The 56,187-nt window shown below is 58.8% G+C and carries 53 protein-coding genes and 5 pseudogenes (1 of these 58 running past the window's edge); 44 read left to right on the top strand and 14 right to left on the bottom strand.

What is annotated here, in order from left to right; genetic code table 11:
• A protein-coding gene (locus AC57B1_RS32055; RefSeq protein WP_496419731.1) for a sensor domain-containing protein crosses the window boundary here: on the top strand, positions 1-588 show its 3' portion. 2,634 nt of this gene lie to the left of the window's left edge; 588 of the gene's 3,222 nt are visible here — the last part of the coding sequence; its start codon lies beyond the left edge, outside the window; the stop codon is at positions 586-588.
• A 113-nt stretch (positions 589-701) separates the two neighbouring features.
• Here AC57B1_RS32055 and AC57B1_RS32060 read toward each other — a convergent pair whose 3' ends face one another.
• The 3 genes from AC57B1_RS32060 to AC57B1_RS32070 all read right to left on the bottom strand — a co-directional run bounded on the left by AC57B1_RS32060 (position 702) and on the right by AC57B1_RS32070 (position 6,005).
• Positions 702-2,483 (bottom strand): GGDEF domain-containing protein, encoded by a 1,782-nt coding sequence (locus tag AC57B1_RS32060; RefSeq protein WP_496419732.1) that lies wholly within the window; start codon positions 2,481-2,483, stop codon positions 702-704.
• 868 nt (positions 2,484-3,351) lie between these two features.
• A complete protein-coding gene (locus AC57B1_RS32065) occupies positions 3,352-4,899 on the bottom strand; it encodes a methyl-accepting chemotaxis protein (RefSeq protein WP_496419733.1) in 1,548 nt (515 codons plus the stop codon).
• A gap of 755 nt (positions 4,900-5,654) precedes the next feature.
• Positions 5,655-6,005 carry a hypothetical protein gene (locus AC57B1_RS32070; RefSeq protein WP_496419734.1) on the bottom strand — a complete coding sequence of 117 codons (351 nt, stop codon included), beginning with the start codon at positions 6,003-6,005 and terminating at the stop codon, positions 5,655-5,657.
• Here AC57B1_RS32070 and AC57B1_RS32075 point away from each other — a divergent pair.
• Both AC57B1_RS32075 and AC57B1_RS32080 read left to right on the top strand, forming a co-directional pair.
• Positions 6,004-6,573, top strand: coding sequence for an arsenate reductase/protein-tyrosine-phosphatase family protein (locus AC57B1_RS32075; RefSeq protein WP_496419735.1), 570 nt, complete (start codon positions 6,004-6,006; stop codon positions 6,571-6,573). The two genes, AC57B1_RS32070 and AC57B1_RS32075, sit on opposite strands and share 2 nt — an antisense overlap.
• 297 nt (positions 6,574-6,870) lie before the next feature.
• Positions 6,871-7,566, top strand: a complete 696-nt coding sequence (locus tag AC57B1_RS32080; protein ID WP_496419736.1) for a VIT1/CCC1 transporter family protein — start codon at positions 6,871-6,873, stop codon at positions 7,564-7,566.
• A 458-nt stretch (positions 7,567-8,024) separates the two neighbouring features.
• On the opposite strand, the gene AC57B1_RS32085 is transcribed toward AC57B1_RS32080, so the two are convergent.
• Complete coding sequence (locus tag AC57B1_RS32085) at positions 8,025-8,384, bottom strand: hypothetical protein (protein WP_496419737.1); 360 nt, start codon at positions 8,382-8,384, stop codon at positions 8,025-8,027.
• 394 nt (positions 8,385-8,778) lie between these two features.
• Here AC57B1_RS32085 and AC57B1_RS32090 point away from each other — a divergent pair, with 394 nt between their 5' ends.
• Entirely contained in the window at positions 8,779-9,690 is a 912-nt protein-coding gene (locus AC57B1_RS32090) for a CHAD domain-containing protein (RefSeq protein WP_496419738.1), read from the top strand.
• A 345-nt stretch (positions 9,691-10,035) separates the two neighbouring features.
• Here the strand turns inward: AC57B1_RS32090 and AC57B1_RS32095 are convergent, their stop codons facing one another.
• Positions 10,036-10,233, bottom strand: a complete 198-nt coding sequence (locus AC57B1_RS32095; protein WP_496419739.1) for a DUF3562 domain-containing protein — start codon at positions 10,231-10,233, stop codon at positions 10,036-10,038.
• Positions 10,234-10,629: 396 nt separating this feature from the next.
• On the opposite strand from AC57B1_RS32095, the gene AC57B1_RS32100 reads away from it, so the two are divergent.
• The 16 genes and pseudogenes from AC57B1_RS32100 (at position 10,630) to AC57B1_RS32175 (ending at position 25,423) form a co-directional block, all read left to right on the top strand.
• Positions 10,630-11,061, top strand: coding sequence for a hypothetical protein (locus tag AC57B1_RS32100; RefSeq protein WP_496419740.1), 432 nt, complete (start codon positions 10,630-10,632; stop codon positions 11,059-11,061).
• A gap of 69 nt (positions 11,062-11,130) precedes the next feature.
• Entirely contained in the window at positions 11,131-11,838 is a 708-nt protein-coding gene (gene phoU / locus AC57B1_RS32105) for a phosphate signaling complex protein PhoU (protein WP_496419741.1), read from the top strand.
• Positions 11,839-12,757: 919 nt separating this feature from the next.
• Positions 12,758-12,937, top strand: coding sequence for a Flp family type IVb pilin (locus AC57B1_RS32110; protein WP_266262089.1), 180 nt, complete (start codon positions 12,758-12,760; stop codon positions 12,935-12,937).
• Between the two features lie 109 nt (positions 12,938-13,046).
• Positions 13,047-13,547 (top strand): A24 family peptidase, encoded by a 501-nt coding sequence (locus AC57B1_RS32115; protein ID WP_496419742.1) that lies wholly within the window; start codon positions 13,047-13,049, stop codon positions 13,545-13,547.
• A gap of 51 nt (positions 13,548-13,598) precedes the next feature.
• Positions 13,599-14,621, top strand: a complete 1,023-nt coding sequence (gene cpaB, locus AC57B1_RS32120) for a Flp pilus assembly protein CpaB (RefSeq protein WP_496419743.1) — start codon at positions 13,599-13,601, stop codon at positions 14,619-14,621.
• 98 nt (positions 14,622-14,719) lie between these two features.
• Entirely contained in the window at positions 14,720-16,063 is a 1,344-nt protein-coding gene (locus AC57B1_RS32125) for a type II and III secretion system protein family protein (RefSeq protein WP_496419790.1), read from the top strand.
• Positions 16,064-16,076: 13 nt separating this feature from the next.
• Positions 16,077-16,511, top strand: a complete 435-nt coding sequence (locus AC57B1_RS32130) for a CpaD family pilus assembly lipoprotein (protein ID WP_496419744.1) — start codon at positions 16,077-16,079, stop codon at positions 16,509-16,511.
• A 14-nt stretch (positions 16,512-16,525) separates the two neighbouring features.
• Positions 16,526-17,752, top strand: a complete 1,227-nt coding sequence (locus AC57B1_RS32135; RefSeq protein WP_496419745.1) for a CpaE/TadZ family protein — start codon at positions 16,526-16,528, stop codon at positions 17,750-17,752.
• A complete protein-coding gene (locus tag AC57B1_RS32140) occupies positions 17,752-19,200 on the top strand; it encodes a TadA family conjugal transfer-associated ATPase (RefSeq protein ID WP_496419746.1) in 1,449 nt (482 codons plus the stop codon). The genes AC57B1_RS32135 and AC57B1_RS32140 overlap by 1 nt, the downstream gene beginning before the upstream one ends.
• Positions 19,197-20,183: a type II secretion system F family protein gene (locus tag AC57B1_RS32145; protein ID WP_496419747.1), complete on the top strand. Its 987-nt coding sequence runs from the start codon at positions 19,197-19,199 to the stop codon at positions 20,181-20,183. Before AC57B1_RS32140 ends, AC57B1_RS32145 begins: the two co-directional genes overlap by 4 nt.
• On the top strand, positions 20,180-21,127 hold the full coding sequence (locus tag AC57B1_RS32150; RefSeq protein ID WP_496419748.1) for a type II secretion system F family protein: 948 nt from the start codon (positions 20,180-20,182) through the stop codon (positions 21,125-21,127). Before AC57B1_RS32145 ends, AC57B1_RS32150 begins: the two co-directional genes overlap by 4 nt.
• A gap of 44 nt (positions 21,128-21,171) precedes the next feature.
• Entirely contained in the window at positions 21,172-22,047 is an 876-nt protein-coding gene (locus AC57B1_RS32155; protein WP_496419749.1) for a tetratricopeptide repeat protein, read from the top strand.
• Positions 22,048-22,136: 89 nt separating this feature from the next.
• On the top strand, positions 22,137-22,493 hold the full coding sequence (locus AC57B1_RS32160) for a TadE/TadG family type IV pilus assembly protein (protein WP_496419791.1): 357 nt from the start codon (positions 22,137-22,139) through the stop codon (positions 22,491-22,493).
• Positions 22,494-22,524: 31 nt separating this feature from the next.
• Positions 22,525-23,601, top strand: a complete 1,077-nt coding sequence (locus AC57B1_RS32165; protein WP_496419750.1) for a TadG family pilus assembly protein — start codon at positions 22,525-22,527, stop codon at positions 23,599-23,601.
• A gap of 279 nt (positions 23,602-23,880) precedes the next feature.
• Positions 23,881-24,423 (top strand): annotated as a pseudogene (locus AC57B1_RS32170) (IS110 family RNA-guided transposase); the annotation flags it as partial.
• Positions 24,424-24,691: 268 nt separating this feature from the next.
• The gene (locus AC57B1_RS32175) at positions 24,692-25,423 is read left to right on the top strand and encodes an IS6 family transposase (protein WP_496419751.1); all 732 of its coding nucleotides are present in this window, start codon (positions 24,692-24,694) and stop codon (positions 25,421-25,423) included.
• Positions 25,424-25,915: 492 nt separating this feature from the next.
• Here the strand turns inward: AC57B1_RS32175 and AC57B1_RS32180 are convergent.
• Positions 25,916-26,931 (bottom strand): annotated as a pseudogene (locus AC57B1_RS32180) (IS110 family RNA-guided transposase).
• An 82-nt stretch (positions 26,932-27,013) separates the two neighbouring features.
• Between AC57B1_RS32180 and AC57B1_RS32185 the strand changes: the two are divergent.
• From AC57B1_RS32185 to phoU (AC57B1_RS32195), 3 genes are all read left to right on the top strand, one after another.
• A complete protein-coding gene (locus AC57B1_RS32185) occupies positions 27,014-27,400 on the top strand; it encodes a hypothetical protein (RefSeq protein WP_496419752.1) in 387 nt (128 codons plus the stop codon).
• Positions 27,372-27,596 (top strand): hypothetical protein, encoded by a 225-nt coding sequence (locus tag AC57B1_RS32190; RefSeq protein WP_496419753.1) that lies wholly within the window; start codon positions 27,372-27,374, stop codon positions 27,594-27,596. The genes AC57B1_RS32185 and AC57B1_RS32190 overlap by 29 nt, the downstream gene beginning before the upstream one ends.
• A 69-nt stretch (positions 27,597-27,665) precedes the next feature.
• On the top strand, positions 27,666-28,373 hold the full coding sequence (gene phoU, locus AC57B1_RS32195; RefSeq protein ID WP_496419754.1) for a phosphate signaling complex protein PhoU: 708 nt from the start codon (positions 27,666-27,668) through the stop codon (positions 28,371-28,373).
• 231 nt (positions 28,374-28,604) lie between these two features.
• Here the strand turns inward: phoU (AC57B1_RS32195) and AC57B1_RS32200 are convergent, their stop codons facing one another.
• From AC57B1_RS32200 to AC57B1_RS32210, 3 genes are all read right to left on the bottom strand, one after another.
• Positions 28,605-29,777 carry a porin gene (locus tag AC57B1_RS32200; protein WP_496419755.1) on the bottom strand — a complete coding sequence of 391 codons (1,173 nt, stop codon included), beginning with the start codon at positions 29,775-29,777 and terminating at the stop codon, positions 28,605-28,607.
• A 552-nt stretch (positions 29,778-30,329) separates the two neighbouring features.
• The gene (locus AC57B1_RS32205) at positions 30,330-30,899 is read right to left on the bottom strand and encodes a hypothetical protein (RefSeq protein ID WP_496419756.1); all 570 of its coding nucleotides are present in this window, start codon (positions 30,897-30,899) and stop codon (positions 30,330-30,332) included.
• A gap of 931 nt (positions 30,900-31,830) precedes the next feature.
• Complete coding sequence (locus AC57B1_RS32210) at positions 31,831-33,282, bottom strand: IS1182 family transposase (RefSeq protein WP_091806819.1); 1,452 nt, start codon at positions 33,280-33,282, stop codon at positions 31,831-31,833.
• Between the two features lie 246 nt (positions 33,283-33,528).
• On the opposite strand from AC57B1_RS32210, the gene AC57B1_RS32215 reads away from it, so the two are divergent.
• From AC57B1_RS32215 to AC57B1_RS32250, 8 genes are all read left to right on the top strand, one after another.
• The gene (locus AC57B1_RS32215; RefSeq protein ID WP_408480374.1) at positions 33,529-33,867 is read left to right on the top strand and encodes a hypothetical protein; all 339 of its coding nucleotides are present in this window, start codon (positions 33,529-33,531) and stop codon (positions 33,865-33,867) included.
• A 210-nt stretch (positions 33,868-34,077) separates the two neighbouring features.
• On the top strand, positions 34,078-35,391 hold the full coding sequence (locus AC57B1_RS32220; RefSeq protein WP_496419757.1) for an MFS transporter: 1,314 nt from the start codon (positions 34,078-34,080) through the stop codon (positions 35,389-35,391).
• A 254-nt stretch (positions 35,392-35,645) separates the two neighbouring features.
• Positions 35,646-36,101: a hypothetical protein gene (locus AC57B1_RS32225; RefSeq protein ID WP_496419758.1), complete on the top strand. Its 456-nt coding sequence runs from the start codon at positions 35,646-35,648 to the stop codon at positions 36,099-36,101.
• 387 nt (positions 36,102-36,488) lie between these two features.
• Positions 36,489-37,115 (top strand): tyrosine-type recombinase/integrase, encoded by a 627-nt coding sequence (locus AC57B1_RS32230; protein WP_496419759.1) that lies wholly within the window; start codon positions 36,489-36,491, stop codon positions 37,113-37,115.
• Positions 37,116-37,356: 241 nt separating this feature from the next.
• Positions 37,357-39,960, top strand: a complete 2,604-nt coding sequence (locus AC57B1_RS32235) for an NB-ARC domain-containing protein (RefSeq protein ID WP_496419760.1) — start codon at positions 37,357-37,359, stop codon at positions 39,958-39,960.
• A 709-nt stretch (positions 39,961-40,669) separates the two neighbouring features.
• Positions 40,670-41,308: a response regulator gene (locus AC57B1_RS32240; RefSeq protein ID WP_496419761.1), complete on the top strand. Its 639-nt coding sequence runs from the start codon at positions 40,670-40,672 to the stop codon at positions 41,306-41,308.
• The gene (locus AC57B1_RS32245; protein WP_496419762.1) at positions 41,295-41,462 is read left to right on the top strand and encodes a hypothetical protein; all 168 of its coding nucleotides are present in this window, start codon (positions 41,295-41,297) and stop codon (positions 41,460-41,462) included. The genes AC57B1_RS32240 and AC57B1_RS32245 overlap by 14 nt, the downstream gene beginning before the upstream one ends.
• Before the next feature lie 48 nt (positions 41,463-41,510).
• The gene (locus AC57B1_RS32250; RefSeq protein WP_496419763.1) at positions 41,511-41,879 is read left to right on the top strand and encodes a hypothetical protein; all 369 of its coding nucleotides are present in this window, start codon (positions 41,511-41,513) and stop codon (positions 41,877-41,879) included.
• A gap of 197 nt (positions 41,880-42,076) precedes the next feature.
• On the opposite strand, the gene AC57B1_RS32255 is transcribed toward AC57B1_RS32250, so the two are convergent.
• Entirely contained in the window at positions 42,077-42,256 is a 180-nt protein-coding gene (locus AC57B1_RS32255; RefSeq protein ID WP_496419764.1) for a hypothetical protein, read from the bottom strand.
• A gap of 419 nt (positions 42,257-42,675) precedes the next feature.
• Here AC57B1_RS32255 and AC57B1_RS32260 point away from each other — a divergent pair, with 419 nt between their 5' ends.
• Positions 42,676-43,164 carry a hypothetical protein gene (locus AC57B1_RS32260; RefSeq protein ID WP_496419765.1) on the top strand — a complete coding sequence of 163 codons (489 nt, stop codon included), beginning with the start codon at positions 42,676-42,678 and terminating at the stop codon, positions 43,162-43,164.
• A gap of 105 nt (positions 43,165-43,269) precedes the next feature.
• Positions 43,270-44,145, top strand: coding sequence for a lipid A biosynthesis lauroyl acyltransferase (locus AC57B1_RS32265; RefSeq protein WP_496419766.1), 876 nt, complete (start codon positions 43,270-43,272; stop codon positions 44,143-44,145).
• Between the two features lie 568 nt (positions 44,146-44,713).
• On the opposite strand, the pseudogene AC57B1_RS32270 reads toward AC57B1_RS32265, so the two are convergent.
• Positions 44,714-45,154, bottom strand: a pseudogene (locus tag AC57B1_RS32270) (zinc-binding dehydrogenase); the annotation flags it as partial.
• Between the two features lie 112 nt (positions 45,155-45,266).
• Here AC57B1_RS32270 and AC57B1_RS32275 point away from each other — a divergent pair.
• The 4 genes from AC57B1_RS32275 (at position 45,267) to tnpC (ending at position 48,169) form a co-directional block, all read left to right on the top strand.
• A complete protein-coding gene (locus AC57B1_RS32275; RefSeq protein WP_496419767.1) occupies positions 45,267-45,485 on the top strand; it encodes a hypothetical protein in 219 nt (72 codons plus the stop codon).
• 329 nt (positions 45,486-45,814) lie between these two features.
• Positions 45,815-46,228, top strand: coding sequence for a transposase (locus AC57B1_RS32280; RefSeq protein ID WP_306303630.1), 414 nt, complete (start codon positions 45,815-45,817; stop codon positions 46,226-46,228).
• A complete protein-coding gene (gene tnpB / locus AC57B1_RS32285; RefSeq protein WP_045707058.1) occupies positions 46,204-46,557 on the top strand; it encodes an IS66 family insertion sequence element accessory protein TnpB in 354 nt (117 codons plus the stop codon). Before AC57B1_RS32280 ends, tnpB begins: the two co-directional genes overlap by 25 nt.
• Positions 46,558-46,588: 31 nt before the next feature.
• Positions 46,589-48,169 (top strand): IS66 family transposase, encoded by a 1,581-nt coding sequence (gene tnpC, locus AC57B1_RS32290; protein WP_496419768.1) that lies wholly within the window; start codon positions 46,589-46,591, stop codon positions 48,167-48,169.
• A gap of 321 nt (positions 48,170-48,490) precedes the next feature.
• Here the strand turns inward: tnpC and AC57B1_RS32295 are convergent, their stop codons facing one another.
• A complete protein-coding gene (locus AC57B1_RS32295; protein WP_496419769.1) occupies positions 48,491-49,471 on the bottom strand; it encodes a LysR family transcriptional regulator in 981 nt (326 codons plus the stop codon).
• Between the two features lie 130 nt (positions 49,472-49,601).
• Here AC57B1_RS32295 and AC57B1_RS32300 point away from each other — a divergent pair, with 130 nt between their 5' ends.
• The 4 genes and pseudogenes from AC57B1_RS32300 to AC57B1_RS32315 form a co-directional block, all read left to right on the top strand.
• Positions 49,602-50,459 carry an oxidoreductase gene (locus AC57B1_RS32300; RefSeq protein WP_496419770.1) on the top strand — a complete coding sequence of 286 codons (858 nt, stop codon included), beginning with the start codon at positions 49,602-49,604 and terminating at the stop codon, positions 50,457-50,459.
• A gap of 47 nt (positions 50,460-50,506) precedes the next feature.
• Positions 50,507-50,662 (top strand): annotated as a pseudogene (locus tag AC57B1_RS32305) (arginine deiminase-related protein); the annotation flags it as partial.
• A gap of 150 nt (positions 50,663-50,812) precedes the next feature.
• Positions 50,813-51,589 carry a carbon-nitrogen hydrolase family protein gene (locus AC57B1_RS32310; protein WP_496419792.1) on the top strand — a complete coding sequence of 259 codons (777 nt, stop codon included), beginning with the start codon at positions 50,813-50,815 and terminating at the stop codon, positions 51,587-51,589.
• 72 nt (positions 51,590-51,661) lie between these two features.
• A pseudogene (locus AC57B1_RS32315) lies at positions 51,662-51,970 on the top strand (short-chain dehydrogenase/reductase); the annotation flags it as partial.
• A 485-nt stretch (positions 51,971-52,455) separates the two neighbouring features.
• Here the strand turns inward: AC57B1_RS32315 and AC57B1_RS32320 are convergent.
• Both AC57B1_RS32320 and AC57B1_RS32325 read right to left on the bottom strand, forming a co-directional pair.
• Positions 52,456-53,253: an inositol monophosphatase family protein gene (locus AC57B1_RS32320; RefSeq protein WP_496419771.1), complete on the bottom strand. Its 798-nt coding sequence runs from the start codon at positions 53,251-53,253 to the stop codon at positions 52,456-52,458.
• Between the two features lie 358 nt (positions 53,254-53,611).
• Positions 53,612-54,508, bottom strand: a complete 897-nt coding sequence (locus AC57B1_RS32325) for an AraC family transcriptional regulator (protein WP_496419772.1) — start codon at positions 54,506-54,508, stop codon at positions 53,612-53,614.
• 135 nt (positions 54,509-54,643) lie between these two features.
• Here AC57B1_RS32325 and AC57B1_RS32330 point away from each other — a divergent pair, with 135 nt between their 5' ends.
• Genes AC57B1_RS32330 through AC57B1_RS32340 form a run of 3 tightly spaced genes read left to right on the top strand, consistent with a single transcriptional unit; the run spans position 54,644 to position 55,952 of the window.
• On the top strand, positions 54,644-55,387 hold the full coding sequence (locus AC57B1_RS32330; RefSeq protein ID WP_496419773.1) for an SDR family NAD(P)-dependent oxidoreductase: 744 nt from the start codon (positions 54,644-54,646) through the stop codon (positions 55,385-55,387).
• 12 nt (positions 55,388-55,399) lie between these two features.
• Complete coding sequence (locus AC57B1_RS32335; RefSeq protein WP_496419774.1) at positions 55,400-55,600, top strand: VOC family protein; 201 nt, start codon at positions 55,400-55,402, stop codon at positions 55,598-55,600.
• A gap of 4 nt (positions 55,601-55,604) precedes the next feature.
• Entirely contained in the window at positions 55,605-55,952 is a 348-nt protein-coding gene (locus tag AC57B1_RS32340) for a YybH family protein (protein WP_496419775.1), read from the top strand.
• Positions 55,953-56,187: the final 235 nt, after the last annotated feature.

Genomic DNA, 56,187 nt, shown 5'->3' on the forward strand with positions numbered 1-56,187 from the left:
CTGCAGGCTGGCCGATGGCGCGACGCTGGGCTGGCGCCAATCCGGGTATCGGTAAACGTTTCGCCGCTTCAGCTGGAGCACTCGGACCTGTTGCGCATCGTTCGCTCGGCGCTGGAAGAGGCCGACTGGCCTGCGGAAATGCTCGAACTCGAAGTGACAGAAGGGGGCCTGATGCGCAATGCCGACGCGGTGGCGCGGGTGTTGCGGGACCTGCGCCGGCTTGGGGTAAAAATCGCAATTGACGACTTCGGTACCGGTTACTCGAGCTTGAGCTACCTGAAACGCTTCAGCATCGACCGCATCAAGATTGACCGGGCGTTCATTCAGGAAATCGGGCGCGACACTGAATACGAGGCGTTGACCCTTGCCGTCATCGCCATCGCCCACGCAATGAAATTCGATGTCGTGGCGGAAGGCGTGGAACTGGACATCCATCGGCGCTTTCTGGTTGAGCATGGCTGCCTTGAAGGACAGGGTTTTCTGTACAGCCCAGCTGTCTCTGAAGATGCAATCGCGAAGATGCTACGACCAGTGTTGCGCAACGCAACTGACGCTCCGGCACCTGACGGAGCCGACCTATATTCGTGATAGCGCCATCCGTTGTTGCTGGGATGATATAGCCTGTGCGATTACTAGCGGTCTATACGGTTTATACGTCGGCGATGACCGTGAACGAGCCCGACGTCAGGGAAGTCGACGTGTCAGAGGGAGGGGCAACAAGCAGGTTCGCGCGGGCAATCGGCGACATAGAAGCTGTCAACCGATTTTTTTGCCTCGCGTTTGGCTGTTGCGGCAAGCGAAGCAATGGAATCGCTATCGATATCGAGGTCCGCAGCAACTGGCACTACGCCTACAGCGATGGTGACGAAAGGATAAAAGCGCATGTCGCCGTGGCGGTCCTCTCCATGTATTCCTCCCGCGTCGATATCGGCGGACGTATAAAGTTGCCGCGCACTCTCATTGAAGCGCTGCATTGCGGCGCGAATCCGAACTTCCCAATCCTCGCTCTGGTAAAAAATGAGGAAGTCATCGCCGCCTACATGGCCGAGAAAATCCCGGCATGGATTACATGCATCACTGAGGATGGATGCCGCGAGCTTCAGCATTTCATCGCCCTTCCAGTACCCATACTGGTCGTTGAAGGGCTTGAAATTGTTCAGGTCGCAATAGCACGCATGAAATGGCGCGCCGCGCTCTACCAGGCGCCTGGTGTGCATGTCGATTGGAATATTGCCCGGCAGTGACGTCAGCGGATTAGCGTACCTCGCTGCTTCAATACGAACTTCGGTGACAGCGCGCACCAGCGCCTCCCCGGTAGCCAGACCAACATATCGCCCGTTTTCGACGACGACCAGGCCGTCCGAGAGGTAACGCTGGTCGTCGCCGGTCAACAGTTCAGCCAGCTCCTGCATGGTGGCGGTTTTTTCGACCAGCACGGGCGACATGTCGGCAAACGCTGCGCAGCTCTTCCTGCCAAAAATTTCCCGGTAAAACGGGCGCGCGTAGGCATTAACAAAGGCGCGTCGATTGACCAGTCCTACCGGCCGCCCTTCGTCGGCAATGGCTATCGCATGCAGGTCCGGGCAATTTGTAAGCACATCGAGGACATCATCGTTCGTCGCCGCTGGCGACAGCGTTGGCGCGGAGATGACAAGTTTGCTAGCGGAAAAAGCACGGGGAGACCCCACCATGGTCTCAGGAAACACCGTTATCGCACTGTCATGAATTGCGGAAAGCGCAGCGTCTTCGAGCCGTTCAACCGGTTGGAAATTCGGCCTGCCGAGAAAAAAACCCTGGCCATGTTCGATGCGCAGGTCACGACAGACCATAAGGTCTTCTGCGTCTTCGACACCCTCTGCTATGAGTTGCACCCGTCCGGCTTCCGCGAGTTGGCGCAAGGAGCGCAGCGCCTCGAAACGAAACGGCGAAGCCCTCGCTCCGCCAATAATTGAATGGTCGATTTTAATGTAGTCTGGTTCCAGGCTTATCCAGAGACCGAGGTTCGAGGTACCCGAGCCGTAATCGTCGAGAGCCAGTTGCAATCCAGATTCGCGCAGAACGCTAATAGCCAACCCGAGCGACCGGAGGTCGCCGATGGCAGACTGCCCGGTCAGCTCGATGACCATCCTGTCAGGGCTGAACTGCAGGGACCGCAAAAAGACCAGTATTTCCTCCTGGCGGGTGGCGAGTTCCCGGACGGCGGCCGCACTGAAGTTCACGAACAGCTTGCCCGGCAACTGAGCCTGACTGAACGCCGTCAGGGACAGGCGCGCGGCGAAGCGCTCCAGACGAACCATACAACCTTCGCGCTGGGCAAGTCCGAATAGTGCAGCAGGACTCTCCAGCGCTGACCGGGCGGGACCGCGAAGCAGTGCCTCGAATGCGATGACGTCACCCGACGCAAGCATCCCGATAGGCTGGAACGCTGGCCGGAGGAGCTGCCCTTTGATGCACTCAGCAATCGATACAGTCACTTTTTCCACCCAACGAAGTACACCCGGCCAGAAGTGGCGATTTTTTAACTTCCGGAGCGAAGGTCGCCGCGCAATACTCGTCGGCATCGTTCAACGTGCTCAGCACCATTCGCATATTCGCGCTGCGCCGATGACTCGCACCTGGAAACACCGATGAGAGTTTCTCGCGCGCCCCGACGATGGAATCCGGCAAATTTCAACGGGCGGTCGCTGCCCGAAGAAGCCTATGCGTCTATCTCGCTTCTCGTGCCAGTTTGCGAAATTGTCCGAACCTGCGTTCCATGTCCTCTCATACGGCTTAACGGCACTGCGGCGCATTTCAACAGGGCCCCAGGTTGATTGAGGCAAAGGTGTAAACGTTATCTTAAATTTAAATTTCCTATTGATTTCGCGCTGGTCACTATATTTATCTAATCTGGCCGGGGAATGTGATGTGGCTGTGAAGCTTTGAAGGTGCTATATCGCAAATGGCATAGCACGCCGACGGTCAGAATGAGGACGACGATGACCCAGTTCGACGTGACGAGGTTCGGTCGTCATCTTGTGCATGCGCGCAAGCGGCGGCATCGATGTTGTGCAGATGCCCGTCGCGCAATGCGCTCATTGCCGATGAGCACGAGATTGCGAGCCGTGGCGAATGGATAGGTGCAGCCGTGGCGAGGATTCTTTACCCGATGGCGCTTGCACATGGCAGGGTGGCATCAGTCCGGTACCAATGGAGCCTGTCGGACAAGTTGCATGCGGGGTGATGCGCTGAAAACATGGCTTGTAGCGAAGCGCGACCGGGGTGCCAGCTGCTGTTTTCCCGCCAGGACTGCGGGTTCCGAGATGCCCTTACGTCGTCCGTTCCCTGTCAGTAGGCCGACCCAGGTCTGCGTCAGAGTTGAAACGTCTGAACGGCCTGTCGCAACTGTTGAGCCTGTATCTCCAAAGCGTTCGCGGCACTGACGCTGTCTTGAACCAAAGCTGAGTTTTGCTGGGTCATGTGGTCCATGAGTGAAACCGCCGCATTGATTTGGTCGATGCCCGCGCTTTGTTCGCGAGAGGCGTGTGCGATTGCTTCGACGAGTTCTGACACGCCTGTAACGGAGCCAAGAAGTTCTACGATAGTTTCGCCGGCAACCTTTACCGCGGTTCCGCTTGAATCCACCTCTGTCGTTACATCTCTAATGAGCGCAGCGATTTCCTTCGCAGCCTTTGAGCTGCGCTCCGCAAGACCCCGCACCTCCTGGGCAACAACAGCAAATCCGCGACCTTGGGCTCCCGCGCGCGCCGCTTCTACAGCAGCGTTGAGTGCGAGCAGATTGGTCTGAAACGAGATACCTTCGATTACCGATGTGATTTCCCGAATCTGGGCCGAGCGTTCCGCGAGGCTCTGCATTCTGAGCACTGCATCTGCTGCTGCGCGGTCCCCTTCTCGTGCCTTGGCCGACGCGACGCTCGCAAGCTCGCGCGCCTGTACAGCGTGGTCAGCGTTAGCCTTAACGGTTGATGCCAGTTGCTCCATGCTTGCAGACGTCTGCTCGATGCTCGCAGCCTGCTCTTCCGTTCGGCCCGCCAGTGCAGTGTTGCCTGCGTTGATGTCGGTGGTTGTATTGGCGATGGTGTCGGCAGACGACTGGATGCCTCCAATCATCGATGACAGTCTTGAACGCATCAGACTCATCGCGTACATCATGCTGTGGGTGTCGCCATCTTTTACGGGAACGACGACCGACAAATCTCCCTCGGAGACCCGATGAGCAATGCTGGCCGCTAGCGCTGGTTCACCGCCGAGCTGATTGAAAAGCATCCGTGCCAAAGACGCGCAGAGCAGTGCAACTACGCCGACGCCTATGGCGATGGACCCGGCGACGACCCATTGCACTATCCGGCTGGTGCTCAATGCGCGGTCGTATTCTGCCTGTGCCGCTTCAAGTTGAAGTTCACGCAGTTGTGCCCCTTCTGACTTGACTGCCGCAGCGGTAGGTTCGATGGTTTGAGTCACCACCCATTGCGCTTCTGACAGGTTGTTTGCCTGCAGCAACTGTGCGACGGGCTTGAATCCCTTGTCGCGGAGCGTGCGCCAGTTGGACACGAATTGCGTGGCGAGCTTTTTCTCGTCTCCGTCCAGCCGATAGCTCAAAAAATTGTCGATGAGGCGGTCAATTTTCTCGACGCGGCGCGCTGTTGCCTCAGTCACTACCTGGGTTTTCGTGGCTGACGGGTCGAGGACAGCGTCACTCACAGAAAAATGTGTCTCCCCCACAAGCTCATCGATTGTCGATATGGTTTGCAGTGCCTTCGCCCTGCCTTCGAAGACGCTTTTCAGGGCGTTCGTTCCCTGCGTCATGCCAAAAAGTCCTGCGGTTCCAACGGCAATCAGGATAGCGGAGACGGCCATCGTCACAATCAGGAGGCGGCTTTTTACGGTGAGTTTGCTCATGGGGGGGCTGCATACTTCGCAATTCGGTGGGCGGGTGCTAGCTCACGCGGGTTCATACAGCACTTGTGGCGGAGGACAGTCATCAGCGTGGCGTGCGTCTTGTTTACGGCCGACGTCGCACGATATTCAGTGAATGTTTTGTGACTCAATGCGCGGCTTTGGTGCGTAACAACGACGTCGGTTCTGTGGGGCTGGATAGCGGCGGTCGACGCGGCGTCTTGGGCACCCCTGTGCGAAGCGCTGAAGAGCGAAGACAGCTCAGCTGGCGCGGGGCCGCAGGGCCTTGTCGGCGTCAAGGCGGATGTGGCCATCGGGGAGGCAGACGCATCCATGTCGTCGGCGTAAGTTGTTCACGCCAGTTGCGCCTGAGCGGGGGAGGGCTAGCGCCGTTCGTCCCCTGGAGTCGTCCCTGCCACGCCGGTTTCCGTAGATGCCTGCGCTGACCGCTGCCGATAGCGAGACCTGCCGCGCTCATTATCGTGACCGTTGGATAAGAGAAGTGGTTGTCGATGACGTTGGCGTTGACTTGACCCGGCGCGAACAGGTGCGTTTTGTCTCGGGTTACAGAACGAGGGGCGCGCCCGACTCCATCTGAGGACAATTGTCTTATTCTGCTCGTTGGCCCTCTGGTCGTCGGCAACGACCCGCACCGCCCGGGAGCAAGCTCGCGCAGATTCCCGGGTTTATCGGTCTTTGGGATGGCAGGTCCCGACACTGTCATGCCGGGTGCGAAACGCTTGCATCAATGGCATACATCAATTTGTGGCGGCGCAGTCAAACGCTCGGGCATCGTCAAGCCCTCCCGGGCTTGCCTGCATCCTGGCGCTTGCCGGTGCCGGCCTCGTTCCCATCAAATCCCTGTCGTCGCCATCTGGATAGCGAGAACCGAACTCTGCGTGCATCTGCCTGAGCAAGGCGATATAGCCGTACCCGAGACTATTGCCTAACAGGCGACTCGCCGCCGCATTCGCCTCGTCCCACAATATTTCGAGTCTCTCGCTCGCGTCAATGAATGAGAGTCGTGTCGCCAGAAGCTCCTCGAAGTCGGCCGCAATTTGGGTCACGGTGCGGTTTTGGTTCGCCTGACCAGTTTCCTTCGGTGTCATGTCTTGCAATAAAGGTAACGCACCACGCGCCCAGAGGATTGGTGGCGTAAATCTAAAAAGTGGCCTGGCAGAGCATCAGGGCCACGCTCCTTTAAAGGCCTGTGACCTGCTCGCAGGATGTGAAGCCCTCGCGCCTGGCGCGAAGAGCCTGAACCTTAGGACGTCTTCGAAGAAGGGATGTCACGGCTGCGAAAAACGTCCCCTTTTGAATTCTCGCAAAACTTTATCGCCAGAATATGACGGGGGTGTTCTATGGCATCAGAAATGCAACGTCCTGTTTTTGTGTCGCGCCAATTCCGCTCGTAGTGTCATGGCCGAGGCATTGCTGCGCGAATCTGGCGGCCTGCGATCCGATGCATTTAGTGCTGACATCGAGCCGGCAGTCGATGTGCATCCACGGACGCTTGAGCAGCGGTGCCCCACTATTTCCGGATTAGGCAAGCTACGGGCAAAGACCTGGGACCCGTTCGTCGGCCCTTCTGCTCCGGAAATGGATGTGGTCATTGCGACGTGCTGCGGGGGGCCGGCCCAGGGCCGGACCTTCGCGATGCTGTGGTATATGTCTTAAAATCCAGGACGGGAAGTCCGGCTTATGGGTTGGGTGCTTTCGCACACGCGATTAAATACGCAAATGGAAGAATATGACTAGCCGCTGACGTGGTCAGGTGAGTACCGACCGGTCGAGCAGGGGGGGAAAGCTGCAGCGCGAATCGCGAGACCCGTCGCGCTGGCAGGAAATGCCACGGGAGGGACGTCACAATCCAGCGAGCCGGTGCACTGCACTGCCATAACAGCTTCACCAAACGACTGCCACTGCAGCCACCGCTGTGAGCCAGTGAATCAACATTTCAAAGATGGAGGAGTTATGCCTGTTCGGCATGAGGAGCAGCACCGTCTGGAATCCATTAGCTGGTTGCGTGCCGCTGTACTGGGCGCCAACGACGGGATTGTCTCAACGGCCAGCCTCGTTGCCGGCGTAGCCTCCGCGCACACTACTCACGGAAGCGTAGTGCTGACGGCTGTGGCCGGCCTGGCTGCAGGGGCCATGTCGATGGCGACGGGAGAATACGTGTCGGTTTCCTCGCAGGCGGATACGGAGAAGGCGGCGCTGGTCCAGGAGCGGGCGGAGCTCGATGCCGACTTCTCCCGCGAGCATCGAGAATTGACGGCAATTTATTTGCGGCGGGGCCTGGATTTGCCGCTTGCGAGGCAGGTTGCCGAAAAGCTGATGGCGCAGGATGCGCTGGGTGCTCATGCTCGCGATGAACTGGGCATCTCGGAGGTCACTGCAGCCCGTCCTCTGCAAGCCGCATTGGCTTCTGCCGGCAGCTTTGCGGTTGGTGCCGCGTTGCCGGTCATCGTAGCCGCGCTCGCGCCCGAATCCGTACTACTGCCGGCCATCGTCGTCTCTGCTCTTGTTTCGCTGGCGGCTCTGGGTGGCCTGGCCGCGAAAGCGGGCGGGGCGAAAGTTGGCCCGGGTGTTATCCGGGTGGTCTTCTGGAGCGCTTTAGCCATGGGCGTGTCCTCAGGTGTCGGTGCCTTGTTCGGAGCGGTTGCCTGACGCGCCGGACGCCATCTGAAGCGGTACGTCCGGGACAACGCTGGCGAAAGACAGCCGGGAAACGCCAAAACTGCTTACAAATATCGAGGTCGTTACGCCCACCGGTTTGTCGGCTCCGGCGTTCTTGCTGACGCACGTCAACGGAGCGCGACATGAATACCATCCCGGCTTCCACTTTGCCGCAACGCAGTCGTACCCACCCTCTGGTTGCAGGCGGGGCAGTGGCCGTTGTCCTGGCTAGTGCGACTGGCATCTCTGCGATGACCGGCATTCTTCCGATGTCCAAGGCAACGACCGCGCCTTCGACGCAAGCTGTGCCGGTCGTCGCTCAGGCCGCCAGCGCGCCGCTTGTATTGCCGCAACCAGACGCTCAGCAGTTCTTCACGCGGGAGGATGCGCCAGTCCAGCCTCGTTTGTATCGTCACCGGACCACTCCAGTTGAGCAGGCTCCCGGGTATTCAGGCAACGACACGTATCAAAGCGCCGTGCAACCCGCACCAAGGCCAATCGCGGTTGACCCGAACGCCGGCCAAATTGTCGCAGTCAATACAGTTCAGGAAACCGAACCGACAACGGTTCTCGGAGCCGTATACGGAGTTGTCGCTGGTGACCTGCGGGGAAATCAGGTTGGAGGAGGAAGTGGTTGCGTTCTGGCCACGATTGCGGGAGCTTTTGGCGGTGGACTCGCGGGCAATGGCATCGAGCATGCGGTGCGCAAGGCCACGAGCTACCGGGCGCAGGTCGGAATACGGGATGGCAGCTGCCGGAATTTCGACTACTCGACGCAGCCGCCAGTCCAGATTGGCGAACGTGTTCATGTCTCCGGCGACTCACTGCCAGTGTCGTAAACCCACTCAGAGCCGGCAGTGAGCCATAGCAGGTCACTGCCGGTTACAGAATTGATATTAGCCGCGCCGTGTCCGTGGGTTCTGACGGCTAGACGTGCATCGCCCCGGTTCGCTCTGGAACGGCAACCTTTCGCGGGGAGGCATTCGACCCGGTATTGCCGTTAGGCGTCTATTGGCAGGGCGGGATTTTCCACAATACTCTTGGTGAGCCAAAAGCTCGATTGGCTTTCGGTAATTTATCGTTGTACGATTTAATCGGGCGAGGGAATGCGTCTGAAATAATGGCACGTCGTGGAACTCTCGAGAGGGGCGGTGTCGACCGCTTGCAATTCCTGTTCACAATATGTTCGCAGGTATTACGGAAATGAGTTCCAACACTCCCGTGTCGGCAGCAGCAGGCGCGTGCACACCCGGCCCCGACGACGAGGGCGAAAGAGCGAATCCGATAACCCGGACCATGTCGGCGGCCGACGCGTTTGCATGTCTGGCGACGTCAGTTTCTTCGGATGCAGTGCGGCGCGCTCAGGCATTGGATTTGAAAGCGGACCCGGAAATCCTCCACAAGCTTCGCGTCGCGCTTCGTCGTTTGCGTTCGCTCTGGTGGGCTTACCAACCGCTACTCGACCGGAATGACTCCGAGCTGCAGCGTGGCGAGTTCAAATCGCTGGCCAATGCCGCAGGCAAAACGCGCGACTGGGATGTCCTGCGCGACTTGCTAGCAGCGGACCAGTCGTTGCAGCACGAATTTGCCTCACTTCTCGAATCCGTCGACGAGCATCGTGCCGCCGCGCTGTCGCTCAGTCGAAGCACAATCGGGAACGCCGGCGTCGAGCGGATAATCGAGCGCGCACTGACAGGCGCCCGACACCAGCTGGGTTTGCGTGCCGTCAGTCCCACGATTGACGAGTTTGCGCGGGAACGTTTGGAATCGGCCGAGAAGGCGGTCAGGAAAAGAGTGAAGAGAGTTGCCTTGCATGGAGGGGCAGGCTACGCGGCGCTTCACGACGTACGGATCGCCGGGAAGAAGCTGCGATATCTGCTGGAGTTCTTTTCGCCAGTCCTGGACGGTAGTCATGAGGGTAGCATCTCACGCCTGACGTCCGTACAGGACGAACTTGGCAAGCTCAATGACGTCGTCACAAGCGAGACGCTGCTGCGGGAGTACTCATTCCAGCTCCGCGAGCCGAAGACAGTCGAGGCGGCCTTGCGCTATCTGGAAGAACTGAGAAAGCGCCACATGCGCGCGGCACGTGAAATCCTGCGCGGGACGGGCTAATCGGCCAAGGCAGCCGCTTGCCTTGAGCATTCCGGCGCGAGCGTGATTTTGTCGTCGGATTTTCGCTTCCACTTTCGGCGCGACAGGTCGGTTGACAGCGACCTCGCGAGGATTTCTAGTACCGTTGATGCCGTTCCTCGCACACTTGAGATGCCGTTCTCGTAGTCGACACACCTACCGTATGCCTCATGACGCGATACATGCGGCGATAGAGTGAGCCGCTCAACGGACTGTATTTCTCAACAACAGGCACGCAGCGAATGCAAGGGCAACGAAAGGTTCGCGGGCGCACTCTTATGACGCTGGATACTCCGAAACGATTAAATAAAACTTTGGGGCGGCGGTCTAGCGCCTGTCTTGCGAAATCCCACGAAGATTTTCCCGGACGCGTTTAGCGACGAGGACTGTCAGGTAGTCCAGGACACGCGCCCCGTCACTGTATTGGGCCCACGTCTCAGCGTACATCCTCGATACGGTCTCGGTCGGGGTATTGGTGTCAGAGGCGATTGCCTTGACGACGTCTTCAAAGTTAAGGTCGGCCATTGTGCGCTCCGGGCGTGCGGCAAGAGTCATGGTAGCCAGCTGGAAATCGATTAAACGACGTTGTCGGCCTCCGTGCAAATTGAATCATCCTATGGTTCACGCAAGTCAGTTACCCTCATCTTGTCTGAACATACCCAGCTGTTTTTCGAAAGACGGTGTGCTTACTTCATAGAATCTTTATCGTCAGCGCCTGTTCGATGCGTGGCTAACGCTCGCATTGCACAAATCCAGTCACATCGGCCGCTTGTTGAACTTTCCTGTGTGTTTCCACAGCCTTGCAAACAGGTCTGTGGACAGCTTTCCAGTCGGCGCCTCACGGGGCCGTTCACCATCAAGCCGGAATTGACTTTTAAACGATATATACTGTTTATATCGTTTATTAATCTGGAGACGGCCATGATTGAACCCCGTATCAGGAAGGCGACGAAGAAGGCATTTCACTTTCCGAAGAATGCCAATGGGAGTGCCGTAGTCGAGGAGCGGCAGGCGGTCGCGGTGGACGGCGTCGCCTCCGATGTACGGGCTGCCCCGACGAAAGCGAAGAAACAAAAGCGGGTGGTGCCGGTGGAAGCCACGTCAACTGATGTAGCCGTAGAGGAAAAAGCTAAGCGTGTGAAGAAGCAGAAGGTCGTGCGCGACAGCTTCACAATGCCGACGTCCGACTATGAGAAAATTGCGGCACTGAAACAGAAGTGCCTGGACGCGGGCGTGTCTGTGAAGAAGAGTGAGCTTCTGCGCGCGGGACTGATTCTGCTCGAGGCGGCATCAGCGAAGCGGCTGCTCGCGGCGATTTCGGCTGTCGAAGCGGTCAAAACTGGTCGCACATAACGCGGCGCTTACGCTGTTGTACACGACCAGCGCACGCACGGCATCGCCACTCCTGGTCGAGGACAGAACATGCCAGACAAGCATCTTTCAAGCAGGTTTGATACCGAACTCAATCTGGTCTCGACGAGGCTGCTCGAAATGGGTGGTCTGGTCGAGTCACAGATTGCGCGCGTGCTGGAAGCGTTGAGGACGTTCGACCTGGCACTTCTTGAGCATGTCGGCGACGCTGAGCGCCGGCTCAATCTCATGGAAATAGAAATCGACGACGAAGTCGTCAATATCATTGCCCGTTGGCAGCCGGCGGCATCCGACCTGCGCCTTCTGATGGCGACTTCGAAGTGCGCGGCCAACCTTGAGCGTGTTGGGGACGAGGCACGGAAGATAGCGAAACGCACTCGCCGCGTTGCCATGGACGCCGGCGCGTGGAACCTCAACATCGCTGAAATCAAGACTTCTGGCGAAATGGCCTTACACATGCTCCGTAGAGCACTGGACGCAGTTGCCCGCATGGACGCAACCGCAGCCGCGCAGATTGTCCTCGACGACGAAGCCATCGACGCCGAATTTCGGGCCTTCGTAGTCAAGCTTGTCACGTCCATGAAGCAAGACCCCCGGACAATTCAGACTGGGCTCGACTACCTGTTCATCGCGAAATCCATTGAGCGTATCGGCGACCATGCTACCAACATCGCCGAATCCGTCGTCTATGCCGTTCGTGGCACCGACATTCGCCACGAGCATCGAAAGCAGCGTGGGCGCGAGACCTCCGGCAACTAAGCCGCCGACGGTTACAGTCGTGTTGGATTCGACCTTTACTTTGTCCGGCGTGCGACGCCGAGGTGCGTTGGCGAGGCAATTACAGCTCGCGGAAGCCGCAGTAAAGAAATTGCTGGTGAGCACCCGCTAGCGTTTGATGGTTTTCAATTGTGCTGCTTACCAATTCGAATTCGATGCCGATTTCGTGGGACCGAGACTAATCATCGTATCTTGTCACGTCAAGTCCACTGCATCTGGTTCGTCCGGTTGAGCCGAATGTAGTAGTGACCAGGTGGCCACCGGCTTTCAAGACTCTCGTCAGCAGGCGGATAAATGCGGTCCGCTGTGATGCGTCGGGCAGGCAGTGAAACACGGCGCGTGTCATTCCAGGTGTCATATCCATTCGTGGGCGCTCTCCTGCCGTGATGTCAGCTTCTAACCACGTTATCCGTTCGGCTACGGAACCTAAACGTCTTTCTGTCGCCCGGAGGGCCGCGGCGGACATATCGAGTACCTTCAAGTTTCAGTATCCGCGTTCGAGTAAATCATCGACCAGCGCTGACGCTTCTCCGCCCGCGTCGACGATGGTCGCGTTCCTGTCCGTCGCTGCCTCGGCAATGAGGCTCAGCGATGCCTCAAGATGCTGCATTCCTCCCACTGAGCGTTACTGCGTAAGCCATATTTGTCTGACATGAAAGGTCTTTATAAGGTAAAAACTGGAACTGTTTTACCCCTCTATTCGATGGATCGTAACGCTGCGGCCAGAAATACGATAAGCATCGAGAAAGGGCGTCCACATCGGATCCCGTTCTGTGCGCGATGGGCTCAAGCTTGCCGGCCAATTGCCGTTAGACGGGTTTGGGGGATGAGTCTGTCCTCCTTCGTCGCCAATCCGCGTAGCAAGCCTGTATGCAGGCGTTACCTAACAAGGAGTCTTCTCATGCTGCGTTTTATCCGTTCCCTTTCGCGCGACGAGCGCGGCGTCAGCTCGCTGGAATATGCCGTTCTTGGCGGCATCATCGTCGCTGTGCTGGTCGCGCTTGGTGCGTTCCTGCAAGGTGCCGGCGGCTTTCAGGCTGTGTTCCAGACGCTGATCACAAAGGCAACCCAAGCAATCTAGTGGTCGTGATGCTCCGGCTCACCACGAGCACGTGCGGGCCGGAGACCACCTTGCTCGGCACATTCGGAAAACGATGATAGCGCCCGGTGTAGTGAAAGCAGGTGCCTGCGTGACTCTCATCATGCTCGCAGGCTCCGATCTGCGCATGCGGCGTCTGCCCAATGCCGCCGTGGCCGCGTTTGCCGCCCTGTATTTCGTCAGCGCCGCCATGGCCGGTTTCGGCCGTGCGTCATGGGGCATCCATGTGGCCGCGGGGGGGGCATCGCTTGTCGTGGCTGCATTGATGTTTCGATTGGGTTGGCTCGGCGGCGGCGATGCGAAGCTCACCGCCGCGGTCTTTCTCTGGGCGGGGCCGGAATCCTGGCCGGTGCTGGTGGTCGTTTCGTTGAGCGGATTGCTTGTTGCTCTCGCAGTGCTCGCTGTAGCCGGCATGCAGCGAATTCCCGCCCTCGCGGACATGAGCATGCGGCTTGACTGGATTGCGCCGGAGCGAGGCGTCCCGTACGGCGTCGCGCTCGCGTTGGGCGGCATCGTCGCAGTCTTGCTGCAGCCCACAGCCAGTCTTCGGACGACGCTCGCGCTGTTCCGACTATTCGGTGAATTAACCTAAGGTTATTGCTGCACGGGCTGTGCGCCGCTTGCCTAATACAACGTCGCCTATATGCAAAACTTCATCAAGCTAGCCGCGCTCGTTGTCATCGCCGCAATTGGCGCATTCATCATCCGCGCGCTGTACATTTCGGCATCGAGCCCGCGCGTGGCCCAGCAGTCGTCGATGGTGCACGTGCGCGCAGCAGCCGACGATCTGCCGGACGGCCTGCTGTTGCGCGACGTGGACCTCGTATGGAAGACGATGCCGCGCGACCAGGTCCCGGCGGGTGCGCTCATCGAAGAAGCCTCCAACAGCAGCGATGGAAAAGACCTCAAGGGCGATTTACTGCGGCACGCAGTACGCGCAGGGACGCCGCTTGGCGTTGCCGACGTGATCTTGCCGAGCGCCCCTGGGTTTCTTGCGGCTGCACTCAAGCCTGGTATGCGCGCGATCTCGGTGGCCGTTGACGACGTGTCGGGCAATGCTGGCCTCATTCAGCCTGGCGACTATGTCGACATCTTGCTGACCCAGCAGATGCGGGCGGAAACAGGCGCCAAGGTCGACCCCGCACGCGCGGTTGAATCAGAAACGGTCGCCGAGCGTGTGCGCGTGCTGGCGGTCGGCACAGCGTTTCGTCGTCCAAAGGATGACGACAGCGCCTCGAGCACGAATGCCCCGAGCACGGCCGCTCGCACTGTGACCATCGAAGTCACACCGGCGAGCGCCGAGACGATTACGGTCGCGGCTCACCTCGGCACGCTCTCGCTTGCGCTGCGCAGCTTTGCCACGCGTGACCGGCACACGCCGGACGTCGAAGACGTCGCCATGACGCACAGACGTCCTGTGTGGGCCGGCGATGTCTCGCGCGCATTGCGCGCAGTGAGCGCACCAGCAGAGTCGCTCTCGGCGAAAACGCAGTCTCCGGCGCCGCATGTCGTCATCTACCGTGGCTCGAAAGTGGACCAGGCAGGCGGCGAATTGCCCGGCAGCACGTCGACGGGTGCGCCGGGCGTGCCTCCTCTGCCCAGTGGCTCGCCACCCGCAGCTCCCGCACACGCTGACTCAGCTTCCGCCATTTCCGCAGGATCATAGGACGACACATGTTCAGCCTCACACACGGCAAGCCGTTTTCACTCTGCGCGTGGCTTTACGCAGGCGGCCGTCCTGCCGTCACCGGCATTGGCACCGTGATGGTAGTCATTGCTACGCTCTGCGGCCCAGGTACGGGGGCGGCATGGGCGAGCGAGGCAGCTGATGTGCTGACAGTTGCGGCAGGCAGCGGCACGTTGATCCAACTGCCGCAGCCCGCCGTTGCCGTGTTCGTCGCCGACCCAAGCGTTGCCGATGTCCATGTGCCGACGCCGCGCTCGGTGTTCGTGCTCGGCAAGAAGTCCGGCACGACCACACTCTTCGCACTTGGGACGAACAATCGGGAAATTCTCCGAAAGACGATCAGTGTGTCGACGGATACGGCTTCGATTCAACGTCTTATCGACGCGCGCTTCCCCAAATTCGCGGTCACCGTGTCGGGCGCGCCCGGCTCATTGATGGTAACTGGCGCGGTACCAAGCGCGGCGGATGCCGATGCCATTGTGCAAACGCTGCAACCGTATCTTCACGCCAACGAGCAACTCGTGAACCGTCTTTCGATTGCACACCCGATCCAGGTCCTGCTGCGCGTGCGCATCACCGAAGTAGATCGCAACATTACGCAGCAACTGGGCATCAACTGGAATGCCATTGGAGCGAGCGGCAACTTCTTCGGTGGGTTGTTCAACGGTCGCGCCATTTTTGATGCGACGACGAATCTCTTCAACCTGCCGTCCGGCGGTGCGTTCTCGGTGGTGGGCGGTTTCAAAGCGGGCCGCACGACGATCGAAGGGGTCCTCGACGCGCTCGACCAGGAAGGTTTGCTGACGATGCTGGCCGAACCGAACCTGACCGCGATGTCGGGTCAGACAGCGAGCTTCCTCGCAGGTGGTGAGCTGCCGATACCCGTGCCCCAGAGCGGCACGACGAGCACGATCACAATCGAGTACAAGCCCTACGGTGTCGCGCTGAACTTCACGCCGACCGTGCTCGCCGACAACCGTATTAGCCTCACCGTACGGCCTGAAGTCAGCCAGATCGATCCGAGTAATAGCATCACGCTCAACTCGATCGTGGTCCCGGCGCTGACCGTGCGCCGCATGGAAACCACTGTCGAGCTGTCAGGGGGGCAGAGCTTCGCAATCGGCGGACTCCTGCAGAGTTCGACGAGCGACGTGCTCTCCGAGCTTCCCGGGCTCGGCGGGTTGCCCGTTCTCGGCAAGCTGTTCTCGTCGACGAAATACCAGAACAACAAATCGGAGCTGGTCGTAATCGTGACACCGTATATCGTCGGTCCGACTGGGCCGGGCCGGCTGCGCGGTGCGCTGGACGATGTCATCACCCCTAGCAGTGACATCGAATTTGCCGTGCGCCAGTCGCTTCCGATCGACCCGCTCGCGGGCAATTCGCCTCGCCTCATTGGCGCTGCGGGCTTTGTCTATTGATATGGAGACCATAATGAATACTCGGCTCTCCCTCATTGCCACCATTCTCGCCGGTGTAGCGAGCGCCAGCCTCACGTCGTGCATGTCGGCGCGACCGCCGCTCGGCATGCCAGATCCATCGGTGATTGGCTTTACGCCCGGGGACAGTGGACGCGCGACGCCGCCGGCGTGCGGAACGCTTACACAGCGTTCCGGCATGAGCGATGCGGGTCAAGCGCGGCCCGGCGTGGCGTTCGGCTGCGCGACGTACTCGAACCTAGCCGCGATGCTCGCGCGGCCAGCCGACCTCGTGGCGCCCATGCCCTACGCGGGCGCGGACGCGCCGCTCGCCGCGAGCGCGGTACGGCGCTACCAGGAAGACCGGGCGAAACCGTTGAGCTCGGATTATTCGAGTTCTTCGTCATCTTCGTCGAACTCGACGACGGGATCGTCGTCGGGATCTCGTTAGCGGAGAGTGTACACATGGGCGTTTTCGAATCGAACATCCTCAAACGCCGGGCACAACCGTCCGGTGCCGAGAAACTCATCGCCGTCGTCTCCGACGCGCAAAGCATCGAGGTCGTCAAGAGCGTCGTCGTCGATCAGGGCATCGCTACCTCGCACGTCACGCTTGGTTCGCTTGACGATGCGATCGGGATCATGACTTCACTGAAGGAGTCGCCGCGCCACCTGATCGTCGATGTGACGGGATCGACGATGCCGATTTCCGATCTCACACGGCTCGCCGAGGTCGTCGACCCTTCGGTTGCGGTCATCGTCATTGGTGAGCGCAACGACGTCGGGCTGTTTCGCAGCCTGCTGCATATCGGCGTGCAGGACTATCTCGTCAAGCCACTCACCGCGGAACTCGTCCGGCGCGCGCTGACTGCCACCGACGATGGCACGTCGGCACGCACGGGCAAGGTGCTCGCGTTCGTTGGCGCACGAGGCGGCGTCGGCGTCACGACAATTGCCACCGCACTTGCTTCTCATCTTGCCGACACGACGCGGCGCCGGATCGCTTATGTCGATCTCGACCCGTACGGCGGCGCGGCCGCATCGATGCTCGGCGTCGCCGCCAACAACGGGCTTATTGAATTGCTGCAGAACCCGCAGCGGCTCGACCAGCAATTAATCAATCAGGCTTTCATTGCCCAGAGCGATCGTCTTCTCTTGCTTGCGGCGGAGCTCCCGTACAACCAGGAGTTCGCCTTCCGCACGGGCGCGCTGAGCGAGCTTGTGACAATGCTCAAGCATCATTTCCACTACATCATGCTCGATCTGCCTGGGCGCGCGGGCAGGATCGTCGAGGAAGCGCTCGATAGTAGCTCGACAGTCCACGTCGTCGCCGACTTCTCCGTTCATTCGGCTCGCGAAGCTGCGCGGCTTTGCCGTTTCACACAGACCCTCGACACAGCACCCGCCATCACGGTGCTGCTCAACGAAGCACAACAGCCTGTTTCCGGGCGCGTTCGCGCAGACGACTTCGTCAACGCGCTCGCACGCGGGACCGTGCATTCGCTGCCCTACGAGCCGCAGAGTCTGGCCCTCGCTGAGAACCTCGGCGAAGCTGGCATGCTTGCCCACGCAAATCGTTCGCCCTTCGCAGCGGCCATCGTGTCGCTGGCCAATGCGATCACGGGCAGCGACACGGCAGTGGCCACCGAGCCGTGGTACAAGCGTCTGTTGCCCACGCGGAAGGTGAGCTGATGTTCGGCCGCCGCAATCTCCTCTCGGCGAGCCCGGCGCTCGCCCATCACCATGAGCCTCGAGAATCCGAGGCGGTCGCCGGCTCCGCGGCCGCCGAGCCGGAATCGAGCAGGCGCGAGACGCCGCTGGCCTCGTTGAGCGCTACACCCGCAGCAATGAGCCACTCCGCCGCGGATCGCAGCGAAGCGCTGATCCGCTCCGAGACGTTCAGGGCGATCCGTTCGGCCGTCTTTGCGTCGATGAACATGTCGGCGGCCCTCATGATGTCGCGCAGCGAGGTACGCACGGGAATCGAGCAGATCGCAGCCGAGACGACCACTCGCGAGCGTTTGTCGCTGACGCTGGCCGAGCAGACGCTCGTTGTCGATGAGATTCTCAATGACATGTTCGGCATCGGACCAATCGAGCCCTTGCTCGCGGACGAACGCGTCACCGATATTCTCGTGAACGGACCGGATCAGGTCTACGTCGAGCGCGGCGGCCGACTTGAACTGACGGCGCTCAAATTCCGCGACAACGCGCACGTCATCAACGTGGCGCAGCGCATCGCGGCGGCAATCGGGCGGCGTGTCGACGAAAGCAGCCCGATGGTCGATGCACGTCTTGCCGACGGCAGCCGCGTGAACGTCGTGCTGCCGCCGATCGCGCTGCGCGGCGCATCGATCTCGATCCGAAAGTTCGCCAAACGCAACATCACACTCGGCCGGATGGCGCAGCAGGGCAATATCTCCACGCAGATGGTGGACGTACTGCGCATCGCAACCGCGTCCCGCCTGAACGTCGTCATCTCCGGCGGCACGGGCTCCGGCAAGACAACACTGCTCAATGCGCTCTCCCGTTTCATCGACGAAACCGAGCGCGTCGTCACGATCGAGGATGCCGCTGAGCTGCAGCTGCAACAGCCGCATGTCGTCAGCCTCGAGACGCGCTCCGAAAACAGCGAAGGCCTCGGTGGAATCTCTCAACGGGACCTCGTTCGCAACGCGCTGCGTATGCGCCCGGACCGGCTCATCCTCGGCGAGACGCGCGGGACGGAAGCATTCGACGTACTGCAGGCGATGAATACGGGCCACGACGGTTCGATGACGACGGTCCATGCAAACGCGCCGCGCGATGCGATCACGCGGCTCGAGAGCATGGTGATGATGGCCAACGGTAATTTGCCGCTGATGTCGATCCGGCGGCAGATTGCCAGCGCTGTCCATCTGATCGTGCAAATCGAACGCATGCGCGACGGCGTGCGGCGCGTGACTCATGTGACCGAGATCGCGGGCATGGAAGGCGACGTCGTCATCACCCAGGATCTGTTCAAGTTCCGCTACAACGGAACCGCTTACGAAGAGCAGGTACGGGGCACGTTCGAATGCTCATCGCTGCGTCCAGTGTTCGCCCAGCGCGCCGCGTACTATGGCCTCGAAGAGGCGCTGCTAACAGCGATGCAATCATGAGACCTGCGGACGTTATCGGTCTGGGCACCTTCTTCGCCTTCATTGTCGGGGGGCTCATCGTGCACGCGTTGCGCGGCATCGCGCGCCAGCAGGCGGGTACGCGCATCCGCGCGCGTGTGGCCGGGGTGCGCGACGAAAGTAAGGCCGCCCTCGCCGAGCGTGACGGGAGTCTTCAGGAGCAACTGCTGCACCCCAAGCGCAGCCTCGCCGACCAGGACGCGCTCTTCGCCGTCGTCTTGGCCTGGCATGAACGCGTATGCACCGTCAGCGGCCCGGGCGGTGTTCGCGCGATTTATCTCATCGCTTTCGCTGCACTCATTGCATCGGTGATCGCCACTGCTTTCGTTCCTGTGGGGCCCGTGCTGCGCGTGCTAGCCTGCATTGTCATTCCCGTTCTCGTTGTGCGTTGGGCCTATAGCTGGCAGATCGCGCGTTTCAGGAACCGCTTTCTCGCCGTTTTTCCCGATACTATCGACCTCATCATCCGCGCGGTGCGCGCCGGCATCCCCGTTGTGCAGGCGATCTGCGTCGCCGGAGTCGAAAGCGAGGAGCCGGTGCGCACGACATTTCGCACCATGGGCGATGCACTGCTCGTGGGCGCCGACCTGAAGGAGGTGCTCGAACAGGCAGCGGCGCGTCTGCGACTCGCCGACTTCTCGTTCTTTTCGGTCTGCCTCGTCCTGCAGCGCGAGACGGGCGGCAATCTCGGCGATACGCTCGAGAACCTCGCGGGCATAGTGCGCATGCGGCGGGATATCCGCGCAAAGAGCAAGGCGCTCACGGCGGAAGGGCGGCTGGCCAGCAAGATGATCGCAGCCGTTCCGTTCGCGCTCATGGGCTTTATCTATATCGCCAATCGGCCGTATCTCGACACGCTCACCCATACCCGGGCCGGACACAAAATTCTCGCCCTCGCCGCAGTGCTGCTCACGATCGGGCTGTGGTCGATCAACAAGATTTCGAACCTGGACACCTCGCGATGATGAACGCCGACTTCTGGCGCAATGCCGCCTTGCTCGTCCTGCTCGCAGGCTTCACGCTGTGGCTGGTCCTGCGCGACAGGAGCCACCGCGCGCGTATTGCCCAGCGCACGCGGCAAAGCGTGGCGCGCGTGGGCGTCGACAACAACGCAATGGCCGACGCAGCGAAACGCATGCCGCAGCGCTTCGCCAAACGGATCGCCGCGCTCGGTGAACGGCTACCTGTCGTGCAGGCCGAAGACCGCGCCAAAGTGGCCGTGCGGCTTGCCAGCGCGGGATTTCGCGATCGGCGCGCGATCGCTGTCATGTCGGGGCTCAAGATTGTTGTAGGAGCCTGTCTCGCGCTCGGCGCCATCGCCCTCGGCGGTCATCTGCCCAAAGTCGGCCAGAACTTTACGATTCGCGCGCTCCTGATGGCGGGCGCATTCGTTATCGGCATGATGTTGCCGGAATACGCGCTCGCATTCTTCATCCGGCATCGTCGCAAGGCGATCGCCGCCGCATTGCCCGACGCGCTCGACCTGCTGGTAGTCTGCACCAACGCAGGCAATAGTCTCGTCGTTGCCATCAAGCGCGTGGCGCGCGAGCTGCGCGTTATCTGCCCGCCGCTTGCCGATGAGTTCACGGTGACCGCGGACGAACTCAGTATCGGCAACGACACAGCACAGGCACTCAGCGCGATGTCCGCTCGAGTGGGGCTGTCCACGATGCGCGCACTGGTGACCACACTGGTGCAGTCGCAAAAGTACGGCACGCCGGTTACTCAATCGCTGCGCACCCTGTCGCGTACCGAACGGGCCATGCAGATGGTCGCGCTCGAGGAAAAGGCCGCGAAGCTCGCGCCGAAAATGACGCTGCCGATGATGATCTTCATCATGCCGACCGTCTCACTCATCGCTGCGGGGCCGGCCGTTATTCGACTCATTGCCGTATTTCGCGGCCATTGAGCGCTGCAAGGTTTCTGGAGCTTAAATTGAACTCATCCCATCCGTTGCTCGCGCGCAAGGCCTTCGCCGCGCTCCTGGCCCCCTTTGCCGCTGCGCTGCTCGCCACCGGATGCGCGAGCAACCACTTCGTGACGCCACAGCCTGCCGCGGCCACCCATCGGCCCGATGCGCAGGCCGACATGCATGTCGCTGAAAGCGCCCTTGAGGCCGGCGACACGCCGCTTGCCATGTCGCTTTTTGAAAAAGTGCTGAAGACCGACCCGAAATCGAATGCTGCGCAGCTCGGCCTCGGCGATGCGATGTATCAGAGCGGCGATCTCTCGCGCGCCGGCGTCCTCTATGGGCAGGTTGCGGCCGTAGCGCCGGACGATGCGCGCGCCGTGCTCGGGCTCGCACGGGTCGCGCTGCGCCAGCGACGTCTCGACGAGGCCGAGAAGCGCTACCGCGCACTCAGCGCAGCCCACCCGGACCAGGCGGTGGCGGCCGAGGGGCTTGGCACTACGCTGGATCTCGAGGGTAAGCACGCGCAAGCGCAGGCGGTCTATCGCGCAGCCTTGCAGCGTCACCCCGAGGTCGCGGGGCTCAAGGCCGATCTCGGCTTGTCGCTCATTCTGGCCGGCGATGCGCGCGCAGGCGCCAATGTACTGCTCGATATCGCCGGCTTGCCTGATGCGCCGCCGCAGGCTCGCGAAAACCTCGCGCTGGCGTATGGAATGCTCGGCAACAGCGAGGCGGCGAGGCGCATCCTGGTGACTGACATGCCGGCCGAATCGGCGGACGACAATCTACGCTTCTACCAGCAACTGCGCGAGCGCCTCGGCACCGCCAGGCGTGATGCAGGCAGCGCGGGTGTTGCAGGCGCAGCGGAAACACGGCCCGTGTCGGCAGCAAGTGTCGCTGCTCGCGGAGTGCTCCATTGAAGCGGCGCGGGCGCCCCGGCTACGGTGCCCGTGTTCGCGCGCGCGGCAGCGTTTCGCTAGAGTTCGTGCTGGTGACGCCGTTCCTGCTGATGGTGCTCTTCGGCATCGTCGACGTAAGCATGGTGCTGTGCGACAAGGCCGTAATCACGAATGCCGCAGGGGAAGCGGCGCGCCAGGGCGTCGTGCTGCGTGTGCCGTCCTATACTCAAACCCAAATCCAGAACGTTGCGCTTGCCTATACAAAGAACAGTCTGGTGACAAGCGGCACGGCGACGCCCCCCACCGTGAACGTGACCCCGACGGGCGGGTGCGCGTCGGCAGGCAGCAGCAATCCGCTGCAGGTGAGCATCAGCTATACCTACAACGGTGTTGTGCTCGGCTCGGCTTTCAGTGTGATAACAGGGCCTATTACGGTGAAGGCTGTCGCGGTGAAAAACTGTGAATAAGCGAGTGCGTTCCCGCCGAGCCGCGGCAGCGATGCTTTGCCGTCCATCCGTGAGCCGCGACGTGTGCCTATGCCGGTGCGTGCGTGCGAGTTCGCAAGAGCGCGGTTCGGTAACGCTTTGGTTTTTGTTGACGTTCACTGCGTTGCTGATCATCGGGGCTTTTGCGATTGATCTGCCGCGTGTCTTCACGGTCAGTGGCGAATTGCAAAATGGCGCTGATGCGGCGGCGCTCGCCGGCGCCGGAGCGCTCTCGCAAGGCAGCACGAGCGGACCGAACTGGGCTGGGGCGGCCTCGTCCGCAACGGCGGCCGTTGCGTTGAATACGTCTGACGGCGTCAAACTTACGAGCGGATCGGTCACGGCGGGATATTGGGACGTCGCCGCGTCGTCGCCCACGCTGCTCGCGCCGGGTAATGTCACGCTGCCGGCGCCAGCGGGCCAATTGCTGGAACCCGCAGTACAGGTGACGATCTCCCGCAATGCCGCGAGCAACGGCGGCCTCGTGCACCTGCTGCTCGGCACGCTGCTCGGCATGCCGACGACGGCCGACAGCGCAACGGCCGTCGCGGTCATCGCGCCGCCATCCGCGGTACCTGCTGGAGCGCTATTTCCCATGGTCATGGATCAATGCGTGTACAACCAATATTGGGACTCGACGAAGAATGCGCCCAAGTTTGACGCGGCAGGCCAGCCTTATGAATTCGAGGTCGGCAACGGCCAGGAATATGGCGCTTCTTGCGAGGCGGGGCAGTGGACATCGTTTCTCGTGGTCGCCAACGACACGCCGACGGTCGTCAATTTGATCGATAACGGGAATCCGACCTCACTGTCGATCGGGGACAGCATTTACATCGACCCGGGTGTCAAGGCGGCTGTCTACAAGAGCATTCCGACGGCAACGACCGTCCTCATGCCAGTCGGCACGCAAATCGAGAACAAGACATTCGTCCCCATCATCGCGTTCGCCGCTTTCCACATAGACAGTGCGGACCAGGGCGGCAAATACATCCAGGGGCACTTCGTAGCCGGTTACACGATGCCGACCCAAGGAACAGGCGTCTCGACGAAGAACTATGGCGGGTATGTCGCGCCGCGTCTCGCGTTCTGAGTGCAATTTCGCTCACCCCTGCGGTCGGCATCGATAACCATGTAGCGGGCCTGGGCCTCGCGTCGAGAGGCCTAGAGGTAGAGTCAAAGTGAAGTAAGCCTTTAGACCTCACGGAAGTCGACATGAGGTTCTGCGGAGTAGACTTTCACTCGAACAACACTGAGGTTAGAGAATGAAAGGGACTTCCCATCCTGAGGCTGCGGCGGAAGCCGCGAGTCGGCATCAATGTGCCAGGATGAAGTTGCGAACGTTCATCGACAGCAGCGAGAGGGGAGGTCCATGTCTATTGTCACTATCGGAATCGATCTCGCCAAAAAATGTGTTCGCCGTTCACGGCGTGAACGAGGCCGGTAAAGCGATGCTGGTCAAGCCACGCGTTCCGCGCAATCAACTGGCGATGTTGATTGCGCAGTTGCCGTGGAGCGTCATCGGCATCGAGGCCTGCTCCGGTGCGCATCACTGGGCACGCCTGTTCCAGCAACACGGCCATACGGTCAAGCTCATGGCGCCTTATCGCATGTCTGGCAAGCGCGGCAAGAACGATGCGGCGGATGCTGCTGCGATCCGCGAAGCGGTGACGCGCCCACGCATGCGTTTTGTGCCGCTGAAGGACGAACATCAGCCGGCAACGCTTTGCCTGCATCGGACACGACAAGGTTTCGTTGAAGAGCGGACCGCGACCTACAACCGATTGCGAAGCCTGCTCTCGGAGTTCGCGTGGTGCTGCCTCAGAGCCCGGAGAGGGTGCGCAGACACATCACAGAGCATCTGGACACGTTGCCTGGCTGGGCGAAGCGCAGCATCAGCGATCTGCTTGAGCATGCTGGTTTTGCCGGGTTGCCGGGGCTTGCAGATTCCGATTCACTTGCGCAACTATTCACGGATGATTGGCGGATGGATTACCGGTCGCCGCGCGTCCGTACGATCTATAGCGCTTGCAAGAACGAGTCGAAGGCGGGGCGTTGAAAGACCGCGATGTCATAACAATCTTTGATTTGCGCATGACGATGGGCGAACAGTCAGACAATCTTTCTCTTGCGGAACGAAGGGCTCTGTCAGGTTGATGGAGAGGCGGCGGTAGAATGAAGCGATGAAGAAAACGAAATCGCTTTATCACGGTCACCGCTTCCCTGCCGCCGTCATCAGCTGTGCGGTTCGCTGGTATTTCAGATTCAGCCTGAGCCTGCGCGACATCGAGGAATTGTTGCTCGAACGTGGTGTCGTGGTCACGTACGAAACGATCCGTTGCTGGTGCGACAAGTTTGGTGCCAGATTCGCCCGTTTCGCCAAAGCGGCGCGGCGCAAGCCAGGCAGCACCTGGCATCTGGACGAGATGTTCGTGACGCTGCGCGGCGAGCCGTATCTGTTGTGGCGAGCCGTCGACGAACATGGTGTCGAACTCGACGTGCTGGTGCAAAAGCGACGCGACAAGGCTGCGGCAAAGCGCTTCTTCCGGAGGGTGCTGCGTTCCAACCCGGTGCCGCGCAAAATAGTTACCGACCAGTTGCGCAGCTATGCCGCGGCTAAGGCTGACATCCCAGAGCTCCGTCATGTGAAGCACGTTTTCGTCAAAGCGGCTGCACGCGTGAACAACAGAGCCGAGAACAGCCACCAGCCGACACGCAGGCGCGAACGCCAGATGTGCGGCTTTCGCGATGCGTGTCGCACGCAGGCGTTTCTTTCATGCTTCGGCCCAATCCGGCAGCACTTTGCGTTGCCCAGAAATCAGATGAACGCGGCGTCTCATCGCGCCGTACTCAAACAACGTCTCGCCACATGGCATGCTTGGACTGCTACTCGCGCAGCCGAGAAAGCTATCTGATAAGGATAACTACACTTGGGCTAAACAGATAGCCTCCTGCCGCCAACTTGACACCCATTAGTCGGCCGGAGTCAAGGTACAAATCTCTTCCCCCTGCGATTGCCATGTCGATATGTGTTTCATCGACATGGCAATCGCAGGGACGCTTGTGGTGCGTCTCCTGTCTGCAGGATCAATATCGCATCCGGTTTCTCAAAGCTGGTTGCGAAACGGATCGCACCAGACACCCATCTGGATCAAGCATGCCGTGAGGTAAGTCACGTGTGCCCTGGCGGCCATGGCCGCCCCGGAGAAACGTTGGTGCCGGACGAGGTCCAAGGGGTTGGTCAAAGCCGTGGCTGTTGCGTTTGCAACGCCAGTCAAACGTGGCTCCCCGCCCGGGCGACCCGATTGCTTGCAGACAGTCGGTGAGGTGAAGCAAAGGAAAGACCCAATCAAAGCCATGGCTGTGCACCAGTCAAGTTACCGGGTTCGTTCCCCTTGCATCACCTGCTAGCCAAAACAGCGAACTGTCTCAAATGGTTTGTGCTCCCGAAGCATGTGATAGCAGGCGCGGGCCAGCTTGTGCGCCAGTGCCTTGATCGCAACGATGCCGTTGCGCATTCGCTTCTTGCGTTCGTAAAAGCGCCTGGCTTGCGGACACGTACGGATCGCGAAGTTGGCCGCTTCGACAAACGCCCATGCCAGGTAGCGGTTCCCGTTCTTCGTGTTGCCTTCGCCTTTCTTCCTGCTGTTGCTTTCGCGCCTGCTGTCCACGCAGCGACAGTAGGAACTGAAGTGGCCAACGGTGGCAAAGCGCGAGATGGTGCCTGTTTCCAGCATGATGGTGGTCGCCAGCACCGGACCAATGCCGGGCACCGTGTTCAGCAGCGCGTAATCCGGATTCAGTTTCACCTGCTGCATGAGTCGCTTTTCGACGATCTCGATCTGCTGCTGAAGCGTTTGCAGGACCGCCAGGTTGGCCCGGATCGCGAGCGTTACGTCCGGCGCAAAACCGAATCGGCTCACCTGCGCGCCATCGAGACGCTTGACCTGCGGCCCGTGCATCTGAGAACCAGTATGCCGCGCGAACAGGTTGCCGATCGCGAGAATCTGGGCGGTGCGGCACTGCACGAGCTGCATCCGTTTGCGTGCAAGGTCGCGTACCTGCCGTCCGTCCGCGGGGTAGATGTAGCCTTCGGGCAGCAGCCCCAGACGCAGTAATTGTGCGAGATGGCCGCATCGGTGAAGTCACCACTGTATTTCAGCCCCTCGTACTGCCTGATCGCTGCGGGGTTGGCGAGATGAACATGGTATCCATCCGCAAGCAGTGCATCGACCAACCAGTACCAGTTGTACGTCGCCTCGATGACCACGCCTTCCAGTTCTTCGCGATGCGGCGCCAGTGCGGCGCGGATCTGCAACGCGTCGTTTGGCAACCGCCGCTGATAGACGATGTGGTCCACCTCATCGCTGACCACGACCACACTGTTGTTCGAGTGCAGGTCGATTCCACTAAACTTTTTCATGCCGGCCTCCTGTGCGTCACATCGGTGTCGCAACCCTGACTCTACGCCAGCCGTCCTACCGGAACGGCGCGAGGCCGGCTATATGATTATCAATGCCTTGCGAACAGATTCTGTGGACATTTTTCGGCTCGTGCGGCGCGTCGGGACAATCCATCATGCTGCCAGGAAAGATCTCTTAAACGGTATATACTGTTTATATCGTTTTTTGAATCTGGCGGTGCTCATGATTGAACCCCGCGCCAGGAAGGCGACGAAGAAAGCATTTCACTTTCCGAAAAGTGCCGATGGGCGTACCGTATCTGATGAGAGACAAGCGGACGCGACGCAGGCGGTAGCTACTGATAGTCAGGCTGCCCCGACAAAGGCGAAGAAACAAAAAGCGGGCGACAGCGGTGGAAGCGGCGGCAACCAGCGCTGCCGCAGAGGAAAAAGCGAAGCGTGTGAAGAAAGAAAAAGTCGTGCGCGATAGCTTCACAATGCCGAAGTCCGACTACGAAAAAATCGCAAAACTGAAGCAGACGTGTCTCGACGCGGGCGTGTCGGCCAAAAAAAGTGAGCTTCTGCGCGCGGGACTTGTTCTACTGGAGGCCGCATCGATGAAGCGCCTGATCGCTGCGGTTTATGCTGTCGAAACGGTCAAGACCGGTCGCCCCGCAAAGTCATAACTCGGCGCCAATTCTGCTGCACGCGACTGGCGCTCGCAGGGGATAGTCACTCGTAGTCGAGGGCAGAGCATGTCAGACAAGCATCTTTCGAGCAGGTTCGATGCTGAACTTGCCACGCTTTCAACGAGACTGCTAGAAATGGGTGGTCTGGTCGAGTCGCAGGTTGCGTGCGTGCTGGAAGCACTGAAGACATTCGATCTGGCACTTCTTGAGCATGTTGGCGAAACCGAGCGTCAGCTCAATCTCATGGAGATAGAAATCGACGACGAAGTAGTCAACGTCATTGCTCGCCGGCAGCCGGCAGCCTCCGACTTGCGCCTTCTGATGGCGGCTTCGAAGTGCGCAGCCAACCTTGAGCGTGTTGGCGACGAGGCCCGGAAGATAGCGAAGCGGACTCGCCGCGTCGCCATGGACGCCGGTGCGTGGAAACTCAATATCCCTGAAATCAGGACTTCAGGGGAAATGGCTTCGCACATGCTTCGTAGAGCGCTGGATGCATTTGCGCGGATGGATGCAGCGGCGGCTGCACAGATTGTCTGTGACGACGAAGCTATCGATGCCGAATTTCGCGCCATCGTAGTCAAGCTTGTCGCGTCCATGAAGGAGGACCCTCGGATCGTCCAGATTGGGCTCGACTACCTGTTGATTGGAAAATCCATCGAGCGTATCGGGGACCATGCCACCAACATCGCGGAGTCCGTCGTCTATGCGGTTCGTGGTAACGACATTCGCCACGAGCATAGAAAGCAGCGGGGGCACGAACTCTCTGGCAATTAGGGAAAGTCGCGTCGGCGCAAGTATCTGCGGACTCTAACTAACACAGCATTTACTGCGCCGGGACCGCCGTTTCGTCCGGACTAGTGACGAGAGTCCCGACACGTCTGGACGCGACCTTTTCAGGCAAGCCGTATCGGTCGTGCCCAAATGAATCAGCACCGGCGGGTTGATTCGCTGGTGCCCGGCTGTTGCGCCCTTAGACAGGACAACACCCGTTCGCTTCAAACTCCCTTAGAAGCGCGTGCGCATCCCGACCGTGCCGACCACCTGGTTCGCCGTCGACGACGCACCACCCGACGTATTGATAAAGGCGACAACGTTATGGCCGATTGCGTGCTGATACATACCTTCGGCGTAAACGTCCGTGCGCTTGGAAAGCGCATAGACAGCCTGCAGGTTGACCTGATTCCACTTCGGATCCGAGCCGTACTGCGTACCGGTCGCATTGAACGCACCTGACAGATGGGCGTCGGTGTACGTGTCGGTGATGCCCAGCGTAACTGCCGGTGTCAGCGCGTACTTGGCGTTCAGTTCATAGTTGTCGAAGCGCTGCGAACCGTTGTTGAGGTTGAACGATTGTGTACCCTGATAGTGGCTGTTCGTATACACGAAGCCGAACACTGCCGGGCCGAACGTGTAGTTCAGACCTGCGCCGATTACGCGCTGAACGTCCGCGCCGAACCTGAAGCCGCCCGTCTGGGTAGGCGCTTCGCCGAGGTCAACTGCGCCGCTGGTGTTCGCCTGCGGGACGGCGCCGTTGCCATTGATCTGTAGGTAGCCGGCGGCCATCTTCAACGGGCCGAACTCGTAGCTTGCGCCCGCGCTGTAGGCACGGTTCTGGGTAAAGTCAGTGTTGTTCGAGAACGCGTAGAGGCCACCGAACTTCAGGCCTGCGTAGTTGCTGCTCGTGTATTTGACCGCGTTGCTGATACGCAGCGTGTGGTTCAGGTTGTCATTGTCGTACGGGTGTGCGAAGCCTGTGTCGCCGAAAGTGCCGGCCGTACCGGACAGCGGTGCCACGAAGTCGACCACCGAGTCATACTGGCGGCCCAGCGTCACCGTACCGAAGTCGCTGCTGCTCAGACCGACGAATGCCTGACGGCCAAACAACCGGCCGTTCTGGCCAAGCTTGCCGCTCTGCACATTGAACCCGTTTTCCAGCACGAAAATGGCCTTCAGACCGCCACCGAGATCCTCGGCGCCGCGCAGACCGAACCGGCTGCCGTTAATGGTGCCGCTGGTTGCCTGAAAAAGGCTGCCGTGCGCAGTGGCGGAAGTCTTGACGTTGTTGGTATACATCAGACCAGCGTCGATGAGGCCGTACAGGGTTACCGAACTCTGTGCATGGGCACCCGATGCGGCAATTGCAGCGGATACGGCGAGGGCGGCAGGGACTTTTTTCATGACTTCACTCCAAGGGCGGATTTCAGGCAGAAAGCGGGGCCATGGGGATTAAAGGCGGGAGTTCCATGATGTCACTTCCCAGCTGGATTGCAGCGGTAAGTTGTGCCGTGAAAATTCGTCATAAATCCGAAATAACCTTGTTGAAACCGTTGCCAGAAAAGGCGCGTGCTACTCCGCTTCATTCCATCCGGGATGCATTGCCGTTGTATTGAGGCGACGGCATCGGGTTCGCGGGCGTCCCAACAGCCGGCATCTCGTCTTGATATAGAACTGGATTTAATACAGTGGGTAGTACAGGCTCTAGGGGTTCAGCGAGGGGGGACATGCGAAGAAGTTCATTGAGGGGCAGTAACGGATTCGCTATGAAGAGTCGGTCGAGGTCATCGCCCACGTGTCGCGGTGCGGACCGCATAGCTCCGGCCAATTTCAGCCTTTTGTCGGTGCACCTGGGCGGATAGTCGAATGCCAGGTGCGCGTGCCTTAGTGGACGTTCGCAAACGCGAGCCGCTCAATGGGGGCGTAGTATCTGATCCTCCGGCGCGTCAACGGTCGTTAGAGGTCAGCGGTCGACAGAGTTATCCGTTCGCCAGTGGCAGGCAACGTTTTTTGCTCAATCACCTGCAAAAGCCGGCGCTTGCCAAGCTCGAATGCAAGCATCAATTGTTTCGGAGTCTCGTTCGCAGCACCGAGCTTTTCACAAACCGTTTCAGCAGGGAGCGCAAAGGCGCAGTATCTCCAACCAAAACCGTAGGCTGAAAACCACAGTGTCGAGTCGACCGTAAGGAGCGCTGCCGTAAGGTTCGTATGGGGCTGGTCCATGGCTGTCACTTCCTGACCTATAAGAGTTGAGTTTGATTTTCGCATAGCGGACTTACGAAAGCTCTGTCCGGCGGCCTCGGTGGCAAGTCGGCCAGATGTGCCACTATCCGCCAGGTTGACCAGCGCTTGACGACCGTCCGTGCGGGCCGCTTCCTCAACCAGGAAGGTCTTCTCACTGAATGCAATGAGTTTGAAGCCGCTCCCCTGAACGCGTGGGACGGTGATGCCCCAATGCCAGCCGCCGTCTTGCTCGAAGACATGCAATACAGGGGCGGTTGACGTGTCAGTCTGAGAGGTCGTCACGGCGCCTTCTCCTGTCATATTGCGACCGTAGGCGCACGATTGCAGACCCTCCGTCTTTGCACTACCGCTGCTCCGTTGTGTTGCAATATATGGATCGTGGTAAAAATGTCAAATCACAAAGCGTCACAATTTTGAAAAGATTCGCCTCTCGCAGAGATATCCGAACATGAATTGACGAGCTATTGATCTGACATGAATCACGGGGGGCTGTATGGCTAGCCATTCGCTCATCTGGGCAGCGGTGCCGCACGACAGTGACGGCGTCGTCTTCCAGGCTCGTATTGTCCATGGACTTCAGCGTTTCCACTTATCGCGTCGCGTGCTCGAAAATGAGTTTGACCTCGAACCGCGCGCTTCGGACGCGAGACAACTCGAATACTTCTATTTGTATCTGAATCGCATCCTGGCTCAAGCCGGCGCGAAGTGTTCGGTCGTCAGTCCAGCTACGGTTCCGCTTCTGGCAACCGATTTCGATTCGACGAGCAAGGAGCAACGCGGGTCAAGCCGGCATGTAATGGAACGAAGCGCAGCCTGAACGACGGCGTTGGATAGGGCATCAGTTGTACATTGCATTGGTCGCTCTGGCGGATTTGAACGCACTCGGCCAGTTGCATCCCATGTGCCGCGAGCGCCAAGTTCGCATGCCATGATTCCAACTGAGAACGCCATTGCTCGAAGGGCTCGCCAAGCGGATGTCGAGGGTCACCACGAGTACGCCATACCTTCATTCTGGCACTTTGGCTTTGTCGCCCAGCTTATCGGTGCGCTGCTTCATCGGGCAGCCCGATCTTCCGTTCCCGGCCGAGGCCGTGTAAAAACGTGCAGAACGCCCGGTTGGTGAAGTCCTGTCGGGATCACGATTGCGTTGGACCGAGACGCAAGCGGATGACGTGATCGAGCTTTGCTCAATGAACAACGTTGGCGCGCGAGTTCACGCGCCTGCCAGCTTCATTGCGCGCATCGTCTTTGCGAACCCGAGAATCCTGATGACTCGCTTGAGGTTGTATGCCAGCACATGCAAACTCATTTCGGCCGCGACATGGCCCAAACGGCGTGTCTGGAAGTGGGTCGAACCCATCCAGTGCTTGAGCGTGCCGAACACATGTTCGACCGTTCGGCGTCGTATCGTCATGGCGTCGAGCTGGCGATCCAGCCTTGACTGCATTTTCTCAAGTACCGCTTCGTGCTCCCATCGTCGGATACGCCGGTAATCAGCTGGTGTGCACTGGCTTTTCATCGGGCACTTCGGGCAAGCGCTACTCCAGTAGGTACGCAGGGTCATCGGATTTTCGCGCTCGACCGAACTGAATCGGTAAATCGCCCGTTGGCCCGCCGGACACAGGTACTGGTCGTCTCTGGCGATGTAGATGAAGTCGGCCCGGTCGAATCGTCCATCAGCCTTTGCACTGGAGGTTTGCATTTTCGGCACCAGCGCCGCGATACCGGCGTCATCGCACGCCTTGATCTCCGGGGCACTGAAGTACCCACGATCGGCTAGCGCCTTGATCGTCTTCTTGCCCATGGCATCGCGGGCGGCCTTGGCCATCGGGCTCAACTGCGTCCGGTCGTTACCGATGTTCGTCACTTCATGGGCCACGATGAGGTGATGCTTCGTGTCGACAGCCACCTGAACGTTGTAGCCGACCACACCTGTGCCCTTGGCTTGCGACATCATCGAGCGTGAGTCGGGATCAGTGAGCGAGACCTGCTTTCCCGGTAAATCATTCAACAGTTCTGCGGCATGATCCAGATCGCGCATCTGTTCGCGCAGCGTTTCAATCTTTTCCCGTAGCCGTTCGGTTTTTGCTTCTACCTCGGCCGGTTGTGTGCGGTCGGCGGTCTCCAGTGCATCCAGATAGCGCTGAATGCTTTGCTCGATTTGTTCCTGACGCTTCGCAATCTTGTTGGGTGTGAAGTTGTTATCGCGGCTGTTGACTGCCTTGAACTTGCTGCCGTCGATGGCCACGACTGCTTGCGTGAAGAGTTTCAGGTCACGGCATATCACCACGAAGCGCCGGCATACATTGCGAATCCCCGGACCATTGCTGCGCCTGAACTCGGCAATCGTCTTGAAGTCTGGCGCGAGGCGACCAGTCAGCCACATCAGTTCGACATTGCGTTGACACTCCCGCTCCAGACGTCGGCTCGATTGCACGCGATTGAGATAGCCGTAGATGTAGATTTTGAGCAGCACGGCCGGATGGTAAGACGGTCGGCCTGTGATCGCGGGCGTGGCCCCGTCAAATCCCAAGGAGGTCAGTTGGAGTTCGTCTACAAATGCGTCGACTATCCGGACGGGATTGTCTTCGGCGATGAAGTCTTCGAGACATTCCGGCAGCAGCGTTGCCTGATTGCGGTTCGCACCTTCGACGAATCGACCCATCTCCGCCTCTCGCGCTAAAAGGTTGATTCAGTGTAGGTGATTGGCCGGGTTTTGACACGGCCTCGGCCACGAACGGACATTCGACACGGGCTCCTCAATCGTTGACAACGCCGACAAATTAAGCCGATTCCGTATACGAACATGAACCTACTTGGACATCGCACACTTCATCGACCAGGGACCGTGTCGGGGGCTGCTACCCGCACTGAGAGAACCTCTGCGGACTTCCTGATAGACGGACAGTCTTTGCTGGAAATGCTGGTGAAAAATGCTGGAGGACACTCGGATTTCATGGGTTGCTTTGTGAGTGGGTATGCAGAGTCATGCGAGCGTACTCGCGCGACTCTGCTCGATGTTCCGCCTGAGAACGGAAAGCGTGTGCTGCTTTACATCTGCCCAGAGTGCGGCGATGTTGGCTGCGGCGCATATTCGGCCCTCGTGCGGCGCGATCGCGAATCCTACGTCTGGGAAAATTTTGCCTACCAGGAGGGAAAATATGATTCGACGTTACTTGAGGCTGTTGGACCGTTTTTTTTCGAATCAAATCAATATAAAGCCGGCTTGTTCGCTGCGTCAGGATTTTGACGGACCCGAGTAGGCGTGAGGCCCCAGTCGGCCAATTTCGGCCAGTCGCCGTACCCCTGTAAATTGGTAACAGTCGCCATCCGAGGCATCGTCAGTCGCGAATCGACCACTTATCGTCCCACTAGCGAAACACCGGCATCTGGTAACGTTCATCTAAACGACGGGCAAGAAGTTGAGGTAGCATCATCGAGCTAAAAAAGGGAGAAGACGGTGCCTCGCGGAATCAAATCTCGCATAAACGCGACGCTTCCATCTCTTGCCAGTCTGCTTCTCAGCGATTTTCTGACGATCTTGGCAGACATGGTTGGCTACATCACGCTGCCTTGGTGGATCGTTCATCGTGGCGGTGCACATGACCTTGCGATCTACGGCGTAGGCGTTGCCGTCACTACGATTTTTGCGATGCCGCTGCTTTCACCACTTGGGGATCGATACGCAAAGAGACCGCAGATTGTATGGGGTATCTGCGCCTTAATGGTCGTCGCCTTTACCCTCGCTACGCTCGCCTCGCTGTCCCTTTACCGGCTCAAGCTCATTATCTGCATAGGCGTGGTCACCGTTATAGCGAAAGCTTTCATCGATCCGGCCAGATCTACCATTTCGGCTGAACTTGTTCCGGCGAATCGTTTGGCCGAAGCGCTCCGTCTTCGTAAATCGACGCAAGCGGTTGGCCGCGGCTTAGGACCAGCATTGGCTGGCGCGACACTGGCCTTGGGCGGTATCGCTGCAACATTCTGGATGAATGGCATTCTGCTTGGCGTCGCTGCCTACGTGGCTTTGCAGCTTCCATCCCAGTCTCAGCAGCGCGAACGCCATCGCAGTTTAGCCCGTTGGTGGAGAGACCTACGCGCCGGACTGCACGCTAAATGGGTCGTCCCGTTGGAGCGCGGCTGGACACTTGTCAATTTCCTAGTGTGGATATTCCAAGGCCCTGCGGTCGGCATGCTGATCCCGCTCAAAGTTCAATCACTCGGGCTGTCGGGTCTCTGGCTCGGCGGTTGCGAAGCGGCCCTATCTATAGGTTTGCTACTCGGCAGCTTTCGTGGTTCTGATGCACTAGTTAGTCGTTTCGGCCGATTCAATGTCCGGGTGGGGGCTGCTATGTGTGAAGGGCTGGCACTTGCCGCTTCGGGCTGGGCCCATTCACCCATCGTTCTCGTATTGGCGCTTACATGTGTGGGTTTCGCCAATGCATCGATGGGACTCGTTGGCGCGACTCACCGCTCATTGGCTGTCCCGCAGGATTTCCGCGTGCGCATTCTCGCTGCCAGCATGATGACCACGCAGATTGCCGGCATTATTGGACCTATGATCGCAGGCGTGGCGCTCACACATTGGGCGGTGGGCAAGGTCTATACATGCTTCGGTCTCGCCACATGTCTCCTCGCTTTCGGTTTCGTCCTGATACCGCGATCGCGCGAATTCTTTGCGCTGAATCACGATCAGGTGAAAGATTGGTTTCGTCACGAATATCCCGACGTATTCAAAGTGGCCACAGTACCCGAATCGAGACAAACCACGTAGATCGCAACGCAATAGTAGTCGGGGAATGCTGCGCGTATATAAGCGGAATGGTCTTCACCCGGAACACGAACGAGTGGCTGCTTTGTAGAGATTTCATCGACCGGTTGTGGCCGACCCATGCCTTTCGCATATCTGCTGCGATCAGCGATGCTGCGAGGTTTGCGTCGGCCCGGGTTCGGCCAACAGGAAACACTCGACTCAATCCCGGGGGGCGTTGACAATGCCTCGTCGAAGAGCTCGATAAGGAGAGTCAGTTGATTCGTTCAGGAGATGTCTTTGGAATCCGGACGTCCGGCGGCGAGGCATACTTCCAGTATGTGAAGAAAGTCGCTCCGATGGGCTCACTTATCCGCGTGCTGCCGGGTGTGTTCACCGACGCACCTGCAGATTTGGAATCGCTCGTAGCGACAGAAACCAATTTCTGGATCTTCTTTCCTGTAGGAGCGGCTTTCTCTCGCGGCATCGTTCGAAAGATCGGTAGATACGCAATTCCGGATCATTCGACGGATATCCCCGTGTTCCGAGCTGGCGTCGTGGATCCGGCCGTCGGGAAGGTAGTCGACTGGTGGTTATGGGATGGGGAGAAGGAATGGCGCGTCGGTCAGATCACCCAAGATCAGCGAAAGCTCCCCATTCGAGGCTCATGGAATGACACGATGCTGATAGAGCGGATCGAGGAGGGGTGGTTACCGGACAGCGATCCGAGGTAATTCAACTTCACGAACCGTCGGACAGGAGCCGGCCGGTCCGTTCAGCGACGCCGCAGTTTCGAATAATCAACAACTCGCGATGCGAACCCCGTCGAAGGCGCCACCCGCCTTGCGTCTCAGGGTCAAAAGCTCGGCGCTAAGCGCCAGCGAACGGATGGCGGATACGGTGTACCGCTGAGGAAGGCCAGAAATACTTCCACGACCTGGTCAGCCATAAACCATTCATCTGAGCGCATCGGAATGTTGCCCGCTCTGAAGACTAGGATCGTGCCGTCAGGGCGAACGAATGGCCGCTACGTGCAGATTCGACGGTCCGCTCAGGGTCGTACCTCGCTCCCGTGGTGCGCGGCGCAAACTGATTTTCCTTCCGTCGAAAGGAGAACCGTCATGGAAGCGATTGCTATCGGCAGCGCGCGGCGTGCGCCTTGGAACAAGGGAAAGTTGACAGGTCAGAAGCCGCCACTCAAGCTCAGGGAAATCTGGGCAATCCGTATCCGCCTGCAGCTGGCGTCTAAAACGAGAGATCTCGCTATGTTCAACCTCGCCATCGACAGCAAGTTGCGAGCGTGCGACCTCACGAAGTTGCGAGTCTCCGACATCTGCCTGGGTTCGCGAGTGGCAAGCCGGGCGACTGTCATGCAGCAGAAGACACAGCGGCCAGTTCAATTTGAGATCACCGAGCAGACTCGCGCGAGCACGGAGGCGTGGATCTGCGCAGCGGGACTCTCGCCGAGCGACTATCTGTTCCCCAGTCGGATCCACGGGTCGCCGCATCTATCGACGCGGCAGTACGCCCGGCTGGTCCATCGCTGGATTCGGGCGATCGGGCTGGACGATGCTGCTTACGGAACGCATACGATGCGCAGGACGAAGGCGTCGCTGATCTACCGTCGCACGAAGAACCTGAGGGCAGTGCAGTTGCTGCTCGGACACAGTAAGCTCGAGAGCACGGTGCGATACCTCGGCATCGAGGTGGATGACGCACTCGAGATGGCGGAGCAAACTGACCTATGACCAACGCGGCCGGGCAGCGATCGTACGCTGTCCGGCCACGAACGGCCTTTCCCGATCGGCTGATCGACGTCTTCTAACGGTGATTGAGCAGCCAAAGCGCCAGCGCGGGGTAACCAGGCGATCGATGCGATTTGAATTGGTCGTCCCACTGTAACTTGGGACCTTGCGGTGCTTCCAGCGAACGGCTATGTTAGGCACAGAAAATGTACTTAAAACAGCGACGGAGCCTAACGCAACCTTTATGACTCACAAAGCCCTCCAACAAGTTTTCCAACGGGTTGCCTTGTCCAAAGACGACTCGGACTTTACTTATTTTTTCAACTTGCTTTTGGCGGCTGAGGCCTTAGCGAAGACGGTGACACTCGGAATGGTCGCCGCGATTGCAGAAGACAAGGAGCGGAACAGATACCGAATTGAGCACGCTCTCGTCCGCGCCGACGGAATGGGTGACTGGGGGCGCGCAATTGAGGATGTACTCACAGGACTTGCCTCGCAGTATCTGGTAACAAGCGCCCATACCGAGCAAAGTGAACTTACCAAGCTGTGTCGGGAAGGCGACTGGCAGTACAGAAGCGTATTGGCAATGAAATGCGCGCTAGATGAGTTAGGTATCGAGTCTGAAGAGTTGCCTGTCAAATCTGACATGAAGCGTTGGTTTCGGTTGCTCTCAACGCTCCGAAACAAGACACGGGCCCACGGTGCAACAAAGGCTGCGAGCGTGGGGCAGCCCGCCGAATATCTGAAAGAAAGTTTGGAAATATTCTGCGAAAATTTTTCACTGTTCAAACGTTCTTGGGTTTACCTCCATCGAAATTTGTCAGGGAAATACAGGGTTTCTTCCGTCTCCGGTGATCCTTCTGCTTTCGAATATTTGAAGCGCGAATCTACGCATGTATTGCAAAATGGGATATACATCTACTGGGATTGCCCTCGCCTTGTCTCGCTAACCGAAAGCGATCCAGATCTAACGGATTTTTATTTTGCCAACGGAAGCTTTTCTGGAAAAAAATACGAATTACTTTCTTATCTTACCGACAACAAGAAATACGGCGACGCGCAAACATACTCGGTCCCGCCAGGCACTCTTCCCGCCAGCGAAACCGACGGGCGTGGAGAGCTAGTTCCACGCGAAAACTGCTTCTCCAATGCGCCTGACTCGCTTGCCGATTACGTGGATCGTACTGAACTCGAGGCCGAACTTCTGTCTCTGTTGATCGACGATAAGCGCCCAATTATTACGCTCCGAGGCAGAGGTGGTATTGGTAAAACATCGCTGGCGCTTCGGGTCTTGGAGGACGTATACCGGGATCTTCGTTATATGACGGTTGTATGGCTAAGCGCCCGGGACGTCGATTTGCATATGTCTGGACCTAAACCGGTTCGACCTAACGTCGTTAGCCCTGAAGATATGAGTCGGCTTTACGCGAGGCTTGTACTCTCTGACGAGGCTAGAGCTGCAAAGGGCTTCAACGCGCGTCAATTCCTTGAGGGGCAGCTGCAAAAATCCGATTCGGGTCCTTGCCTGTTTGTTTTCGATAATTTTGAAACAACGCAGAATCCACTAGAAGTATTTACTTGGATTGACACGTATATCAGGTTGCCCAACAAAGCACTGGTAACCACCAGACTTCGCGATTTCAAGGGTGATTATCCTGTTGACGTTCTGGGCATGAATCGCGACGAATCAATTAAACTAATTAATCAAGTTTCTGCACAACTTGGAATCGCTCGCCACCTGACGTCTTCGTATGTCGAAGATTTAATTGATCAATCCGAAGGCCATCCGTATGTAATCAAAATATTGTTGGGCGAGGTTGCGAAGACAGGCGCAGCCGGGAACATACCAAGATTGGTAGCGGGAAGCGATGAGATCCTGACGGCGCTTTTTGAAAGAACATATGCGTCTCTTAATCCCTGCGCACAGCGTGCCTTTTTAACATTATCGGCATGGAATTCCTTAGTGCCCCGACTTGCATTAGAGGCTGTTTTAATACGCTCGACTGGAGAGCGGCAGCAAGTTGAAAGTGGGATTGAAGCGCTACTTAATTATTCTTTGGCGGAAGCTCACATCGCATCTGCGGACAATCAAGAATTTCTTTCGCTTCCGCTCGTTGCGAGCGTATTCGGGAAGAAGAAGCTCAATATAAGTCCACAAAAGACGTCTATTTTGTCGGATTCTGAAATTCTTCAAATGCTGGGTCCGAGTCGACGGGACGGCATACAGCTTGGCCTCGCAAAAAGAGTTGAAAGGTTCGTGGCTGCGATTGCGAAGCGCTGTGAATCTGGCGAGTCTTATGAAAATTATGAACCTATTATCGAGATGATCTGCCGAAATTACCCGGCGGGTTGGCTTGTACTAGCTCGCTGGCATCTAGAGCTAGGTTCGGAAGACGGTTTGCAAAAAGCAAAATCGGAATTGGTCCGATTTTTAGAGAACGAACCAGATGGCGTTCAAGTCGCTGATGCCTGGCGTACGTTAGCCTTCGTATGCCATCGTTTGGGGGATACGTTGGGAGAGGTTCATGCGTTTGTGGAACGCGCGCAACTTTCCGACGTTCCATTTTTTGACGTTTCCAATACGGCGAATCGCCTGAATCAATTTCTGAGAGATCGTGGATTGGAGCTCGATACTCACGAAAAGCAAGCACTCGCTCAGCGGCTTGCTACGGTCATGGAGAATCGGATAGAGGAAGCCGATGCAGACGATTTTTCGCGAATGGCGTGGCTCGCTATACACCAAGGACTGGAAGGCGAAGCCCAAAAATATGCTGCGGCGGGTCTAGAAAAGGATCCTGAAAATTACCATTGTCGAAAGCTCGCGGGCCGCCTTGGCTTATCAGACTAGAGATGGGGAGCGAACTGCACGCAGACGGCCACAGCTGACACAGATACGATTTGCGTTACTCTTCAAGTGATAAATGCAATAGTGCGGAGCGAGGGGGTGACGCAAAATGGAAATTCGCCCAAGACAGAGTAAGCGGCGGCTGCCCGCGAGCGGCTGCTTCAAGGATGCGCAAGAGCCGCTCGCCAACGCGCCGTGATCGGCCGCTCAGGGTCGAGAACGGTCCGACGGCAAATTGGACAAGCGTGGGCTATGGCGTAAGCCGTCGCGCAAAGGCTTATCTGGCGGGGAGGAGATACTGCTGCATCACGGGAGAATGGGACGCAGATGATCCAGCGTCTGGAGCGTCGACGGGTGCTTGCATACTTCCGCTGCAAAGTTGCTTTGGCCATATGAGTTTACCGGTTACCAATTGTCGTCAATGCCGAGGTATGGGCTGTACAAATGCGAAAGACGAACTGAAGCCGGTCGGGTTTGCTTATCACGCCGGGATATGGCCGCGCGAGTATTCCCCCGTAGGCTCGTAGGATGGTGGCCGTTCGTCGCGATTGGGTAGGCGTGACTACCCAAATTTGCGATGTTAAATGGCGGCAGAGGAAGTGCAATTGGCCGGAGCTGGTTGATATTGTTGTTACAAAATAGCTCCTCTGCTACCTTGTCGGCGGTCCATGATGACAAAAGGCAATGTCGCCTCGTTCCATGAGAGTTCTCCATGACGAAGGTGGCAATTTGTGACGCACACGGAGTAATGCGCGAGGGGCTGCGCGCGCTTCTTTGCAGCACTAGTGAGTTCGAAGTTGTCGGTGAGGCGTACGATGGAGCAAGCACTCTGGCTCTTGCGCGATCCACCGATGCGGCCCTCCTTACACTTGGACTCTCCATGCCGGGCATCCATGGGCTCGATCTGATCCCGCTGATCAAGGACGCAAACCCCTCCCTGCGAATTCTGGTGGTGACGATGCATCCGGAGAAGGCGTACGCGGTTCGAGCGTTCAAAGCCGGAGCGTCCGGGTACCTTACAAAAAATGCGCCCGGTGTGGACTTCATCGCCGCAGCCAGGAAGGTTGCATCCGGAGGCATCTATGTAAGTCTCGCGATGGCGGACCAGATCGCCAGAGGTTTCGATGAAGTGGACGCTGTATTGCCACACCAGCGCCTGTCCCCCCGGGAGTTCGATATATTTCTGCGAATTGCATCCGGGGATTCGGTGACAGTGATCGCCGAATACCTTCATCTCAGTACCAAGACGGTCAGTACGCACAAGGCAAAAATCTTGGAAAAGACGGGGCTGGCTAATGATGCAGCCCTGGTGCGCTATGCGTCACATGCAGGGCTTCTTGGCGATGACTGACGGAAAGCGCATCACCGGCGAATGGGCAGCGGACGACCCGGCGGCCGGCGTGATGGTGAGTGCGCTGCTTCGTCAGGCTACCCCTTTTTCCATTCCAGGCCGCAAGCGGTCAGTCGACACCGATTTCCACATGCCCGACAATCGACCGTCCTAAGTCCATGCTGCGTGCTACTCGTTGCTAGACAATTGATCGGGGGGAAGAATGGACAGAGCCGAGGAACGGGCAGACTACATTGGCAAAATTCGGGCCGCCCAGTTATTAGATGCGGTGTTTCTGCTCTTCTATTACAACGAGTGGTCACGGCGATGGGGACCACAATCGGAGCGCCCTCCGGAGCTTGACTTGTCGGAAGCTTTGCCCGGGTTGAGCCAGCCCACTTATGAGCACGCCTTGGCTTTGGTGAGACAGATGTGGAAGGACGCGACTGCCGTAGGCTTGGCATTTTATAAATATCCTCAGGCCAAGCGAACGTTCGAGGAAGAACTAGTGGCTTTCAAAACGGAAAATCCAGGCTTCAGCGAAGAGTCGTATGCATTGGCTAAGCATGCTGCCTTCATTTCACTCCGGTAGCCTTCGCGCTTGACAAAAAGTAAAGGTGCTTACAGCCCTCGCGAACGGCGGCTTCGTGGTGCGATGACTGTCTCTTGTGGGTCCGCCCCGCGACAATCGACATGGGGTCCGCATTGCGCTCAGCGGACCGATAGCAGGGGGAGGAGAGCGGGGAAGTCGCCCGCCAGCGGCCGGATGCTCAATCCGACCGTCTAAGGCTACTTCGTTGGATGCTTGGCGGACACGTTTGCCGTCGCCTCAATGGCGGCGAGGCGGGAGTCCATTACTTTCGCGTGCAGCTTAATGGCCCTGATCAGAAATTGAACGTCCTCGCTTTCGCTCTTGGATGCGAGATCGTCGAACTCCGCCCACAGTTTCTTCAAAGCTTCGGTGCTCATGGCTACTCCTTACGGGGGTGATTGACGGTGCAGCAAGGTGATTGTGCTCCTCTTCGGAGTGGCCTGGACCGGGAGGGGTTGACGAGAAATCGACGAGCGTGGGCTATGGCGTAAGCCGTCGCGCAAAGGCTTATCTGGCGGGGAGGAGGTACTGCTGCATCACGGGCGAATGGGTAGCAGATGATCTGGCGGCTGGCGTGATTGTGGGCTCAGGCATGTTGGGATACAAAGTTGCTTTGGCGCACGAGTTTGTCAGTGCGCTGCTTCGTCAGGCTGCCCGATCTTGCGTTGCCGCCCAGCAACAGACGTTCGGCAAACGTGCAAGTTCGGCTGCTAAAAGATTTGTAGTGGAATCTCATGTAGAGTATTCGCTGCATGCTGACAATTTCCTAATAGGCTGACCGCAACAAGAGCGGCATATGCGATACCAAATTGGTGATGCTCCCAAGCTCACGCATTTGCTCCTGTCGGGTTTTACGGCAGAACCACAGCCTGCGATCGAAAAGGGTCTAGACCGCTATCTCTGGCGGCACGCGCGCTTCGCTTACGCGGAGCCGCTTGCGGATGTATTGGACGACGTGCGTTCGGGGCTGGCCGGCAACTTTCTTTATCATAAAAAGAGTGGCCTCATTTTTGCGCATACGGAGTTTGGCTTTCATCAGTTATTGCTCGCTCATCTGGCGGCGCTGCATAAAACAGATTTTTGCCGAGAACACGTGACATGGGACGTGCATCAGTTTCCGTATGCAAATCCGATGAGGCAGCTTGCCGATGACTGTGTAGTCGAGGGGTACGGCTTGTTCATGTCGTCCGTATCAGACGGAAAGCGCATCACGGTCGGACAGGCCTTCACGTGGGAGCCCCTCGAACTAGCCGCCTTTGGAAATTTCGAACGAGATGTCATTTGATTTTGCCGACGTCACATCAAGATGCAAGCTTGCTGAACGTCGGTAGAAGGCGAGTGTTCGGCCGTTCTCGGGCGGGACGTTGAAGCATCGCATCAGGAGATACTCTTGGACCAACTTGGCTTTGCTCTCATCGTAGCGCTGCTACGAGCATTGTCTCTGCTTCCTTACGGGTTGGTCGCGAGGCTCGGCAGCGCAATCGGGGCAGCCTTGTATGTGCTTCCAAGTCGCCGCAAACACATAGTCTTTGTCAATCTGCGCCTCTGCTTCCCCGAGAAGACCGAACGCGAATACGATAATCTCGCGAGGAACCACTTCCGCCACGTGGTGCGTAGCTATCTCGAGCGAGGCATTCAGTGGTTCGGTAGCGCGACGTCGCTGAATGATCTCGTCGAGATCGAAAGCAAAATTGACCTTTACGACGAGGATGCTCCGCCTACAATCTTTATGGGCTTTCATTTCGTGGCCATCGAGGTTGGCTGCATCCTTTTCTCGACACGCCTGCCCGCCGCCTCATTGTATACACGTATGTCGAATACACGCTTGTGCGATCTGGCCAGGCGACAACGTGGCAGGTTTGGCGCAGAGATGATTGAGCGCTCAACGAGCGCCAGAAAGATCGTGGGACTGTTGCGCTCAGGCAAGCCCGTAATGCTTGCGGCGGACATGGATCATGGCATTGATAACTCTGTTTTTGTCTCATTCTTCGGCGTTTCCGCCTGCACACTCACTTCCGTTTCGCGACTTGCACGGCTCGGTCATGCGCGGGTTGTGCCGTTCGTGACCGAGGTGCTGCCGAATTACCGAGGATACAAGTTGACAGTCTTCGAACCGTTCGACGATTTCCCATCCGAAAGCGACGTGGTTGACGCGCGGCGCATGAATGCGTTTCTTGAGGAGCAGATTTTGAAATGTCCGGAACAGTATTACTGGGTACATCGACGCTTTAAGCACCGTCCACCGGGAGCGGCAGGGGTCTACTGAGCACGTCATTTTGTCCTTGTGCCAAGGGACCCGCCGAAGCGGACGATCTAACCGCGCCGGCACTACCGCAGTCAATAACGTTTGCGGATGGCCGGAAAGGCAATGTCCGATCACCTGCCGGGCGACTCGAAGGAATGAATGACCGCTGCACTCTGAAAGCTGCCAGGAAGGTGGCTTCCGGTCCAGCGTCCGGAGTGGGTCGAGGGCGTGTGAAAACGCGCGCTGAATGCAACCCCCTGAAAAATCGACCCTTCAGATCGTGCTGTATTGGCTTGGCAGCCACTCGGGAAGGGTAAAGCGACACCCGAAAACCGAGTACTTTCGCGTTTTCACACGGCTTCGGTCGGGTTATGCCTTTTGTATGAGATGCGCACCCGGCGCGATCGCCGCGCACGACACGTGGGGCAAGGTGCGGCCAGTTATAGCCATTCGATCGAGCGCTGACATGGACGCTCGAACGTCAAGTTCAATCGGATAACGGCCCTTTTGTGCTGCACAGATCGAAGGCCGCCTGCACTCGTCGGAAACTTCATGCAGTCGGGCATCGGCCGCGAGCAAGGCTCCTTCGTCAAGGTGCATCTAACGCGATGTCCACCACGATTTTTCCGCGTGCGGTGGCGTCCGTTATCGCGTCATAGGCGGGTTCCGCGGACCCAAGATCGAACCGGCGAGGATCGAGATTCGGCGTGAGCTTGCCGGCTTCCGTCAGCCGTGTGGCTTCGCGGAGCATCTCTCCGTGGTGTGCACGATGCTTACCCGTCAGAAGGGGATAAAGGGTGAACACGCCTGAGTATGTCGCTTCGCGAAACGACAGCGGAGCGAGCGCATGCGTACCCCAACCCAGCGCGCTGACCACATGACCAAAATGCTTGACGGCGGCAAACGAAGCATCGAGCGTTGGGCCGCCAACGGTGTCTACAACCAGGTCAAAGCCTGCGCCCTGTGTCAATGATTCGACGTATTGGTCGACGGACTGCGCCTGATAGTCGATTGGCGTAGCGCCTAGGTATCTCGCTGGAGCTTGTTCACGGATTCGCGCCTCTATAACCTCGCGCGGAGCGAAGCGGACTTGGCGTTCCGCATCCCCCCTTGACGAACCGGACGTCATCCAGCGCAAATTAATGCACCTTGACTACGCGTTGTATGGACATGTCGATCTGGTCCCGCCGTCGCGCGGGCAGGGAGACGGCATCAGGCTGATCAGCATGGACAGCGCCTTCGGCTCGCTGCCCGACGTCGAGTGGGTCAAGCGCATGCTGCCCAAGGCGAAGATCGTGTTCGGCAGCAACAATCGTGGTGTCCAGGCGTGCATGTGTGCTGGGGAGGTGGCTTCGCCGTGATGCCTTGCCCGTTTGGCGATGTGAGCCCCAGCGCCCTTCACCGCCAGCGCACGCGGAAGAGGCAGACCAGCCAGCATGGCGCGCCAAGCCGCAGGCGTACGCCACAGTCGATAACATCTTTGCGGCGCGCGAGCCGTTCAATCGTAAGCCGTCAATTAACGACGCCCTTCCAATGAGAGGCGTAGGGGCAGATGCTAAGTGTCCGCGTGGACACATGCACACCTACCTCTATGACAGAGAAACAAGACCTTCGAAGCAGACTGGTAGCCGGCCGCAAACGCGATGGCCGACGGGAATTTAACGAAGATGCGGTGCAGGAGCTGGTCGTGATGTGCCTGAGGCCGGGCGTGTCAATCGCACGAGCTGCCATGGACCACGACGTCAATCCGAACCAGTTGCGTCGATGGATCACACGCTATCAGCAGACGCAAAGTTCGCTGACGTCAGGGGGCGCTGACCCGATGGTCATCGATGATGTTCCCATCGAGGTTTCCGCACCGACGTCCCTGAGTCCTATGACTTCGGCCATAACGCCAGCGTTTGTGCCGGTCGTTTGTGCGCCATCAGCAGTATCTCCGGTGGATCGGCCAGGTTCGTCCCCGGTGTCGGCAATGGCGCTTGCGTTACACGTACGGCTACCGAATGGAGTGGAGTTCGACTTCGGCGATGCAAGCGTCGACGAATTGACGACGATCATCCAGATGCTGGGGAGGATGCCGTGTTCCGGTTCGACGAAAGCCTGAAGGTGTATCTGCACCGCGAGCCCGTGGACTTCCGCATGGGGATCAACGGCCTGTCGATTCTCGTCGAGCAGGCGATGTCCCTGAACCCGATGGCCCGAGCTCTCTACGTATTCGCCAACCGCCGGCGGGACCGGATCAAGATTCTTTGCTGGGACGGCAACGGCTTCTGGCTGTTACTCAAGCGTCTTGAAGCGAACGACCGTTTTGTCTGGCCCGCTGCCACCGAGATTGCCATGCTTGGCGTTGAGCAGCTTCACTGGTTGCTACAAGGCATCGACGTTACTGCCATCAGGAAACACCCGCAACGACATTACGCGCGCGTGAGTTGAACAGGACGACGGCGCACAGGTCTAACCTGGCATGCCGATCAACGTCACGATCACCGCCGAGGAACTCAAGGAGCTGCTCGCCGCGCGCGCTGAGCTCGATGTCGCTCAGCAAGAACGTGATGAGCTACGCAGCACACTGCGACTCGTGACTGCTGAGCGGGACCTGGCCGAGGAACGGCTGCGTGCCTACAACCGTGAGTTGTTCGGTGCATCGAGCGAGGCACGCGAATCCAGCCAGTTCGGCCTGTTCAACGAAGCAGAAGCGTTGGCGAGCGCTGGCGGCCAGCCCGCGCAAGAGGACATTCCGACAACGACGGTAGCCACCCATGCGCGTAAAAAGCGCGGTCGCAAGCCGCTCGATCCAGCGCTGCCGCGCGAGATCGTCCGGCATGAACTTCCCGAGTCGGAGCGCTTCTGCGCCAACGATGGCCACGCACTCGTTGAGATCGGCGTCGAAACCAGCGAGCAGCTCGACGTGATCCCGGAGCAGATTCGGGTCGTTCAGCACCAGCGCATCAAATACGCATGCCCGTGTTGCGATCTGGGCATCAAGGTCACGCCGGCGCCACCACGGATTATTCCGCGCGGACTGTTCACCGAATCGGCGCTAGCGTGGGTCATCACCGGCAAATACCAGTTTGGCATGCCGATCTACCGTCAGGCAGGACTGCTACGCCGTTTCGGCGGCGACATCTCGTCGAACACGATCGCCGTCAGCGTCGTGCGCGCAGGGCTGGCAGCCCAGCCGGTGATCAATCTGATGCGCGATGTACTGCTTGAGTCCGACCTGATCTATGGCGACGAAACCACCTTCCAGGTGCTCAAGGAGCCTGGGCGACGGCCACAAACCAAGAGCTATATCTGGGCTCAGATGAATGGTTCAGGGCCACCTATACGGCTGTTCACCTACACGCCTGGACGCGGAGCGAAACATGCAGCGCAGCTTTATGCCGATATAAAACCCGGCGCTGCATTGATGACCGACGGGTACGAGCTATACAGCGGCATCGCACGCGACCATCAACTCGTCCCCCTTGGATGTTGGGCTCACGCGAGGCGCGCACTCGTCAAGGCTGAGGAAACGGTGCCGAAAGCGGCCCGCACGCCAAACCTGTTGGCCACGCGCTTCATCCACCTGATCGGACGGCTGTTCGCTGCCGAGGCACGTAGCGCAAAGTGGACAGCCGATCGGCGTCAGCGATTACGACGCCGCTACAGCGTACGCGTGCTTGCCATCATCAAGCAGATGCTGATCGAGCATCGACCCACCGTCGTTCCCGGCAGCATGCTCGGCAAAGCATTGCAGTATCTAAATGGGCAATGGCCGAAGCTTAGCCGCTACGTCGAAAACGGGAACTGGCCTGTTTCGAACAACCCCTGCGAAAATGAAATCAGGCCATTCGTCGTCGCACGCAAAAGCTTCCTGTTCGCCGATACCGTTGCTGGCGCACATGCCAGCGCAAATCTCTACTCTCTGGTCCAAACCTGCAAGGCCGGTGGCATCGATCCATATCGATACCTCACCTGGCTGTTCCAGCGCCTTCCTCTCGCTCAGACCGTCGATGATTACGCCGCGCTGATGCCCTCGAACATGCCCGCTGGACCACGTTAAGTTCCTCGCTCCTCTCCATCACTCTCTGACCGGCGTCGTTATTTGACGGCTTACGTTCAATCGCGCACTTGTTGTCGACCAAGCATTTGTTGAGGCGACACCTGACAAGGGACTACGCTTCTGGTTTCGCATCTTCGGTCCCAACTATCGCATCTACTCGGAAGCGGGCGAGGCGAAAAGAGTCGCGGAGGGAAAGTACCTGTACACCGGAAACGGTGACACTACTTGGGACTTGCTGTTCCGACTTCGGCCTGAGCGCTCAAACCTCGGATTGTCCGGCAGTAGCCCGTCCTTCAACGAGCGCGTTCGTCACCCCCGTCGTCAAAGTCGCTCCTGGCCACGCCCTCTCGCTGCGCGGTGCTGCTGCGGCTGCCTAGCGCGAAGCTCCGACGGATCGAGGAAGAAGTTTCGGTTGCCCGCCATGCGCTCCACCATGAAATCAATGAATGTCTTCACCCGCAGCGATTGCTCGGTGCGATGCCCGTAGTAAATGTGGATCATGCCGTGCTCGGAGACGTGCCGCGTCAGCAACGGAACGAGACGGCCACTCCTGATATGCGTTGCCGCGTTGAAGCTGCCCAACTGCCCGATGCCGAGGCCTGATAGCACCGCCTGCGTTTCCATTGCCGTGTCGTTCACGCAGATGGTGGCGGGCACTTCGCGGTAGACGATCTCATCGCCCATCTGGAACTGCCACTGTGCGAGCTTGCCCGTGTTTGCGCGCCGGTATCCGGTGCAGCGATGCTGCGCCAGGTCTTCAATGGTGCGCGGCGCACCGTTGCGCTCGATATATTCCGGCGATGCGCACACAATCAACTGAATCGGCACCAGCCGGCGTGCGATCGAGCCGCCCGATGGCGGCGGCCCACCGCGAAACCCCACGTCGGCGCGGTCGGTCACGAGATCGGTGAACTGGTCGTCGAATTGCGCTTCGAGCTGCACGTTCGGATACAGCTTCTGGAATGCCTCAAAGTACGGCCACAAGACCGGCAACCCAAGCGCACGCGGCGCGCTCACGCGCAGCACGCCACCCACCTCCTCCTTCGAGCGCCGAGCCTCGTCTAGCGCGGATGACAGCGTTGCGAGCGCCGGCTTCGCGCTGTCGAGCAGGCGTTGGCCCTCCTCCGTCAGGCTCAGCTTGCGCGTGGTCCGATGGAAGAGCCGCACGCCCAGCTCCTTCTCCAGTTGCATCACCGCATGGCTCGCGGCCTGCGGCGAGATGCCTTGATCGACGGCCGCGCTGCGCAGGCTCCCCAGCGTTGCTGCGCGGACAAACACGGTGAGCCCACGTATTCCATTCATTGTTACCGCCCCTAATTCGCAAATAAAAGTTGATTATGACTCCAATATTGGGCGGCTAGTCTGTGTCAATCGCCACGCCTACGATGGCATCACCCGATCACACATGTAGCACCCACATAGGAGAAACATCATGGCTGGCATCCAACAAGGTGGTTTCAAGCGCGTCTGGTTCATCACCGGCGCATCGCGCGGGATCGGCGCACTGATTGCCGAAGCCGCACTCGCAGACGGCAACGCAGTCGTGGCCGCCGGGCGCAATATCGCGGCCATCACCGAGCGTCTTGGCGAATCGGGCGCGTTGCTGCCGGTTGCGCTGGACGTGACCAACGAAGCCCAGGCAAAGGCGGCCGTGCAGGCAGCAGTTGAGAAGCTCGGTCGCATTGACGTGCTGGTCAACAACGCAGGCTTTGGCCTGCTGGGCGCGGTGGAAGAATCTGCCGACAAGGACGTGCGCAGGATGTACGACACGAACGTGTTCGGCTTGCTGAACGTCACCCGTGCGGTGTTGCCGACGATGCGCGCAAACCGCTCGGGCCACGTGATCAATATTTCATCGATTGGCGGCTATCGTGCCGCAGCGGGCTTTGGCGTGTACTCGTCGACGAAGTTTGCCGTCGAGGGCATTACGGAAGCGTTGCGTGCCGAGTTGATTCCGCTTGGCGTTTACGCGACAGTTGTCGAGCCGGGGTATTTTCGTACGGACTTTCTGGATGCGTCGTCGCTGATCGTTGCGCCGGACGTGATCGACGACTATGACGAAACCTCAGGTGCGGTTCGCCGCAAGGCCGTAGAAATGAATCACAACCAGCCTGGCGATCCGGCGAAGCTTGCGGCCGCGATGATCACGCTGGTCGACGCGTCGAACCCACCGTTGCGCCTTCCGCTTGGCACGGACACACTGGCTGCCATCGCCGTGAAAAACGCTTACGTGACGCAGGAAACGGAAGCGTGGAAGGATCTGTCGGCATCGACTGACTTTGCTAGCTGAGTGACGAAAGCGGCAGCTCGGCGTGGGTTGAGCCGCTCCCCGCCTGAATGGCCGTTGCGGATCGACTTGAGCGGAGCGGAAAAGTGGTGATTGAAGTGGACCAATCGCAGATCGCGAACTTCGCAGGCAACGCTCTTGAACTGCAAGGATGGGACGGACCAGTTTTTGCGATGTCTGCCCGCGGGCGCCGCATTGTCCGGACGGCAAATAAAGCAGTTCGAGAGATTCACCGAAGTGCTACCGCTCTCTGTACCAACGGTCGAGCTCGCGGGAGGATCAGTGCGGCGCGTACTTGCAGGGATTCATCTTCAGCCACGGTACCGAAGTGCGATCACTTAACAGCGAGAGAATGTATGGACGAGGTAAAGGTAGGCTATGTGCAATGGCCGGAGGGGCTAACGCACAGCGGGGCCGAATGGGACCGCATTAGAAGAAACGTCGAGGCATCCGGCGTGGACCTGTTAATCACTAACGAGATGCCGTTCGGCAGTTGGCTTCCTGAGAGGTCCGAGTTCGACTCTTCCGCCGCGCATTCGTGGGCGGAAGCACACGAGCAGGCAATCGATGCCTTGAAGGCGCTCGAAGTAAAGGCAGTTGTGTCCTCCCGGCCGGTGATACGCGGTAGCAAGCTTGTTAATGAGGCTTTCGGCTTACAAGACGGACAATATCGTTACCTGCATCACAAAAAATTCTTCCCGCAAGAAGCGGGCTTCTATGAGGAGACTTGGTTCGACCGTGGCCAATCCGGTTTTGAGACAATCGAACTAGCGGGGCTCGAAATCGGCGTGCTCCTATGCACGGAATTGTTTTTTAACGAGCGCGCTCGAGAATACGGTAAGGGCGGGGTCGATCTCATTGTGTGCCCCAGATCAAGCGGGACGTCAATGCACCGGTGGAAGGCCGCTGGTTCATTGGCCGCGATAGTTTCGGGTGCTTATCTGATCAGCTCGAATCGCTATGGAGCGGGTGCGCTCGGTCAGCAGTTTGGGGGAATGGGGTTCGCCTTCGCGCCCGACGGTATGTTGATAGGCGAGACGAGCAAGGAGGCACCAGTCTGCATAGCAAACGTGAGCGTCGCGCTCGCGCGTCAACAGAAAACTGAGTACCCCTGCTATGTTCGTGATTTGTAGGCCGAGCTGTCAAATGATTGCGGGTTTCGATGGGGAACCATGGTTTGTGTGCACAACGGGGCGTTGATGCATGAAGTGCGGTATTTTCGTACGGACTTTCTGGATGCGTCTTCGCTGGCCGTTGCGCCGGACGTGATCAAGGACTACGACGAAACCCCCGGTACAGTTCGCCGCAAGGCCGTACAGATGAATCACAACCAGCCAGGCGACCCGACGAAGCTTGCGGCCGCGATGGTCAAGCTGGTCGACGCGCCGAATCCACCGTTGCGCCTTCCGCTTGGCACGGACACACTGGCCGCCATCGCTGCGAAAAATGCTTATGTGACGCAAGAAACGGAAGCGTGGAAGGAACTGTCAGCATCCACTGACTTCGCTTCCTAGGCGCGGAGCGCAGCGGCTCTACATCGGGTGAGCCGCTGTTAGCGCAAATGACCGCTGTGCTGTGGGAAGCCGTCGGGTGGTATTCGGTGACGCAAAGGCCGCTGCGGGTCGGGCTGAGTCCTTCCGCGCTTCGAACTCATCGCCGCGAAGCGGTCATTGGTATTTCGCTTCCCGAAAGCGGCCGGTCGTCAACGCGCACTCCGGACCCACTCCGATCAGACAACTTTCTCCAGACCGGTCAGTCAGCCCATTCCAGATTTTGCAAACTGGAGTGCCACTAAGCGGCCGTTGGCGACCTCATCCAATCGGCCAAATCCCGCTGTATGGACTTCATGAACGCAGTCGTTCGGGTGGCCGCTCCATTGCCCCTTACGGAAAGTGATTGTCAGCGGACGATGCATGTGGAGGGTAAGAAAGACTGCATGTCAGCTACATTGAGCGTTGTGAGCGCGAACGTCTTGCGCCCGTGGATCTGGGCGCTCTGTCTAACGTTCGGCCGCATAGGCGCGTTCGATAGGCGCAATGAGAGCGCGATGCAATTTCGCGTTGGTTCCGAGCACGCCTTCCCCTGACCAACCGAACCGTTCGTTTCGCAGATCGGTCACGGTCCCGCCCGCCTCGCGGATCAGCAATGCTCCCGCAATCCAGTCGGCGGCGTCATCACCCGTTTCAAGATAGGCGTCCAGCCGTCCCGCGGCGACATAAGCGAGTTGTAACGAGGTCGCCGCCATTGGACGCATCACGAACACATCGCAAGCAACCGATCCAAATAACCGTATAGCTTCTTCCTGTGCTTCTGGGCCGATCTGCAGGCGCGGTGCGACGGCTGTCCCGACCACGGCAGCCTGCAGTTCCGCTTTTGGCGAGACCTGAATGCGACCGCCGTTGAGCGTTGCCCCCTCGCTGGCGACTGCGACGAACAGTTCGTCTAGTGCGGGATCGAACACCGTAGAAAACAACGTTTCATCGCCGGTCACAAGTGCGAGCGAACTCGACCACAACGGTAGCCCCTGCAGATAATGGTAAGCACCATCGATGGGGTCGTACAGCCAGTATGGTCTAGCAGCCTGCCCAGCAGGCCGCTCCTCTTCGTCGTGCCAGCCGATGTCCGGATACTTCTCCTGCAACATGCGGCGCAACTGCTCCTTAGCACAAGCGCTGATCCTGGACAGCTGACTGATCTGCTCAGGAATTGTAGCGTCCTGAGCTTTCGCCGGTCGCGTCGACGCGATTTCTAGCGTGATGGTACGAACGAGATCGGCGCAAGCCTGATAGTCGGTCATAGTTGTGTTTGCAAATTTTGTGAAGACGAGATGGTAAAAGTATAGCGATGGCGGATCGAATCTGCCGGGTCGGTGCTCGCATCGTTTGCACGCTCTTGGTGACCAATAAGCGTCACCGAAAGTGGCACAGGCGCTTGCCAGCGAGCGCTATGCGATGCTCGATGACGGCATGGCGGTCATACCTGTTGCCGTGCCCCCCTGGTCGAACAACCCGTCGAGCAGCAGATCGCCGCGACGGTGCGCGCCAGGGAATCTTGATGTAGTGGGGACCGTCAGTCAACAGACCGCTCTCTGCGGACCAGAGCCATTGCATCCTCCGTATTCGAAGTGTGCCGCTGGTTACGGTAACAACAAGCGGCTAGCGTCGAAGTTCAGGCCTCAAGCCTGCAATGATTCGAGCAGCGTCCTTCGCAGGCGGTAATCCGAACACCCGAGCATATTCGCGACTGAACTGGGTTGGACTCTCGTAGCCGACTTCATGCGCCACCGTAGTGACACTCTGGCCGGCCGTGATGAGGCGTGTGCGCGCCTGAAGCAGGCGAATCTGTTTCTGGTACTGCAGTGGGCTGAGCGAGGTCACGGCTTTGAAGTGGCGGTGAAACGCTGACACGCTCATCGCCGCGTCTTCGGCGAGTTCGTGCATCCGCAGGGGGTGCGCGTAATCCCGGCGGATACGCTGGATGATCCGATTCATTCGCGACAGTGCGGTATCCGGCGTGGCAATGTCATGCAGCATCCAGCCCATCGGCCCTTGCAGCACTCGGTAGAGAATCTCGCGTTCATAGGCCGGTGCCAGCGCGGGAATATCGGCGGGATGCTTCATCAAACGTAGCATGCGGACCCATGCATCCAGCAGCTCCGCTGTCACTGCGGCGACCGAAAACCCCGCGTTTCCGCGAACCGGCCCGGCAGCGTTTGGCAGCTCCGACAGCAAGCCGGCGATTAGTGCCGGGTCGAGGGTCAGGCTCACCGCCAGATAGGGGGCTCCCGATTCGCTGCTGCGCACGATGCCGGCGGCAGGAAGATCGATGGACATGACGAAATATGTGGCGGGATCGTAGTGCAGGGTTTGACTGCCGACTGTCATGGATTTGCCGCCTTGAAGGATCAGGTTGACCATGGGTTCATAGACAGCTGCCAGCTCATGTTCCGGCACGGCCCCCTGGACCATCGCCACGCGTGGGATGCCCGTCTCGGTCCGACGGTTCTGCGCGTGGGCGGCCAACTTCCGGAGTTCGCTCAATTGTTCTTCCATACCTCCATTGGACTTCGAATCTTGCCTTGGGACAAGCGAAAAAAGCAGAAATAGGCAGGATTGAGGCAGGATCAGGCGAGCCGCGAAAGCGGCAGAGACCTATCGTATCGCCGTTGAACTTCAATGGAGCCACACGTGGACATCATCGTTATTACGGGAGGCAGTCGCGGCATCGGCGCCAGTACCGCCCTCGAATGCGCACAGCGCGGACTGGGGACCATCCTCACCTGCAACCGCAACCCGAATGCCGCGCAGGGTGTGGTTCGCCAGATCGAAGATGCAGGCGGCAAGGCCGTCGCCCTGCCGCTGGACGTCGCCGACGTCAGCAGCTTCCCAGCTTTCCATCACGCGGTGGAGCAGGTGCTGGCATCCACTTGGGGGGCGACTAGCCTGGCTGGTCTGGTCAACAACGCCGGCTACGGGCTTTACAACCCCATTGAAACCGTCAGTGAGTCCGAATTCAACGGGCTGATGAATGTGCATCTGAAAGGCCCTTTCTTCCTTACCCAAACGTTGCTGCCGTTGCTGCGCAATGGGGCGAGCATCGTCAACCTGACCAGCGCGACCACGCGGGTGGCCACTGCGGGCGTTGCGCCCTATGCGACCTTCAAGGGCGGCCTGGAAGTATTGACGCGCTATATGGCCAAGGAGTTCAGCGAACGCGGCATCCGGGTCAACTCAGTATCGCCTGGCCCCATTCGGACGGAACTCGGCGGAGGTCTGAACGCTGGGTTCGAAGCGCTGCTTAGCTCGCAGACCGCCCTCGGGCGCGTAGGCGAACCGGAAGACGTCGCACGCGCGATTGCTTCGCTGCTGACTGAGGATGGCGGCTGGATCAATGCCCAGAACATCGAGGTCGCCGGCGGTTACGTCATTTGAGAGGGCAAACCAATGAATGATCACGTCGTCCTCACTGCCAGCAACACCGACCGTCCGATGGCCTTCTACGGGGCATTGGAGATCGGCGCGGCAGAGATCCATGCCCCCGGGCCGCAGCTTCACGTCGTTCCGCGCTACTACGCCGCTCAGATCAGGGACATGAATGGCTGCACCCTGGAATTCGTCTACAAAAGCTGGCAGCACGGAGGTTGATGCGATGAGCGAGCAGACAGACAAGCTGTGCATGGCCGCGGACGCCCTGATCGCGGCAACCAATGCGTTCGACGTCGAAAGCGCGCTTCCCCTGTTTACCCCGGATGCGGTGATTGACGATCCGTCCACAGGCCATCGTTTCGACGGCCATGCCGGCATTCGGAGCTATATCGAGCAGTACTTTATCGGCTATCACACTGTGACCCGCTTGCTGTCTGTCGAGCGCCTCGGAAACAGCCGTGTTCGCGTTCGCGTCGATTTTACCGGGGACTTCGGCCACGAGATCGGCCTCCTTGAAATATCCGTCAACTGCTATGGATTGATCGAACGCATTGACGCGGATCTCGAATGAACGAAGCGTGGACTAACGACCGTTGCACAGTCGAAAGCGGTCACATGTTGGACGATGTGCCGACGGGCCGAAATGGGTCAGGGGACTAAACCGCTCGCGCGGTATGCGCTCCGGTTGAAGGTGGTGGTTTTTCGTAGGAAACCAGCTCTGTTTCCTATGTTGATTGATGAGGCAATCCGCCTCATTACTCGACAGGAGCCGAGCCATGACCACCCTCAGCCAAGACATCAGTCCG

The organism is Paraburkholderia sp. BGA-UO-ETr-F21 (assembly GCF_059567925.1).

Bases quoted from the DNA above. Each gene is read 5' to 3' on its own strand.
- AC57B1_RS32240 (WP_496419761.1), top strand. From the start codon at position 40,670: ATGACGAAGGTGGCAATTTGTGACGCACACGGAGTAATGCGCGAGGGG.
- AC57B1_RS32275 (WP_496419767.1), top strand. From the start codon at position 45,267: ATGCACCTTGACTACGCGTTGTATGGACATGTCGATCTGGTCCCGCCG.
- AC57B1_RS32185 (WP_496419752.1), top strand. From the start codon at position 27,014: ATGATTATCAATGCCTTGCGAACAGATTCTGTGGACATTTTTCGGCTC.
- AC57B1_RS32150 (WP_496419748.1), top strand. From the start codon at position 20,180: ATGATGAACGCCGACTTCTGGCGCAATGCCGCCTTGCTCGTCCTGCTC.
- AC57B1_RS32335 (WP_496419774.1), top strand. From the start codon at position 55,400: ATGAATGATCACGTCGTCCTCACTGCCAGCAACACCGACCGTCCGATG.
- AC57B1_RS32100 (WP_496419740.1), top strand. From the start codon at position 10,630: ATGATTGAACCCCGTATCAGGAAGGCGACGAAGAAGGCATTTCACTTT.
- AC57B1_RS32210 (WP_091806819.1), bottom strand. From the start codon at position 33,282: ATGGGTCGATTCGTCGAAGGTGCGAACCGCAATCAGGCAACGCTGCTG.
- AC57B1_RS32130 (WP_496419744.1), top strand. From the start codon at position 16,077: ATGAATACTCGGCTCTCCCTCATTGCCACCATTCTCGCCGGTGTAGCG.
- AC57B1_RS32140 (WP_496419746.1), top strand. From the start codon at position 17,752: ATGTTCGGCCGCCGCAATCTCCTCTCGGCGAGCCCGGCGCTCGCCCAT.
- tnpC (WP_496419768.1), top strand. From the start codon at position 46,589: ATGCCGATCAACGTCACGATCACCGCCGAGGAACTCAAGGAGCTGCTC.
- AC57B1_RS32125 (WP_496419790.1), top strand. From the start codon at position 14,720: ATGGTAGTCATTGCTACGCTCTGCGGCCCAGGTACGGGGGCGGCATGG.
- AC57B1_RS32075 (WP_496419735.1), top strand. From the start codon at position 6,004: ATGTCTTGCAATAAAGGTAACGCACCACGCGCCCAGAGGATTGGTGGC.
- AC57B1_RS32280 (WP_306303630.1), top strand. From the start codon at position 45,815: ATGTGCCTGAGGCCGGGCGTGTCAATCGCACGAGCTGCCATGGACCAC.
- AC57B1_RS32095 (WP_496419739.1), bottom strand. From the start codon at position 10,233: ATGGCCGACCTTAACTTTGAAGACGTCGTCAAGGCAATCGCCTCTGAC.
- AC57B1_RS32175 (WP_496419751.1), top strand. From the start codon at position 24,692: ATGAAGAAAACGAAATCGCTTTATCACGGTCACCGCTTCCCTGCCGCC.
- phoU (WP_496419741.1), top strand. From the start codon at position 11,131: ATGCCAGACAAGCATCTTTCAAGCAGGTTTGATACCGAACTCAATCTG.
- AC57B1_RS32065 (WP_496419733.1), bottom strand. From the start codon at position 4,899: ATGAGCAAACTCACCGTAAAAAGCCGCCTCCTGATTGTGACGATGGCC.
- cpaB (WP_496419743.1), top strand. From the start codon at position 13,599: ATGCAAAACTTCATCAAGCTAGCCGCGCTCGTTGTCATCGCCGCAATT.
- AC57B1_RS32300 (WP_496419770.1), top strand. From the start codon at position 49,602: ATGGCTGGCATCCAACAAGGTGGTTTCAAGCGCGTCTGGTTCATCACC.
- AC57B1_RS32135 (WP_496419745.1), top strand. From the start codon at position 16,526: ATGGGCGTTTTCGAATCGAACATCCTCAAACGCCGGGCACAACCGTCC.
- AC57B1_RS32145 (WP_496419747.1), top strand. From the start codon at position 19,197: ATGAGACCTGCGGACGTTATCGGTCTGGGCACCTTCTTCGCCTTCATT.
- AC57B1_RS32165 (WP_496419750.1), top strand. From the start codon at position 22,525: ATGCTTTGCCGTCCATCCGTGAGCCGCGACGTGTGCCTATGCCGGTGC.
- AC57B1_RS32295 (WP_496419769.1), bottom strand. From the start codon at position 49,471: ATGAATGGAATACGTGGGCTCACCGTGTTTGTCCGCGCAGCAACGCTG.
- AC57B1_RS32340 (WP_496419775.1), top strand. From the start codon at position 55,605: ATGAGCGAGCAGACAGACAAGCTGTGCATGGCCGCGGACGCCCTGATC.
- AC57B1_RS32230 (WP_496419759.1), top strand. From the start codon at position 36,489: ATGGAAGCGATTGCTATCGGCAGCGCGCGGCGTGCGCCTTGGAACAAG.
- AC57B1_RS32320 (WP_496419771.1), bottom strand. From the start codon at position 53,253: ATGACCGACTATCAGGCTTGCGCCGATCTCGTTCGTACCATCACGCTA.
- AC57B1_RS32085 (WP_496419737.1), bottom strand. From the start codon at position 8,384: ATGAACACGTTCGCCAATCTGGACTGGCGGCTGCGTCGAGTAGTCGAA.
- AC57B1_RS32160 (WP_496419791.1), top strand. From the start codon at position 22,137: ATGGTGCTCTTCGGCATCGTCGACGTAAGCATGGTGCTGTGCGACAAG.
- AC57B1_RS32200 (WP_496419755.1), bottom strand. From the start codon at position 29,777: ATGAAAAAAGTCCCTGCCGCCCTCGCCGTATCCGCTGCAATTGCCGCA.
- AC57B1_RS32250 (WP_496419763.1), top strand. From the start codon at position 41,511: ATGGACAGAGCCGAGGAACGGGCAGACTACATTGGCAAAATTCGGGCC.
- AC57B1_RS32090 (WP_496419738.1), top strand. From the start codon at position 8,779: ATGAGTTCCAACACTCCCGTGTCGGCAGCAGCAGGCGCGTGCACACCC.
- AC57B1_RS32080 (WP_496419736.1), top strand. From the start codon at position 6,871: ATGCCTGTTCGGCATGAGGAGCAGCACCGTCTGGAATCCATTAGCTGG.
- AC57B1_RS32070 (WP_496419734.1), bottom strand. From the start codon at position 6,005: ATGACACCGAAGGAAACTGGTCAGGCGAACCAAAACCGCACCGTGACC.
- AC57B1_RS32260 (WP_496419765.1), top strand. From the start codon at position 42,676: ATGCGATACCAAATTGGTGATGCTCCCAAGCTCACGCATTTGCTCCTG.
- phoU (WP_496419754.1), top strand. From the start codon at position 27,666: ATGTCAGACAAGCATCTTTCGAGCAGGTTCGATGCTGAACTTGCCACG.
- AC57B1_RS32255 (WP_496419764.1), bottom strand. From the start codon at position 42,256: ATGAGCACCGAAGCTTTGAAGAAACTGTGGGCGGAGTTCGACGATCTC.
- AC57B1_RS32325 (WP_496419772.1), bottom strand. From the start codon at position 54,508: ATGGAAGAACAATTGAGCGAACTCCGGAAGTTGGCCGCCCACGCGCAG.
- AC57B1_RS32310 (WP_496419792.1), top strand. From the start codon at position 50,813: ATGGACGAGGTAAAGGTAGGCTATGTGCAATGGCCGGAGGGGCTAACG.
- AC57B1_RS32235 (WP_496419760.1), top strand. From the start codon at position 37,357: ATGACTCACAAAGCCCTCCAACAAGTTTTCCAACGGGTTGCCTTGTCC.
- AC57B1_RS32110 (WP_266262089.1), top strand. From the start codon at position 12,758: ATGCTGCGTTTTATCCGTTCCCTTTCGCGCGACGAGCGCGGCGTCAGC.